We start from the raw sequence: 57,671 nt of genomic DNA, 5'->3' as shown, positions 1-57,671 counted from the left end.
ATCGGCCTAATTCTGGGGTCGGTGAAAATAAAATGATTGTGGATTCTTATATTAAACAAGTCATCCAAGAAACCAAGGCCAAGGGCTTAGATCCTTATCGCGATAATCTAAAAATCACCGTTAATATGAATTTAAAAGCCCAAAAATATCTCTATGATTTAGTTAATAATGATGCCTATGGCTTATTTAATAGTCAACATTTACAAACTGCCGTTTCGGTCGTTGATCCGAATACTGGAGCTGTAGTAGCCATGATTGGTGGTCGTAAATTAGGTAATGTTCAATTAGGCTTGAATCGAGCAGTGCAAACTACTCGTAGTAACGGTTCCACAATGAAGCCGATCCTAGATTATGGTCCCGCAATTCAAAATTTAAAATGGAGTACTAACCATATTATTACGGATGAACCTTACACTTATCCTGGTACTAGCATTGCTTTACAAAATTGGGATCATTCTTACGATGGCGCGATGACAATTAGAACTGCCTTGGCCCAATCGCGTAACGTACCCGCTGTTAAAACTCTACAAGCTGTCGGCTTTAACAAAGCCCGAAAATTTGCTAACAATTTGGGGATTAATGTTCCGTATAAACAAGGTCTCTCGGCTGGTATCGGTAGTGACGTCTCCAGTTTACAATTAGCAAGCGCATATAGCGCTTTTGCTAACAGCGGAACTTATCATCAGCCACAATATATTTCCAAAATTCAAACAACAGATGGTTTAGTCCACGATTATGATACTACTAGTAAAAAAGTCATGAGTGCCGGGACTGCTTATATGATTACCGATATTTTAAAGGACGTTGTTCAACCTAGTGGAATGGGTTCTCAAGCTTATATTAGTGGCTTACATCAAGCTGGTAAAACCGGTACGACTAATTATAGCGACACTGAACTAGCGAGAAATCCAGCTTTAAGTAATACCGCCAAGGATTCTTGGTTTGCCGGTTACACTAAGCATTACGCAATTGGCGTTTGGACGGGCTTTGATAATCCGAGTCAAGCCGGCGTTGACCAGAATCAGCAAAAAATTGCCGGTCAAGTTTACCAACGTCTAATGCGCTATCTGGCTGCTTCCAAAACCAATTCAGATTGGAAAAAACCACATAGTGTCGTACGTGTCAGTGGGACTAATGTTTTATATTTACGTAGTAAGCGGCCAAAGAACTTACCACCAGCACGGCATAATACCGGTCATAGTTCTCTAACTAATGCTGAAGATAATGATGCTGTGATTCCCAATCGTGGTACTGGTAATAATGACTCTGAAGTTGACAGTTCCAGCGAAAGTTCCACTAATACTACTGACGGCAATAGTGCCTCAAGTAATCAACCAGACACCAATAATAATCATGAAACTACTAATGATTCTCATAATAATAGTAGCTCATCTAGTTCTAATAATAATACTACTAACAACACCACGACTAATCCGACAACCGGTTCCGTGAGTCCTGGTAATACTGCCCCAACTACGCCAGCAACACCACCTGCTACTACTAATCCACAATAAATTAAAAATAAGGGTTCTGATTCAGACTAGTAATCACTAGTGTCAATCAAAACCCTTTTTTATTATCTCTAGCTTTTATTTTCAGCTGTCACCCATTGGTCGCATAATCGCACCACCGGTAAATCTTTAATTTGTTGTTCACGATGAAAATTATACTCACGTCCAAAATCAATCAACGCATGATGCGCCTTTGTCCAATATTGTTTAGCTAACGCTTGAGTCACCCGTTGTTCCACCTGCTGAACTGTAGCAGTGGGTTCAACAAAATGTAGCCGTTTAGCGATCGTACTGACATGCGTATCTACGGCAAAAGCGGGAACATTAAAGCGATCACTCAAAACAACATTCGCTGTTTTAGTACCTACACCTGCTAAAGTAATTAAATCCGCTTTATTAGTAGGAACTTGTCCCGCAAAATTCTGTTCTAATTGCTGAGCGCATTTAATCAGATTGCGCGCCTTATTATGATAAAGTCCTAGAGTCTTAATCACGGACTCAACCTGTAAAATAGTCGCTTGTGCTAAAGATTGCGCATCCGGAAAAAGTTGAAACAACTGTGGCGTAACTTGATTAACTGCTTTATCAGTTGTCTGCGCACTTAACATGACGGCAATTAAATACTGAAAGTTTGATTTTGCGACCAAACTTGGTGCAGCGTTGGGGTACTGTTGAATAATTAATAACAACGCTGTTTGAATTTGTGCGTCATCAAGCAACATTAGTACCCCTCCAGATTTTCTTTTTGACGTTGTAATTGAGCAGCCGTTTTAATATTATGTTTTTCCCAACTTAGCAAAATACGATCCATATACTTTAAAGAATAGGCTTGATTTAAAACTGCCTCTTTTAAAGCCAATTGAATTAATTGGTAATCATAATGATCTTTCGTTAGCCATTCTTGAATAGTTTCTTGTTCAATTGGCGATAGTGGTCGCCCAAACTCCACTTCAATTTGTTGAAATAAGCGTTGTCTAACTTGTAGACTCTGACTTAAAGTTGCCTGTTGTGACGTTTTTTCAGCAGTCTCCACTGATTGCTTTAATAATTGTTCATATGCTGGGGTTAAATCATAGGCATCTTGATAAACAGAATTAGCTTTAGTCTGCGACACGATTTTTAACATTTTTTTATCTATTAAGCTCTGAATTAATTGATAAATTTTTTCTGCACTGAAACCAGTATTGAGCATCAAATCATCCGTCGCTGGAAACTGGATCCCTTGTTCCTGATACATTCTTAAATTGACCCAAACTAAAAACTCATCACCAGTCATATTTAAATGACCAATATTTGTCAATAATACATTATTAATCGTCGTATTACCGGCATTTAATAAATCGCGGGTCGAAGAGGCCATTAATATCACTTCCTATGATTAGTTATTTTAATCCTAAATCTCGTAATAAATCTTGCGCCATTTGGTTATCAGCACCCAAGTTAACCAGCGCATCACGTAAACTAAAGCAAGGTTGACCCTGGCGGTCAACCACTGTTTGGGCATGAACCAATGCACTTAAAATAGCCTCGTTAACCGTATCGACGATGACTCGAAAATAGCGATCCATCTGCGTATCATTAATGACTTGTTGAACACTTAATTCTTGTTGAGCAAAATGATCCACACGATTTGCTGTAGAAAAAGCAAGCGTTATTTCACCACTACCATTACCAGCAAACGAACCACTACGGGTAATACCAACACTAGAGTGCTTAGCTAGACGCTGCAATTGACGTTCATTAAACGGAATATCAGTGGCAATCACTGTAATAATACTACCATTTTCCGGTAAATTGCGGTGTTGCACTAATTGTTGACCAATGGGTTGACCGTAAATAGTCAAGTCTTCTAAAAAGCCAAAATTGGCCATTACCAAGACTCCTAACATAAAAGGCTTTTGATCAATCATTATTTGCCGCGAAGTTGAACCAATCCCGCCTTTTAAGTTATAACAGCGCATTCCTGTGCCACCGCCAACATTTCCTTCCAAAAAGTCGGGACTGGCGTTTTTTAAAGCTGCTTGGACATCAGCTTCTTTGATTCCTAAAGCGCGAATAGCATTGATCTTGCCATCATTACATTCTAAAACAACCGGATTAACAGTTCCCGTCGTTGTCCCAATTTCTGGATTATTTTGCAACATATACTTCACCAAACTAGTATAAGCTGTTCCCACAGCAAAAGTATTTGTCAAAATTAACGGTGTTTCTAAAGTACCCAATTCCTTAATTTGGACTAAACCTGTACTTTTACCAAAACCATTAATCACATGACAACTAGCGACTAATTTTTGCCGAAACACATTACCAGAAGCCGGAATAATTGCTGTTACACCTGTCTGCAAATGGTTGGTTTGAATGGTCGTTTGCCCAACCAATACGCCAGGTACATCAGTAATTAAATTTTTGGGTCCTGGTTGTGTCAAACTCAATGAATTCTTTAAAGGTTTTGGTAAACCCAATTGAATCTCTTCCCTTCTTCACCGTCTCTTAGATGAACGCTTAATGAATTGAAAAAATAGCTATGATGTTGTCTTAATAATAGCATGACTTCTAAAAAGTTTCATCGTACAAAAAAAGACTGGGACACTTCCAAAAACCAAACAAGCTAAATATAATCTATCAATAATCAAAACTTTAATTTGAGTATTGAGTGTTGGTTAGAATGTTTTGAATTTTTGAAAACAAAAGCGTAGCTTGACTATTTTTAGCCTGCCCTGTCCTAGTCTTTAATTAATAATTATGATTAACGATTAATTACTGTAAAACGTTCTTGTTGATGCTGTGGTTGCTCAATTTCATCTAAGGCCGCAACCGCCATCGTCCCCGCAGTAGTTTGCGAAACTTCCTGTTGGTTAAATAGCAACTCATCCTGACCTAATTGTAATTCAGTGGCCGCACCAGCAACAAAGTTAACTCCCGGTGAAATACCAACCCAATCAACATTATCAACCGTCCGTAAAAATTGTAATTCGGATAATTGATTCTGTGGCACACTGATAAACGCCTGATTAGCTGGATCTTTTTCCATATCCCGCACAAATAAATGCTGATCTGAACCGGTTAATAAACTACCAGCTCCTAAAATGAACACTAAGCGTGGTTTGGTTAATTGCCGGGTCTCAGCAATCAAGTGAGTGGCTAAATCAACGTGTAGATAAGCTTGGTCTGGAGCACAAGCGAATGCATCAATCACGACATCATACTGCATTAAATCAGCTTGCATTAAAGCAAAGGCATCCTGTGCCAAAATTTTCAAATTGACATTTTGCAAATCCTTAGCTAACTGCGCTAACTTAGCTTGGGTCCGGCTAATGGCAGTCACTTCATGTCCTCTAGTCAAAGCTTCTTGTACTAATGCAGATCCTGCCATACCCGTTGCACCAATAACTGCAATTTTCATCATTTTGCCTCCAATATTATTCTTACAATTAATATATCTAACAATATTTTAAACAAAAAAACAAATTTAATGCTCAGAAACTTGTCCGGTGACCAATAATAAATGGTACAAAGCACCATATAAATTCGCATCGTTCTGCAATTTACTAGTCATTACTTCTGGCATTGCTAAAGTTTGCTCAATAATCGGTAATTGCGTCCGTAAATTTTGCAATTCTTGTTGAATAGTGGTGGTAACAAGCGGTTGTGCAGAAATTCCACCACCAATGACAAAGCGTTGCACATCAATAACAGCTTGCATATTTAACAAGAGTAGCGCTACATTTTGACAATATTGCCGAAAAATAGTTGTAGCTCTGGTATCTTGCGCCTGAATAGCAGCAAACACTTGCCGACCATCAGTTAAATCAGCTAAGCCTAATTGTTGTGCAATGGTCTTAATCATCAAAACTGCCGAACAATTCTTGCCGCTTAAATTGTCCAAAGTAGCGGTCTGGTTTTGTAACATAAAGCTGATTTCACCAGCTTGAAAATGCTGCCCATAAAAAAGTTGATGATTTAAAACTAAGCCACTACCGATTCCGGAACCTAACACAATCGCTGCACCATTCGCTATGCCTTGTAAATTACCTAACCACATTTCTGCTAAAGCAGCAGCTTTCCCATCATTTTCGACAGTGATAACGACGCCCTCATCTACATGCAGCAATTGTGGCAGTGATTGCTGATCTAAAAAGCTTAGTAAACCTCCACCACTAATTTGCTCCGAGGGATGTGCTACTTTGCCCGGTACACTGAAAGCCACACCCTGATACTGACCTGCAAAATGATCCAATATAGATTGCAATTGCCGGATAAAAGCCTGCAAGTCAGTGGTCACGGTTGGAACGGTTGTTTGTTCATGCAGCTGGCCTGTTAAATCAATCAAACCGAATTTGAGATTGGTACCGCCAACATCAATACTTAAAAAATGTTTTTTCATTATTATTATTTATCCAAAAAATTTTGTAAACAATTGTTTGTAAATTTCTACAAATTGTAAATACATGGTCTGTGAAACATATTCATTATCTTGATGCGGATTATCATTACCGGGACCAAACATGACGTAATTAGCACCTGTTGGATGATCAAACAATAGCTTCGAAGCATCCGTCCCGCCAGAAATACCAACGGGAATGATTTTATCAGTTGCCAATTCCAAATTCATTAATTGGCTAGCTTGCTGTTTCTGTGCTAAATCAGCAGCACTCACAGCCTCTTGGTAATATTTCTTTTCAAATGGTACTGCAACTTGTTGAATTAGCTTGATGATTTTTGCATCTGGATTGCCCAAAATAGGAATAATATCCATATTAACATCCATGGAAATTTGCCCCGTGGTAGCCTGATTGTAATCAGCAATGACAGTTTTAATGGCTGTCAAAATTTCTTGGTTGGCCAATTCGGGAATCGTTCGAATATTTAACACTGCATAAGCAGAGCCCGGAATAGCATTATCTTGGCTACCACCATGAATTACATCAATATTAAAGACCGTATCTCCGAGCACTTCATTATGCGCCGCGGCCATCAAAGGCTTAACCTTTTGTTCAATCTGTTGCAAGACATTAATTAAATGTTCCACAGCATTATTACCAAACTGAGGCATTGAACTATGAGCCGCTTTACCAATTGAATTTAAATGGATATCTAATTCACCCTTGCTAGCATAAGGAGCCATATAACCCGATGGTTCCGCTACTAATAGAGTATCAACATCTTTCATATATCCCTGTTCAAATAAAACTTGTGCTCCCTGTTGACCAACCTCTTCACCAGCCGTGGCTAGTAAACGAATCGTCCCATTAATTGGTGTAGCACTTTCTTTAAGTTCAATTAAAGCAATCACCAAGGCTGCTAAACCAGCTTTCATATCAGTTGCACCCCGGCCGTACAACTTATCGCCTTTAGCAGTTAATTTAAATGGATCCGTCTGCCAATTATCTAATTCCACATCTACAACATCCATATGTCCAGTGATCGCTAAAACTGGCTTGCCGGAACCAATTTCAGCTACCAAGTTAGCCCGATCGCCAGCAACAGGAACCAATTGGCTGTCAATACCAGCTTTAGTTAATAATGATTGCAAATATTGAGCAACTTGCTTTTCGTGATCATTAACCGATTTAAAACTGATTAATTTTTCTAAAATAGCTAGTTTTTGTGTTTGATCCATAATAATTCCCCTTTAATCAAGATTGGCTTAATTATAACAAAGTTCAACGTAATTCGAATATTTTGGTTCAAAAAAAGAAGATTCGACAATTAACTTGTCTCCTCTTTCTTATTATGGCGTACTTTAAAATTGTTGTTGTAATGGCGGAACAATTTGCTTTTTCCGTGAAACAACTCCTGGTAAATGCATCTTACCTTGAGTTAACTTCTGATTAAAAGCAGCTTCTACTTTCGGCATTAGGGTTGTATCACCATTCACAATTAGCGTTGTATCACTATTTAAAACATTAGTAATGGCCAATAGAAATAGTGCATAACCATTTGCTTGACAACTAGTAGCCATGGCTTCATCAAACTCACTTTGCCGGGCCACTGCTTCTTCCATATCAACTACATTAACTTGCGCAATCCGAATAGCTTGACCACCCATTTCAAAGCTCTTAGCGTCAGCGTCAATTAATTCAGCTGCTGATTTATCCGCAATATTAGCTCCGGCCTTTAGCATTGTGATCCCATAAGTATGGTAATCCTCATGGGCTAACTGTGCTAAATCTTCAATTGCTTGCCGATCAGTATCAGTCGTAGTCGGTGAATTTAGCAACAAAGTGTCAGAGATAATAGCCGACATCATCAAACCAGCAATTTTTGCCGGAATTTCTACTCCCGCTTCATGATACATTTTCCATAAAATCGTATTCGTCGAACCTAATGGCTCGCCCCGATAATACAAGGGACCTGCTGTTTCAAAGTTAGCGATCCGATGATGGTCAACTACATGCGTCACTGTTACCTGGTCGATGTCACTAACGCTTTGTTGGGCTTCATTATGATCGACCAACATTACGCTTTCAACATCTGGTTTGGCTGTTGTGATCACTTTAGGTGCTGCTTGATCAAAATGAGCTAACACATATTTTGTTTCGTCATTCGGTTCGCCCAAAGCCACGGCTTGCGTATCTAAACCTAACTTATTTTGTAAATATGAATAAGAAATTGCTGCTGCAATTGCATCAGTATCTGGATTTTGGTGTCCAAAAATATATTCTTTTGCCACAATATCCCCTCCAAAATGGATTTAATTATCTTTATTATAATACGTAATTACCGCAATCAAACCTTTCGCACAAAATTTCTTAACAAAACAAAAAGGATTTATTTTTGCGCAGCGTCTTTTAACCGTTGCTCGTAGGTAACATCCGTCACATAATTATCCCAAGCTTTCAGGAAAGTTTCGATGCGTGGAATACTAGACTTTTCTTTACGATAAATAAAGTCTAATTCAAAATCAATTGCTGGTTCAATGTAATTTTTTTGTAACGTAATTTGGGCGTCATTAGCAATGACATAGCTTTCAGGAAAAGCTGCGTAAATCCCCTTTTGCTGTGCAAAATGTAAGATTTGATCTGGTGAAGAAAAACGTGCAATACAATGAGGCGGATCAACCAACTGATTCTTAAATTGTTCCCGCAATAATTCAGTTAAATAGTAATTGCTTGGATAACTCACCCATGACTTCACCGTGGTTTCCCTTAATTGTAAAATCCGGCCATCTTGCCATTGCGGATTATCATTGAGCAATACTAAATTTTCGCTCATAATTTTCTTGGTACTGTAAGGACGCCAATTTTTAATAGAATCATCTGGCAAATACATAATTGCCAAATCGATTTGGTTGTTTTCCAAACTGTCCCATAATTCCCGGCGTGTCAACAATAATGTCTCTAAAACAACATCTGGTTGTAAATCATTATAACGAATAATAAAATCTTCAATCACACTATCTTCAATCGTTGACAATAAACCAATTTTAATCGAACCGGTCGATGATAAGGTGGACTTTTGAATCTTATCAATCGCCGTTATCATTGTTCCATAAACTTCTTGGACTGATTTGAGTAAAATTCGTCCAGCATCGGTTAAATGAATTTGTTTGCCAACTGAATAAAATAAAGGCGTCCCAATGTTCCGCTCAATTTTCTTAATTTGTTGGGTTAAAGCTGGTTGGGTTATTCCTAGAGACCGTGCGGTCTTCGTATAATTCAGATTATCTGCTAACTTAGCAAAATAACTTAATGATTTAGAAGTAAATACCCGTGTAAAATCATCATTGCTAACAGTCATAAATCTACCTCACTTAGTCTTCATCAGCAAGCTGCTGTTGAATTATCTTTTTTGTTTTTATTATCGGTCCATTCTTTTCAACGTCAATTACAAATGAACCATTAGAATAACGATCAACTTTTGTAAAATCAGCTAATTTAAGTTGGTTCCAATAATGATTTTTAGTTTCAACTTCTAATATATCATTTTTAGCAAATAAAGAAACAAATTTTATGAAATGTGGACTTTTTTTTAATTTTCGTAAAACTAATACGCCTCTGCGGTCACGATTGGCCACAGGAATTTCGATTAATTTCATTCTTTTAAAGGCACCCCGTTGCGTCAAAATGCCCACATCAAGCTGTTCCAATTCACTTTCAGCGTAAATTTCACAATTGACTACCACTTCATTAGCTTTGAGCTTGATTAATTTCACTCCGGCAGCTTTAGCTTTCACCACTGGAACTTCGGTCAAAGAAAAACGCAAGGCATACGCACTGTTAGTCCAACAGACAACTCCTGTAGCTACTGATTGGACCTGATAAATAACATTAACCACTTGACTAGTCGTTGCGTGCAACTTAATGGCCGTCAGTGGCTTGGTGCGATAAGTGCGGCCAGGTAAAAGATCTTGAAAGTTAACTTGCTTAATATAGCTATCATTAGTTGCTAGAATAAAGTTACCCGTTTGCTTTAGATCGGTAAAAATAAAAGCCCGTAAAATAATTTCATCTTTTTGTAAAGTAAAAGTTTGCGATAAATGTTGACCAGTTTCTTTCCAACGCACATCGGCCAATTCATGAATCGGCCGATAAATTAAATTACCATAATTAGTAAATAAAAACAGATGATCAAGCGTTGAAGCTTCTTGATCTAAAACTATTACATCATCTTTTTGTAAACCATTATCAGTTAATTTTGAAGCTTGGTAGGAACGCAAACTACTACGTTTTAAATAACCTTGTTCGCTCACTAAAACCCGCACTGTTTCATTACCAACCATGACCCGGCGATCAATCTTCAATTCTTGGACTTGAGCTTGAATTTCCGTTAAACGTGGCGTCGCAAATTCTCGCTTGGTTTCTTCTAATTCCGTTTTAATGACGTGCAGTAAAGCCTGCGGCTGTTGAATAATTTCTTGAAATTGCGCAATCTTTGCTTGTAAATCAGCTTGCTCTTTTTGTAAAGATGAAACATCAGTATTAGTTAGACGATACAACTGTAAAGCCACAATCGCACTGGCTTGTTGCTCACTAAAATCATAAGCCGCCATTAAATTTTGTTGCGCATCATGTTTATTTTTACTGGCACGAATGGTCTGAATTACTTGATCTAAAATCGACAAGGCTTTAATTAAGCCATCAACAATATGCAAACGCCGTTGTGCTTTTTGTAAATCAAATTGCGTCCGCCGCAGTACCACTTCTTGTTGATGTTGAACATAAGCTTTTAAAATTGGTAATAGACCTAACTGCTGTGGTCGCATTTGTGAAATAGCCACCATATTAAAATTATAAGTGACTTGTAAATCCGTATTTTTATATAAATAATTTAAAACACCCTGACCGTCCACATCACGTTTTAATTCAATGACAATGGATAAACCGTGCCGGTCAGACTCATCACGCACTTCAGCAATCCCGTCAATTTTTTTGAGCAAGCGCACTTCATCAATTTTTTTAACTAACTGCGCCTTATTAACTTCATACGGAATCTGGGTGACTACAATTTGACTACGATGGCCGTTTAAGGCTTCAATTTTTGTTTTGGAACGCAAAACCACGCGCCCCCGACCAGTTTCATATGCCTGTTTAATACCATCGACTCCTTGTAAAATGCCGCCAGTGGGAAAATCTGGACCTTTTACATACTGCATGGCCTGTTCCAGGGTTAAAGCCGGATTATCAATTAAAGCAATCGTGGCATCAATTACTTCGCCCAAATTGTGTGGCGGAATTTCCGTGGCATAACCTGCCGAAATCCCGGTGGCTCCATTAACTAAAAGATTGGGAAAACGTGCTGGTAAAACCGTGGGTTCTTCTTGCGTATCGTCGAAGTTTAAAACCATATCAACAGTATCTTTATCAATGTCTTGTAACATTTTTTGCGCAATTTTACTCAAACGCGCTTCAGTATAACGCATTGCTGCGGGAGGATCACCATCCATTGAACCATTATTACCGTGCATTTCGATTAATGGTGCCCGCAATTTCCAGTTTTGGCTGAGCCGCACTAGGGCTTCATAAATAGAACTATCGCCGTGCGGATGAAAATTACCCATAACATTACCAACCGATTTAGCCGATTTTTTAAAGGCTTTATCATAGGTATTATTATCAATATTCATCGCGTACAAAATGCGCCGTTGGACAGGCTTTAAACCATCACGCACATCCGGTAAAGCACGTTCTTGAATAATATATTTCGAATAACGCCCGAAGCGATCACCCATGATTTCTTCTAAGGATAATTCTTGAATTCGTGAATCTTCACTCAATTTGTTCACTCACCTTGCTTATGATTTAACTGCTTTTTCAAATCAGTCGTTGCAATTGCTGCTTGATTGGTGGAATCAATTAAACTCACATCATCTTCTAGATTAAATTTGACATTATTTTCAATCCATTGTCGTCTAGGAGCAACTTTATCCCCCATTAACGTGGTCACGCGCCGTTCAGCTAAGGCGGCATCATCAATCCGAACGCGCACTAATGTCCGGTTTTCTGGATCCATCGTAGTTTCCCACAACTGATCCGCATTCATCTCACCCAAACCTTTAAAGCGTTGTAAACTGTAGCCAGTACCGAACTGAGCAATACCCGCACGTAATTGCTCTTCTGTCCAAGCATACTTGATTTGTGTCTTAGCGCCACGGCCTTTTTGTAGCTTATACAGTGGTGGCAAAGCAATATAAACTCGACCAGCTTCAATTAAAGGACGCATGTAGCGATAAAAGAACGTCAACAATAAAATTTGAATATGAGCACCATCAGTATCTGCATCAGTCATGATAATAATTTTGTCATAATTACTATCGGCTAAATTAAATTCCGGACCTACTCCCGCACCAATCGTATAAATCATTGTGTTAATTTCTTCGTTCTTAAAAATATCATCCAACTTGGCTTTTTGCGTATTTAACACTTTACCCCGTAATGGTAAGATGGCCTGAAACTTTCGATCACGGCCCTGTTTAGCAGAACCCCCAGCAGAATCTCCTTCGACTAAATAGAGTTCATTCTTTTGCGGATTGCGAGATTGTGCGGGTGTCAATTTACCAGATAGTAAACCTTGATCTTTTTTCTTCTTTTTACCCCGACTATTTTCTCGGGCTTTGCGGGCAGCCTCGCGTGCTTGCCGTGCCTTTAAAGCTTTTTTGACTAAAGTTTGACCAAAATCACCATTTTCCAGTAAATAATATGTCATTTTTTCATAAATGAGATTATCTACGGCACTTCGTGCTTCCGGAGTCCCTAATTTACCTTTAGTCTGTCCTTCAAATTGTAACAAGTTTTCAGGAATACGGACAGACAAAACTGCACTCAGACCTTCGCGCACATCTGAACCTTCTAAATTCTTATCACTCTCTTTGAGTAATCCAACTTTTCGAGCATATTCATTAAAAGCTTTAGTTAAGCCCGATTTCATACCAGCTTCATGGCTACCACCATCACTGGTTCGAACATTATTGACAAATGATAAAATATTTTCTGAATAGCCATCATTATATTGACCGGCAAATTCGACTTCGATATCGTTTTTGGTATCTTCAAAGTAAAAAATATCTTTAATAACATCTTTACCTTCATTGAGGTATTTAACAAATGACTGAATCCCATCCGCATAACAATATTCTTCCTGACGAATTGGTTGGACACGTTGATCAGTCAACGTAATTTTGACACCTTTTAACAAAAAAGCTGATTCGCGTAATCGTTCTGCCAAAGTATCAAAGTTAAATTTAGTCGTTTGAAAAATAGTGGCGTCCGGTAAAAAGGAAATTGTAGTTCCACTAGCTTGCTTGACATGACCCACTTTTTTCAAAGTACCAACGGGCTGACCGCCATTTTCAAACCGCTCTTCATAAGCCTCGTGTTCACGAACAACACGGACCTGCAACCATTGAGATAAAGCATTAACTACTGACGAACCAACACCATGCAAACCACCAGAAGTCTTATAACTATTATCAGAAAATTTTCCACCCGCGTGTAAGACGGTTAAAATTACTTCAATGGTGGGAATCCCTGACTCATGCATTCCAGTGGGCATCCCCCGACCAAAATCCGCCACCGTTACCGAACCATCTTGGTTCAACGTCACATTAATTTCTTGACCAAAACCGGCTAAGGCTTCATCCACTGCGTTGTCCACAATTTCATACACCAAATGATGTAATCCCCGAGCATCGGTCGAACCAATATACATGCCCGGTCTTTTGCGGACAGCTTGTAAACCATGTAAAATTTGAATCGATGAATCATCATAATTATTCGTCATAAAATCCTACTTTCAAAAAAGAACAGAATATTTTATTAGTTTGTATTAAAATAGACAAGACCGAGATAAAATCTTGTATGATTAAACCTAATATTATTTCATAGAGTGTGTTTGTAACTACGCTAAATTCTTCAGGACAACCGGGGATAGGCATAATGCATGCAGACTTTGTGCTATTCAGTAACCGCTAGTACTAGGTTACTCAATTAATCAACAGCTTTTATTTCGGCATTATTATTCATTATCCAACGGAGGTTTTACACTTGTTCTTAAAGGTCATAATCTGTTTTATTTTAGCATATTTAGTGGGCTCATTTCCGTCAGCTTATGTGCTAGGAAAAGTTTTTTTTCATCAAGATATTAGAGACAGTGGTAGTGGTAATATCGGTACTACCAATACGTTTCGGGTCTTTGGCGTCTTGCCAGGAATTACCGTTCTAGTATTAGACATTTTCAAAGGCACACTGGGCGCCAGTTTACCTGTCTTCTTTCACGTTCCTGGTAAACAATGGATGATTGTCGTGGGCTTAGCTGCAGTTATCGGACACTGCTATTCTATTTTTATGCATTTTACTGGCGGTAAAGCAGTCGCTACAGCTTCAGGCATTTTACTAGCTTATAACCCACCCTTATTCGGCGTAGCTTTTAGTTTATTCGCCATTATCGTCTTAATAAGTAGTACTGTCAGTTTAGCCAGTTTGATTTCTCTACCCGTCTTAACCATTTTAATTTGGCGCACCCATGACCCTTATTTCTTATTTGCAGCTGTTTTAGTGACCATCGTCGTCTACGTGCGGCACTGGCCGAATATTAAACGGCTCATGCATCATGATGAAAATCTCGTCCACATCGGCTTAGTTTATTATTTACAAAAGCACCAGCAAAAAAAGACCAGATAAAATTCAGCAAAATATATTTTAACCAAAATTTGCGTTAATTCAATCTTTATTTTTGTTCGAACACATGTTCGTGCAAGGATATTATATCATATTTTAGATTTTGGCTACACTCTAAAAGAAGAACTTAAAGTTAATTCAACCTTAAGTCCTTCTTTTTTAATTACACTAATTATTATTAAAAATATAAAATTACTGGGGATCCTCAACATTAATGTTGGAGTTTTCGGGTAAAGTAATCACCAATCGCTTGGACGATAAATACTAAAATTAAAATCAAAACTAAAGAAACTAACGTCACATCATTTTGAAAACGTTGATAGCCAACAGCAATGGCCATATTACCTAAACCACCACCGCCAATAGCACCCGCCATCGCTGTTAAGCCAATTAAACTAATCATGGTTAAGGTGGCCGAACGAATCAACTCGGGTAAACCTTCTTTTAAATAAACCCGGTAAATAATTTCCCAAGGTGAACTGCCCATCGCTTGTGCCGCTTCAATAACTCCCGGATCAACATCAACCAACGCTAATTGAACTTGACGAGCAAAAAAAGGCGACGTACCGACAATTAAGGGCACTAAAGCACCTGTTGGGCCAATGGTTTGCCCGACGATTAATTTTGTGAATGGTCCAATCACTGCTAGTAGAACTACAAAAGGAATCGAACGAAACAAATTAACCAACTTATCTAAACAGTAATAAAATTTCTTATGCGGTAAAATTCCGTTGTCAGCAGTCACAACTAACGTTAAGCCTAATATTAAACCAAAGACGCCGGAAAACACGGCACTAATAAAAGTCATATATAAAGTTTGATAGATTGCAACAACAAAGCCATTATCGCCTGACCAGTTAGCGACCACATTGGGTAACCAGGTTTGTAAAAATGCATGCATTATTGTTCCTCCTCCTTGGGCAAGGTAATGGTTTTAACCGTGACCTGCAATTGTTTTAAATACGCTAAAGCGGCAGCAATATCGGCTGCTGAACCATTCAACTCTAAGAGCATAATTCCCACAGTGGTTCCCTGCAATTGTTCAATATTGCTAAACAAGATATTAGCTTCCACACCAAAGCGCTTATAAAGCTCAACGACAATCGGATCATTCGTTACTTCACCAAAATAATCTAATTCAATCAAGGAATTGGTTGAAGCTTTAAGTAGCCGTTGACTTTGAATTTCCTGGAGTACGGGGCCTAATTGCGTTGCTGAATCGACAAACTTTTGTGTTAAAGGCTGTTGTGGCCGCCCAAAAATCTGTAACACGCTTCCCTGCTCAATCAATTCTCCTTGATCCATGACAGCGACATGATTACAAATTTGTTTGATAGCTTCCATTTCGTGCGTAATCACCACAATCGTAATCTTGAGTTTTTGATTTAACGATTTTAATAAATTTAAAATTTCAGTCGTAGTTTCTGGATCTAAAGCACTCGTTGCTTCATCCGAAATTAAAATTTGGGGATCGTTCGCTAAGGCGCGGGCAATCGCTACTCGCTGCTTTTGACCACCAGACAATTGCGCGGGATAAGCGCTCGCTTTGTCTGCTAATCCAACTAATTCTAACAACTGATTAACTTTAGTTTGCCGTTCTTGTTTGGTCGCCTTAGTGTTCAGTAATGGAAATTCCACATTGCCAAACACCGTTCTGGAAGCCATCAAGTTAAAATGTTGAAAAATCATGCCAATTTTTTGACGTGCTAGGCGTAAAGCTTTCGGTTTATAGCTCAAAAGATCATGCCCATTCACAAAAACTTCACCGCCAGTTGGTCGCTGCAATAAATTAATCACACGGACTAACGTACTTTTACCTGCACCGGAGTAGCCCATAATGCCAAACACATCACCACGTTCAACTTCTAAAGAAACGTGTTTCACAGCTTGAATGGTTTGTTCTTTGTTCTGAAATGTCACAGAAATATCTTTTAATTTAATAATTGGGGTTTGCTCGTCCATAATTGTCCTACAACTTGTCTAAAAATTGATTAAAAAATTCAATAAACTGTAAATAATCGGCAATCCGAATATTCTCATTAGGAGCATGAGGTCCCGAATGACTATAACCGACTCCACAATCAATAATCGGCGCCTGCGTGTAATGATTAATTAGATACATGGGCCCAGTACCGGCACTAGAAGGTAAGGCCACCACTTGATTTTCACCATAAACCGCTTTGGCGGTGGCAAGCAACTGTTCCACTAATGGATTTTGTAAATCCCAACGATAACCGCGTTCTCCCAAAAGATAAGTGACTGCAATATCTGCAAAGCCTTGTTCTTTCAGATAAGCGCTCAATTGCTGAAAGATTCGTTGAGGATCTTGGTTCGGCACCAAGCGAAATTCTAACTTAGCTTGGGCCGTGCAGGGCGTTACCGTTTTAACACCTTGGCCTTGCCACCCACTTTTGAAACCTTCAATATTAATGGTCGGTGCAAAAGTTAAATTATAATTAACGCTCGGATTTTTTAACAAGGGTAATTTTAAATCCCATTTCTGAGCAAGATCAGGAGTTGGTGCTTGGGCCACTAATTCTTGTTCCACTGCACTGGGAGCCACAACATCATCATAAAAGCCTGGCACTTTGATTGTCCCATCAGCTGCCCGTAAAGCATTTAAAGCAGCCACCAAGCGCCACGTGGCACTATCAGCCACAGCAGCTAATGATGAATGTAAATCACTAGCCGCGGAGTTAGCCGTTAATTCAAAACACAAAACTCCTTTGTTACCACCCTCAATACTAAACTGCTCATGATCATTCTTACTACCGGATTCCCATAAAACCAGATCCGCCGCTAATAAATCATGATACTTGTCTAAATAAGCAGCTAAATGTTCACTGGCAACTTCCTCTTCACCTTCCACTAAAAACTTAACATTGCACGGCCAATCACCATTTTCTTGGCGATACAACTTTAATGCAGTAATGCGGCTGATCAAATCACCTTTACAATCGGCTACACCACGGCCAAATAGTTGTTGATCAGTAATTTTTAATTCAAAAGGATCAGATTGCCATAATTCTAGCGGTTCCTCCGGTTGAACATCGTAGTGATTGTAAATTAAGATAGTCGTAGAACTCGGTTTTTGAGGCGTAATCTGGGCAAAAACTAATGGTGCTGGATAATCAGTCAACACTTGCACTTGAGCTGATAATTGTTCTTCAAATAATTTTTTTAAAAAATTGGCTGTTTGCACTTGAGCCTGTTTTTTCGCAGAAACTGACGGTAACGCTATATAATCAGCTAACTGTTGCAATGAATCTTGAATCAATTGGTCTTGTAATTGCACCATAAAAATCGTCCTTTCTCATCTGATGATTTTAAAATTTAACTTTCCAAGCAGCAACAGCATTCGGACCATAAACCTTATGAACTTCTTTTAAGACTGCTTCACTTTGATAAGCTTTCACAATTTTTTGATACGTAGCATTATGCCGATCTTTCTTATTAGCAACAATCACGTTAATCCATGGCCGTGACTGTTTCGAAACTTTTTCCCGATAAATCAATTTCTTTTGACTCAATTTGGCGGCACTAGCCACATTACCATTGACTACCGCAATATCAACATCACTTAATGAATGCGCCGTCTGAGCAGCATCTAAAATTTGAAACTTCAAATGATGCGCATTGCTTACTACATTTTTGGTCGATGGCAACTGTGAACCGGTCGTTTTTAATTTAATCAATCCAGCAGCCTCTAGTAATTGCAAAGCCCGAGCTTCATTAGAACTATCATTGGGAATAGCGACTTTGGCACCGTCACTTAATTGACTCAATTTGGTTAACTTATTTGAGTAAATAGCCATTGGCTGAATCATCGTTTTACCAATTGCTACTAAATCACTATGATGCGCTTTATTCCAATTCTTTAAAAAATATTGATGTTGAAATGCATTAATATTTAATTCATTTTGTAATAAGGCCGTATTGGGCTGATTATAATCCGAAAATTCCACAATTTTTAAATTAATATTATCCTTTTTTACTTTTTTCTGAACAATCTTCCAAATTGGTGTATCGGCGTTATTAATTCCAACTTTGACAGTTTGTTCCTTGCTTTGTTGGCCACAACCAGCTACCAAGAAGAATAACGCTGCCACACCGCTCACTAATAAATACTTAATAATTTTTTGCCATTTTTTCATCATCAACACCCCATTAATTTTAATTTGAATTATAAAAACAAATAAAAAAAGTCGCTTCTCAAATCTCCTTACGAAGATTTATTAGAAGCGACTTTCGCCACGGTACCATTCTATTTTGGGTATGCAAAGATACTCAACTCAACAACATACAAAACATCTATATGCGTGTACAATAAAGAGTACCAACCATTGCCACCTTATTCCAAAAGAACTCAGTGCACCAATCACGGGTCATTTTCATTAGCTAACGGGCTTCCTTCTCAACTACTGGAAGTTTCTGTACGCGTTAGAACTAATTACTTCCCCCGATCAACTTGTTTTTATATTCATTGGTAGAATCATATAATTATTTTAATTAAATGTCAACTAAAAAATTAAAAAAGATTAATAGTCATTACAGTTATTAATTGATAAAGCTTAAACATTATCGTTAACCTTAAATAACTAAACAAGCTTTATTTCCAACCTTTTAAAATAGCCTGAATCCCCATCAAAAATTGATCATCTGCTGTCAATCGATGTTCATTTTCCTGCAGAGGTTGCATAAATTTCTTGAAGGCAACTGATTTGGTTTGAAACTTTTCTAATGCAGCCACATCAAGATTAGTATTTTCTTGACCAATGCATTCACCCCAAACAAAGCCTACTGTGTAAAAAGTCAATGAATTAATCAAAAAAACCGTCGTTGAATTAATTTGTAAGCCTGCTTTGACAAAATTAGTCAAAATTGGAACAACTAAGGCAAATTCTTTATCGGTTACAATTGGACTAGTTGAAATCAACGGTAAAATATTAGGATGTTGCGTTAATACTTTACGTAAATGCAACATTAAATCAGTCAGCTGATTTTGCCAGGTTAGCTTTTTATCCAATTTAACTTTCAAGACATCTTGCCAAATTTTCTCAACTAGATTATCAAACAAAACCTTTTGATTAGGGAAATAGCGATAAACTGCCATAGCAGATACTCCTAATTCAGTACCTAACTTACGCATTGTAAACTTTTCCAAACTTTCTCGATCAATCAATTCTAGAGCTACTTGCAAAATATATACGTCACTTAAAGTCTCTTTAGTTGGTCTTGTAACCACTTTAATTAGTTCCTTTCTTACAAACTAAATTAAAGCAAATATACCGCAAATAATTATTCTTAGCAAAGAAATCTTATCCTTTATTTCGGTCTGTCCACCAAGTAATTGGTGAACAAAGTAATACGATAATAGCATCTAATAAATAAGTTTTACTAAAGGCTTTAGTCAATTGGCGATTCTTTTGACGTTTGATATCTTTCATCACTAACTTCAATTCTTGTTTTTGGGCTAATAATTGCGTACCTGTTAACAATTTCTTCTGTGCATCAGCTAAGGAATTAACACCACTGGCTAATGGTTGAATAACTCCAGCATCCGGATTATTGGTTTTAGTTGCCAAAGTATTAACTTGCGTCAAACTAACGTTTAACCGCTTAGTCCCCTTAATCATTTGTTTTTGAGCTCGATATAATTGTCCCAGTGAACTATTCTGCTTTGGTATCGGCAAATTGCTTGTCTTTTTTGCTGCTTTAGCGACTTTCTTTTGAAGTCCTGTAGTGCTGGTTTTTATATTTTTGCCACTAGAATTAGTTTTAAAAACATTTCTAATTTCGTTTTTAGCCACCTCCTTAACTTGTGGTGACAAACGATGAGCTTGAATAATTTGTATCGAATTATCTTTAATATCATTTTTTGAATTCATGACATTATTATTCAAAACCGTCACTAACAAAGCGACCCCTAAACAAGTACCAATTTGGCGCATAGCATTTACAATTCCTGAACCTACACCAGTTTTTTCTTTTGGCAAGTATTTCACCGAGGCAACTAACGAAACTGAAGAAAAACCGAAACCAAAACCATTCACAATCAAGAATACGATAATAATAGCGGTTGGTGTATTGGTTTTTACTAACGATAACAGCCCTAAGCTACAAGCTATGAGAATTAAACCCATAAATGTGATAATTTTAGCTCCCATTGCATCCAAGATCTTGGTACCTAAAGGCATCGCAACAACCACCGTTAAAGAAATAGGAATAATAATGATTGCAGCATGTAAAGGTGTGTAGTTCAAAACGTCTTGCAAGAAGTAGTTAATGATTAACATTGGGCAAACCAATGAAAAACCAGTAACAAAGTAAACTAAACTAGAAGCTGTTAAAGTCTTTTCTTTTAGTAAATTCAATTCCAACAAAGGCGAAGCAACTTTCTTTTCGATGAAATAAAAGACAAACAAAGCCAAAATACCTACTGCGATACAAGTAATAATGACTGGTGAAGTCCAACCATATTGGCGGCCTTCCAACATTCCAAAGACGATACCGCCTAAAGAAATGGACAAGGCCAGCATTCCTAGCCAATCAACACCACCAACTAAGGTTTCATCATAAGATTCACCAATAAATAAAATAATAATAATAAAAGCCAAAATTGCCAATGGAACATTAATACCAAATACCCAACGCCAAGAACTGTATTGTAAAATAATCCCCCCAATTGCCGGTCCTGCAGCAGCGGCTAGGGCAGTAATAGCGCCAACTACACTAGAAATTTTTGAAGTATTTTCTTTACCAAATATTTCAATACCCATCGGTAAAACGATCGGAGTAATAATTGCACCACCAATTCCTTGGAAAAAACGGAAAACAATCAAGGTCAGTAATGAAGGGGCAAACATACAAGCAGCTGAAAAGCTACCAAATAGTAATAGTCCAATCAACATGACCTTTTTGCGGCCATAGCGATCGGCTAATTTTGAACCGGTTATCATAAATACAGCTAAAGCTAAGGTATAAATGGTTGTCACCCAGCTAGTATTGTTTAAACTGGCCTTAAATTGGTTCATGATCTTAGGTAAAGCAATATTGATAATCGTACTATCCAGCGTTCCCATAAACATGGCAATCGTTAAGCCAATGAAACTAATAATTCGTTTTGCACCTGTCATTATTCTTCCATCCTCCTTTTTTGCATGCTAAAAGCAATTACCATAAACAAAACGCTATAAGCTAAGAGACATGCTGCTGCAGCAACCAAATGTTTACTGCCATCTAAATATTTACCTAAATCAGCAATATAATGCTGAGGAAAAAAATCTTGTATTACTGATTGGATAGAATATTTTTTAATAGTAAAAACAGCACCTGATAATAGTAATGTTATCGATGTAATCATTGTTCCTACGCTAAGTGCTCCCTCATTATTAGTAACTAAAGTAGCTAACATCAGGCCAAATGAAGCAGCAAAAAGATTAATTAAACCATTGATTACAAATAGTGTTACTGATAATTTAATTTTAAATATAGGTAAGACAATGGCTAGACATACTGTACTTACCGCAAATAAGACTAAAAAAATAAAAAGCCAATTTTGTATGATATATGAAAAAATGGTTGTCCCACTTAAAAAAATGCGTTTATCCATTTGATCGCGATCATCAAAATAAAATTTAGTTAAAACTATCGCTAACATCATCGTGCTTAGACCCAAAATATTACATAAAATCTTGAAATTATGTGTGGTATGTTTGGCTTGTTTTCGAACTGCATTCCGGTTTAAAAAAGCATTAAGCTTAGCTTTTAATGTAGTATTACGAATTGTTGTCACATGATAATCACCGTTTTGATTTTTAGTGATATAAGCATCATATTTACCTAAAAGTAAATTTCGATAATAATCTTTATTCTTAGTTACCTTACTAAAATGAATCTTGTCAGTACTTGGATTAGATGACAGTACTTCAATTGCGCTGGGACCAACACCTATTTCAGCAGTTGGAGCTTTCATCTTCACAAAATAAGTTGAAGCTACTGTCATGACTAATAACACAAGAATCGTTAGCACGCCATAGCTTTTTTCATGCAAAAAACGTAAAAAATTATTTTTAAAAATTAGCATTCTATTACTCCTTAAACTTTTCTGGTCTATACAAACAATGAATGATTAATAAGAAGATACTTGAACAAATTAATAAAATTCCAATTGTACTAACTAACTGTCTTAAATCATGATCATAAATTAAACCAAAAAAACTATTCGTAACTTGAGCAATTGGTGACCAATTAGCTATCTGAGCAATCTTTTTACCAAAAATTGTCATTGGAAAAAATAGCCCCGATATAACTGCTAAAACATTAATTAAAATATTTAACAATTTTATTGCCAAATCTTCTTTTTTAACCAGTACACAAAATGCTCCTCCTAAGGTAATTGAAAAAATAACAAGTGCCAAATCCAATAACAATAAATACTTAATTTCTCGACCACCGAAGTTAACCAAACCTGTGATATTGAACAAAACTAGATAAACTGCCAAGATTAAATAAGAAACAGCAGTGGCAACAATTAGCTTAGATAGATAAACTTTACAGCGAGCAATTGGTGTGTAAATAATTCTCCGGTTTGCCAACTTGACCTGACTTCCAAATAACATTTCTGGCAAAATAATGACCGTTGCCATCGATAAATAAATTATCATTGTTACACCATAATAGTCATAAGCTGACAATACATCACCGCTAAACATACTATTACAGACAAAACCCATTAAAATTATTAATAACGGTGGATAAACAATCAGATAAACCATAATGGGCTTGTTATTAAGTAAACTTCTCAAATCCTGCAACATTATTGTTAACATTTTTTATTCCTTTCTAGTCTCGCAATTTTTTGCCCGTTAATTGCAAAAAAATATTTTCCAAACTTTGCGGATTCATTTCAGTGTCAGCATAATTGTGTAAAATATGCTGCAAAGTATCATTGAGTAAAACATTGCCACCATCCATGATCATAATGCGATCACAAAGTTGTTGGACTTCTTCCATATAGTGCGTAGTATAAATAATTGTTGCACCGGTAGCCCTCATCTCTTTAATGGCAGTCAAAATATGATTCCGCGATTGTGGATCAATACCAACTGTTGGTTCATCAAAAATAAGCAATTCGGGTTCATGGGCAATTGCACAAGCAATATTTAACCGCCGTTTCATTCCGCCAGAAAAGGTTTTCGGTTTATCAGCTTTTCGCTCCAGTAGTCCCACCTTAGTTAAGGCACTTAATACTTTTTTATCTAACAATTTTCTTTTAACACCATACAGCGATGCAAAAAATTTAACATTCTCATAAGCTGATAAATCCTCATAAATAGCAATTTCTTGCGGAACAATACCTAAACGTTTTTTGATTTCTTTTGAACTTAAATTTTTGTTATCAAAATAAACAATTGAACCTTCATCTGCCTCCAGTAAAGTAGCAATAATATTAATAGTTGTACTTTTTCCTGCACCATTAGGACCTAGAAAACCTAAAATTTCTCCCTTTTTCACTGTAAAACTTAAATCAGTTAAAGCCTTTTTATTGTTCTTATAAATCTTTGATATGTGACTTACTTGTAAAATATTCATTTTCTCTCCTTTTTGTTTACTTTGTAATCTTAATTTACATTGTAAACAATAATGCAGAAGAATCTATTTGTCAAATATTATTCGAATATTTTTATCGCGGAACATTAATCATTTACAAATAAATTTGTATACAAAAAAAGTGTCAATGAATACCTCATCAACACTCAATCTGTAATAATTATCACTATTTCGCACGTACAGCTTTAAATTCATGATTAATTGGTAAATTAATCTTGTCTGTTAAATTAGTTGGTAAAGTAAATTGCGTTAACGTTGGTGTGTCTTCAGGTTGTAAATATAACGTTTGCCGTTTGACATCATAACCAATCCAATAACCGGTATAATCACTGTTCGTACTACCTTCATGAACGTGTTCAATCCCCTTAGGAATCATGACGGTTTTAAATAAATTGTATAACTGCGTAATTCCTTGCTCCGAAGTAAATGGATCTAAAAAATTGGCCAAGTAAGTGCCCCGAACAAATCTAGAAGGAGCCGTATAATCACCTGGCAAGCCTAGTAACCCTGAGCCACTTTCAATTTGATTAACTTGCAATTTATCTGATAATTTGTTTTGGCCCAAATTATGATTGGTTAATTGTAAATAATTTCGTAAATTATCTACATGCCACGAATATTCCGGACTATTGGTCATCACACCAATTCCATCATAAATCTTAAAAGCCCCGTTCTTCACAGGTTCCAAAATTACACTGGCGCCACTGGGGTCACTGAACGTGTAGTGCATCGGCACGGGACCAGTAATTCCAGTTTGAGCCTGTTCCCAAGCTGGATATTGACTTTGTAATAAGCCCACGGTTTGAAAAGCGGTTTTAATTTCCGCCACACTACCAAAGTGACTTAACACGTACGCCACAATTTCTTCACCAATTAACGGTTTAAGACCTCGTTGTTGCAAACTGGCAGCACTCGCCCAACTACACTCTTCTAAATATTGGGCATCACCGACTACCCCCGCACTATTCATGCCATCATAGAAGAATAATGAGTTATTCATGCTAATACCCATAAAAGCATAATTACTAGCCCAAGTTTCCGTTAACCCTGTTAATTGGCTACCTTTTGGATAAGCGGTGATTTGTGAATTAACACTCGCTTTAAACGGATCAAACGTAAAATCCATCGTTCGGCCCCAAAAAACGTCACCGTTAGTTGCTTGAATACTAATATTGGTACACATATGATCATTCCCTTCTATTTTGCCGTTAGGTAGTGAATTGAACCTAACTTGCCTTTACATATAAGATACATTGTAACTCAATTTTTAAAATTTATAATCATTGGACCAAACAAAATTAAACCTTGCAATAGCTCCGACTATAAATGAATCTGGATAAAGTTGAACCAATAATTGCTGACCCAGCACCCGATTACAGACAAAAATCCGTTTTCATAGTCAATTCAATGGGGGCGTGGTCTTGCCGCTGTTTGGTATCAATCACTTGAAAATCAGCCAATTGATCATCTAATTGTTGTGAGGTCAAATAATAATCAATACGCCAGCCGGAATTATTAATCTTCGAAGTTTTGGACATTTGTGCCCACCATGTATAAACATCATGCACTTGGGGATTTAAATAGCGAAAAGTATCAGTAAAACCCGCAGCTAGTAATTCGCCAAATTTAGCACGCTCCTCATCAGTAAAACCCGCATGATGATGATTAGCTTGAGGATTTTTTAAATCAATTGCCTGATGGGCTACATTGTAATCACCAGAAGTAATGACTGGCTTTTGGCGCGCCAATTGTTGCAGATATTGACGATAATCATCATCCCAACTTTGACGGTCAGCTAAACGAGCCAATTGACTGCCTGAATTTGGCGTATAAACGGTCGAAACAAAACTATGTTCAAACTCTAAGGTAATAATTCGTCCTTCTTGATCCATTTCCCCTGGAGCCCCAATTTGGGGATAATCAACTGCTATGGGTTGCTCTTTACTCAACATCATGGTACCAGCATAACTCACCCGCCCCGTGCTCGAACGCGTATAAATTTGATAATCCGGAAATAATTCTTGCAAAGCTCGCTTTTGCTTAGGCGTCAAACCCGTCGGCTTCAATTTAGTTTCTTGAATGGCCAACACAGTTGGTTGGATTGCTGCTAAATGTTGTAACACCTCCCAAGTCATTAAGCCACGTTTGGATTGATGCGTGACAGCTGCATTAATACTATCAATATTCCAAGAAATAAATTTCATAGGACACTCCTTTGGTCATCTTTGATTTAATTGTAGACCATTGAAGATTGAATAGACAATTTATTGTGAAGTTAACTAAAAAATGCTCAGCAATCTTTGGCGATTGCTTGAGCATCATTATGATCTTCTCAGTGTTTATTACTTACTAGGTATTTTGGCAATTAATTGTTTGACGTCCGTTAATTTTGTTTGATAATCAGTGTCTTGTTCCGCTGGTAAATTCTTAATGGCTCGTAGAATTTCTTGTCCTGACAACAAAACCTTTTCCGTGGTAGCATCATCATTACTGATAAAAGAAATTGTCAAAAACAATTCTAAATTTTTGGTAGCATCTTCTTCATGAGCCAGTGCCTGATCAGCTAAACGTCTAATCCCCAAACAAATATTGCGCCGTTTTCTTTTGGTATTTTTCCGATCAGTATAATATGGCAACAATAATGCCACACAGACAGCTAAAAATTCAGAAATAGCAGCTAACCACTCTGATATTGGTCCAATTTCCATAAGTTAGATCTCCCCACAAATAAAATTCATTAATAACATTAAGATAATTTTTCATCCAACAAGCACATTTAGTTCAACAATTAGTCAATGAAGCGGTTTTTTCTGAAAGTACTGATGGATTTGTCTGTAACTTAAAATTATTAATCGTTTTTTAGTATAAAACTTAATAATTCGATAAGCAAGACGAATTCTAGCTTGTCGGTGACTGCGTCAAATAATTTAAAATGCGATATAACGCTTGTCTATTAGCCGCAGGAACGGGCTGAGCCATAATCTCAGCTGCTGACTGTTTTAACACAGAGTCTGTTAAATAAGGATAATCATTAACCACTATTTCATGGACATTACTAGTCGTAGGCTCTAAATGAAACTGAAAACCCGCCACAAAATCTTGCCATAAAAAGCCTTGATTCGTTAAATGATGATTGGAAAATAACAATTGCGCTTTCGGTGGCAAGGTAAACATCTCTTCATGCCAATGTAATACGGATAATTGTGCGGGTAAGTTAGTGATGGCGGTACTTTGACGCCAAACATTCCCCCACCCCACTTCTTTGACAGGTGCTGTTAAGACAGAACCACCTAATACTTTAGCAATTTGCTGCGCACCAAAACAAATGCCTAACATCGGAACGCGCTTAGTAATTAAATCCGCAATCAATTGCCGCTCTTGTAAAATCCAAGGTAATTGATCATTAGGACTCATAGGCCCACCTAAAATAATCAATAAATCCGTCGTCTCAGCTGACGGCAAATGACCAAATTGATAGGGATGATAAATATAGACTTCATAGTGCTGCTCCGCTAACCAATCGGCAATCATGCCCGGCCCTTCATTAGGTGTATGCTGCAAAATATTAGCCCGCATAATAATCACTCTCCATAATTTAATACTGCTTAATTCTCAATATATCACACTAGTGACAATGGACAATTACTGATGTTCACCGGCCCGATGTCCATGATAATTACGCGGATGACCACCAGCCTGAACATAATGCTGTTGATAATAATTCTTCAAAGCCGTAATTTGCTGCGAATAATTAGTCCACGCGTGTTGACACCCTGTATACTGAGCTTGATTAACCAAAACTCGCCGCAAACGTGTGAGCGCCTGGTAAACCGGTTTGACATATACTAAAACCTGGTAGCCTCGTTTAATATACAAATTACGTTGTCTAATCTGATGAATTTGTTTAATGATTGCTGTGCCATCAGGATATTTTGGAATAACTAATTGTTGTAAGCGCTGAATTAATATTACTAAATTAGGTTGAGAATGAACAAACGATTCCCGCATAACTTGTTTTAATAAGCGCTTTTGAGCTGCCACAGTCAGATTTTGATAATCACGATAATGATTAAACCCCCGCTTTTGCCAACGCTTAATCTTAGAATCAATAACTTTAAACTCGGCTGACGCCAATTGTTTAGATAACTTGGTCTGACATTGTCTTAGGTTTTTTTGAACCTGCCGCACTAATTGCTGTTCTAGTAATTGCTGTTCTTGGCGCCGTTGCAGTTGTTTTAAAAAGGGAACGAATAAAGGTTTTAACTGGCGGTAACCTGTCAACAAATGCAAAATTTTATCGTTATTATTAATCATCCTGTTCAATTCCTATTAATTTAATTTCCGTGCGCGGATAGAACTTTTCATTTAACTTTAACGCCTTAACGCCAACGATTCGGCTATCTCGCACCTTCAACCCCTTAAAAATGCTATCAAAAATTGCTTTTTGTAAATTATCAATATCCGGCGCCGTCTTCCGCATTAAACTCCGTACTTGCTTTTGATTTTTCGGAATAGCTAGGTAAAACATCACTTCTACCAAAATGCCATATGGAGCATTGACAACCTGTTCAAAGTCCTTATTATACAAATCGTGATCTTGCAGATATTGCTGCACGGTCTGCATATAATCAAAATAGTGACTCGGATAATAAGTAATTGTATGATGTTGACCATTACTAGTAATTTGTTTAAAACGTGGCCTCGGCGTTGCCATGGGTGGATAAGGGATAATTGCTTGCCATTCACTCATTTCTCTTTTCTAACCTCATACTTAATTTGTCACTGATTGTCGATAATCTAAATAACGTTGTTGTTTAGCCTTTGACCAAGTAGCCAACTGTTGCTGAGCAGCTTGTTGCTCCTGCAAGTCGCCAGAACTCAAGCGTAGGATTTTGGCAAAGTCTAATTGTTCCGTAGATAAGCCCCAGCCTTCTTTGCGTAAAGCATGATTTAATGATTTTTCTTGTTGCGACAAATCAACTGTTTGCGCCTTTTTTGGTCCCTCACGTTTTTTTGCTTGATAAGTTGCATAATCTTCATTAGCAATCTGAATCAAGATTTGTATCTCACTTAAAGTAAATAGTTCTTCAATGGTTGCATCTTGAGCTTTGATTTTTTTAATATAACGTAACAGCGTACTTTTGCTGAGATCAGTTTGCCTAACAATTTGTGCCCGATTAGCGCCTTCAATGAGCCAAGAGCATAATTTTTTTTGCGTAGTTGCACTGACCTTGATCTGCGCAATTTTCTGAGGCTTATACATCAGAATTAATAATCCTTTCTTTGATGATTAGTATCTCTTTTTATTATGAGCATCTCGCACTTAAATGCAACCCAAAGACCACTTTTCTGAATCATAAAAAGCACTTGGTAAAAAACGGTCAATACCTATCTTTTTACCAAGTGCTTTAACTAGCTATCTTATTTTAATAATAAAACCGCATACTCCAACTAGCATTAAAGATTTGCTGTGGTTGTAACAGATTAATGCCAAATTTATGTTCTAATTGACCATCACTATTAACAGTATCTGCCACTCCCCACCAAGGTTCCAGGCAAACAAAATCAGCTGTCTTAGGATAAGCAGACCAAACCCCAATATAAGGTGCATCAGTCGTCAAACTAATTTGCCAATTATCATTAGCCCATAGCTCAAAAGCATTGCGCCCTCGATTATGATAAACATAAGCGTCGTGAGCAAAACTATCTTCATTAAGTGGCATCATCGCCTTGGGCACCCAGGTATGATTAGTATCAAGCAAATGGTCTTCTGTAAAATCAATTCTACGTAGTCGCTCTGGATGTTGCAAAACCAACTTGGCTCCCGGAGCCCGATAATTAAACATAAAGCCCGGATGACCACCAATTGAAAAGTACATCGGGTGCGAACTCAAATTTTTCAAACTATAACAAACTTGAATTTGATCACCCACTAGTTGATACCCCACATACAGCGAAAAACTAAAGGGGTAATTGGACTCTTCTTGACCAACTTTTTTGGTTAATCCTAACTCCAATAAAGTCGGTTCTTGCGTCATTACGGTAAATTCTTGGTCACGAGCAAAACCGTGTTGTTTCATTGAATAAGTTTGACCCTGATAACGATAAGTATCATTTTTTAGTCGGCCAACAATAGGGAACAAGATCGGCGCATGTCGTCCCCAAATTGCTGGATCACCATTCCACATCCGTTGCGTCTGCGTTGGATCCTGGACGCTGACTACTTGGGCTCCCAAACTATCAACTTGAACAGTTAACTTTGTGTTTTGTAACGTGACAACAGCCATTAGTCCTCCTATAAGATATACTTAGTTAAATCACTATTATTAGCAATCTTGCCAACTTTATCTTCTACATATTCCTGCGTAATCATGATTTCACCCATCTGCATATCGGGTGCCTCATACATAATATCAGCCAAGACATTTTCCAAAATAGTTGCTAAACGACGAGCTCCAATGTTTTGATTTTCATGATTAACCTGATAAGCTAACCGCGCAATTGTTTCAATCGCTTCTTGCGTAAAGGTTAACTTAATGCCATCACTACCTACCAAAGCAATATACTGTTTAACCAAAGCATTATCTGGAGCTGTCAAAATTCGAACAAAATCTGCTTCCGTCAAATCATCTAATTCGACGCGAATTGGAAAACGTCCTTGTAATTCAGCAATTAAATCACTCGGTTTACTTTCAGCAAAAGCCCCAGAGCCAATAAACAAAATGTGATCCGTTTGAACGCTACCATATTTAGTATTGACACTAGAACCTTCAACAATTGGCAAAATATCACGTTGAACACCCTCACGGGAAACTTCACCTGATGTTTTCTTATTACCAGCCGTAATTTTATCAATTTCATCAATAAAGACGATTCCGTCATTTTCAGCACGCTGAATGGCAGCTTGATAAATCACATCGGAATCTACCAGCTTAGCTGATTCTTGTTCAATCAAAATCTCCCGTGCTTGACTAACTGGTAAGGTTCGCTTAATGGTTTTCTTAGGAATTAACGAGTCCATTGCGCCGTTTAAATCAATCCCCATTTGTCCCATCATATCATTCATCGGATTGATTTTTTTACTTTCCGATACTTCAATCGTTACTTCTTGATCTTCAAGTAAACCACGATCTAATTGTTCTTTCACGCTTAAACGTTGATCTCGAACTTCATCCGTGATTTCCTCATTATTATTAGCAGCTTGTGGTGTTTCTCCACGTGTCATCGCATTAAACGCCGACATGAGATCTTGTAAATTATTCATATTGGGTTGAACTGCCTGTGTTTTTTTACCCGGCACTAATAATTTAACTAAAATCTTATCAGCTTGTCGACTAGCTTGTGAACGAACCTCACGATATTTTTGTTTTTCTTCCATTTTGACCGCAACATCGACCAAATCACGAATCATCGACTCAACATCGCGACCAACATAGCCCACTTCGGTAAACTTAGTAGCCTCTACTTTGACAAAAGGTGCTTGCACCACATCCGCCAAGCGGCGTGCAATTTCGGTTTTACCAACTCCCGTTGGTCCAATCATTAAGAGATTCTTGGGTGTAATATCTTTTTGCATACTTTGCGATAATTGCATCCGCCGATAACGATTATATAAAGCAATGGCGACGGATTTTTTAGCTTGATCTTGACCAACAATATATTTGTCTAAAGCTTTAACAATCTGTTTGGGTGTCATTTGTTCTGGCATTGTTCTCTCCTAAATTTGATCCGTTAAAATACTCTTATTAGTGAAGATATCAATATCTGAGGCAATATTAATAGCTTCATGAGCAATTTCTTGAGCGGTCATGTCTGGACTGTGGCGAATCATAGCAATGGCGGCAGCTTGGGCAAAATTACCACCTGAGCCAATAGCAATTACATCCTCATCAGGTTCAATCACTTCACCATTACCCGAAATTAGTAATAAATCCTCTTGATTAAAAGCAATCATCATTGCCTCTAATTTTTGCAAAGTCGGATCTTTACGCCAATCTTGAGCTAATTCCACTGCGGAACGCTTTAAATTTCCAGCATAGCTTTGCAACTTCTTTTCAAACCAATCTTCTAGAGTAAAAGCGTCAGCCACACCGCCGGCAAAACCAATAATTACTTGATCATTAAAAATCCGCCGCACTTTATGTGCGGAAGCTTTCATAACGGTTTTTTCGCCAGCAGTAACTTGCCCATCTCCAGCAATTGCAATTTGGTTGTGATGTCTGACTGCACAAATTGTTGTCATAATTTACCTCAATTATATTTCATTATTCTTAATATTTTAGATTTTGTGAATTGTATTGGTTCTAAACTTTTGAAAATAAATTTAACTTACTAAGCTGATTTGCTAACTTAGTAGCGGTTTATCTTGCTTCCAGACCTTATATCTCAGTAGTCTCAAAATTTTAGTTTTCGAACTTTAAGCTTAAAAACCACTACAATTCTATGGTAACACTTTTAGTCAACGATCGTTCTAATCTATCCGAAGAAACTTTCAGCAATTTGTAGACAAGTGCTACTTTTGAACTTCTTCTTGATAATCGCCATTAGGACAGATTACTTGGCGGCCACCCTTGACCTTCTTTTCAACTAGATAATGGTCGTCTTTAGGACAGTTACGACCAACAGGTTTATTCCAGTCCACAAAATCACAGTCCGGATAGCGCGAACAACCGTAAAATAAGCGATTTTTCTTCGATTTCCGTTCCACTACTTGACCTTCCTGACATTTAGGACAAGTCACACCAATTTCTTTAATAATGGCTTTAGTATTACGACAATCTGGAAAACGACTACATGCAATAAATTTGCCGTAACGCCCTAATTTAATAACCATCGGTGCACCACAAATGTCACAATTCATCCCAGCCGGTTCATCTTTAATTTGTAGCTTTTCAATTTGTTCATCGGCAGCTGTTAATTCCTTAGAGAAAGGTTGATAATACTCATCAACTACTTGGCGCCAATTTTCTTTGCCCGCTTCAATGCCATCCAATTCAGTTTCCAAATTAGCCGTAAAGTCGACATTAACAATGTCTGGAAAATATTGTTCAATTAAATCATCAACAATTTCTCCTAATTCCGTCGGTTCAAAACTACGACCATTTAATTTGACATAATAGCGTCTTTGAATCGTATCAATAGTTGGTGCATAAGTCGAGGGACGACCAACACCGTTTTCCTCCAAAGTTTTAACTAACGAAGCTTCACTAAAACGTGCTGGGGGTTGCGTAAAATGCTGTTCTGGATTGGTTTCAATTAATTTAACTTGTTGCCCTTCTACTAAATCTGGCAATAAATTATCTTTTGTCTTTTGATCATCTTTATAAAGCTTCAAAAAACCGTCAAATTTAATTTTAGAACCATTTGCCCGAAACTGAACATCATTTTGTTCGACAGTCACTGTCATCGTATCTAACACAGCGGGCGTCATCTCACTTGCCATAAAACGATTCCAGATTAAAGTGTATAGTCGTAATTGATCACGCGTTAAGATTTTAGCTAAAGATTGCGGCGTTCTTTGCACTGCAGTAGGGCGAATAGCCTCATGGGCATCTTGAGCGCCTTCGGGATTTTTCGTAGCGTGAACCTTAGTAGCCGCATACTCTTCGCCATATTCTTTTTGCAAAAACTGAGATGCTTCGTGCTTAGCAACACTTGCAATTCGCGTTGAATCCGTTCGCATATAAGTAATTAAACCAACATTGCCTTGTCGCGATCCCAGATTAATTCCTTCATATAGTTGTTGTGCTAACATCATTGTTTTCCGCGTTTTAAAATTCAACTTGCGGTTAGCTTCTTGTTGTAAAGAACTCGTCGTAAATGGTGGTGCTGGATAACGTTTGCGTTCTTTTTTTAACACCTTTGTCACATCAAACGGTTGTTTGCGATCTAATTGTCCTAAAACAGTTTGAACTTCTGCTTGCGAGTGCAATTCAGTCTTCTTATGATGCACGCCATAAAAATTGGCATTAAATTGATTTTTCTTTAATCTACCAGCCTGAAAACGACTAGGAATCGTCCAATATTCTACTGGTTGGAAATTACGAATTGACTTTTCACGATCAATCACCAGTTTTAAAGCTACTGATTGTACACGGCCCGCGCTGAGCCCTTTCTTAATTTTTTGCCATAAAATCGGACTAATCGAATAACCCACTAACCGGTCTAAAATGCGCCGGGCTTGCTGCGCATCAACCAAATCCATATTAACATTTCGCGGATGCTTAAAAGCATCTTTAACCGCGTCTTTCGTAATTTCATTAAATACTACTCGGTTATCATCTGCTAAATCTAAATTTAATAAATGGGCCACATGCCAAGCAATCGCTTCACCTTCGCGATCGGGATCGGCTGCTAAATAAACTTTTTTAGCTTTTTTGGCTTCTTTTTTTAATTCTTTAATAGTATCCCCTTTACCTCGAATAGAGATATAAGTGGGTTCATAATCGTGTTCAATATCAACACCCATGCGACTTTTAGGTAAATCACGAACATGGCCTTTGCTGGCTAAAACTTTGTAATTACGTCCTAAATACTTTTCAATTGTTTTAGCCTTGGCCGGAGATTCGACAATTACCAAATTCTTTTTAGCCGGACGGCGTTTGGTAGTTTTTGAGCTAACCAACATGAAGCTCCTTTCCTTAATCAAGTCGCTTCAAATCATATGCCAGTCATTTCCTATTTGTCAAATTTTTTTGTTCAAGCCCTAACTCAGCCAATAAATCACCAGCAGCAAAATATGGTCGCGCTCCCGCCGCAATTAGTTCATTACAACCTTGGGATAACGAACTATCTAGCGGTCCTGGAGCGGCCCAAACGTTCCGATTTTCTTGCAGTGCCAATTGGGCCGTAATTAAACTGCCACTGCGTCTTTTAGCTTGTGTGACAACTAATGTCTGACATAAACCGGCAATAATGCGATTACGCTGTGGAAAAAAATATTTTTGTGGGTGCGTTGTAGGGGGATATTCAGACAGCAATAACCCTTGTTGGGCAATAGTCATTTGTAATTGCCGATTAACCGCCGGATAATAATAATCTAAACTATTACCCACAACCCCAATCGTTTGCCCCTGATTGTCTAAAGTTATCTGGTGACACCAACCATCTGCTCCCTTAGCTAGCCCGCTCACTGTCACTACTTGAGCTTGCACTAAAGCAGGAACTAAACTGTGTACGACTGTTTGCGTATAAAAACTACTTTGCCGCGCCCCAACAATTGCAACCGTTGGGCGATTCAATAACTGTAAATTTCCTTGGTAATATAGCAAAGCCGGTGGATTATAGATTTCGCGTAACTTTTGTGGATAAACAGCGTCCAAGAATGTTAAACATGGTGGCATCATGGGATAATCTTGTTGCAAGCGTTGCTGAAATAACGAGCGTTTAGTCACCGTTAGTTGCTGTTTCACAAATTGAATTAATTGACTAACGGAATAATGCTGCAAGCTTAATTGACAAACTTGCAGCATTATTTTGTTGCTCACACAACGGGTTTGGGATAATTGATATAATAATTGACGTAATTGCATAACAAACACCAGCTCCGTAATTTTTTTTAAATTACGAATTTACTGCCAAATATTTTTTGACAGGCGCAAATGAACGTCGATGAATTGGACAGATTCCTTGCTTCTGTAAACCTGCTAAATGAATTTTAGTACCGTAGCCAGCATTTTGGGCAAAACCGTAACCGGGATAAACTTGATCATACTTAACCATTAATTCGTCTCTATAAACTTTAGCCACAATACTAGCAGCACCAATCGAAACACTCCGCGCATCACCTTTAATCAATTTAGTTTGCGAAATGGGAATTGGAATCCGCATGGCATCAACTAATAGATGATCAGGTTGGACCAATAATTGACTAACAGCTTGTGCCATTGTTAACTCCGTCGCATGATAAATATTTTCTTGATCGATTAATTGCGGACTACCTACGGCTACACTAACATCAATGGCTTGATCTAGAATTTGCCCATATAATTCATGGCGCTTGTGATCACTTAATTGTTTGGAATCATTAATTTCAATTAAATTAACATCCGCAGGTAAAATAACGGCGGCGACAACTACTGGTCCCGCTAACGGTCCCCGACCAACTTCATCAATTCCGGCTACTAATTGTTGCTGTTGCCAAAAAGGTTGTTCAAATTTTTGCCGTCGTAAAAAAGCTGCTTTTAACGCCATCGTTTTAGTTAACTGGCGTTGATGCGACTGAGCTAATTTTTGCACGCCAGCGCGGGAATCTTGCGCCAACGTTTGCCAATCTGCACTCGTTAATGATTGCTGGCTAATTAACTCTTTAATCTCGTGAATCTTTAATTGTGACCATTCAGTCATTGATTTCTTGCACCCAATCTAGAGTATATCTACCCAATAATCCTTGACGCACATCATTAATAATTTTATGAGCCGCACGATCAAAATCCTGCTCAAAATGCCACTGAGTGGTTAATTGCACTAATAATTGGGCACCTGTCAGAGTCAATTGTTGGGCGGTTAATTGATACTTTTGTTGTAAAATTGTTTCATAGTGCTGTTGCCAAAATTCTAATGCATAAATAGCCAAGTCTTGTTGTGGAATAACTTTATCACTAATCGCTTGCGTCAAAGCTAAATTAAATCCGACTCGTTCTTGCGTAATTTTGGGCCATAAAACTCCTGGAGTATCCAACAATTCCAAATGGTGTTTAGTCTTTAACCAATTCTGATTTTTAGTCACACCGGGGCGATTACCCGTCACAGCCACTTTTTTACCAACTAATTTATTTAATAATGTTGATTTACCAGCATTCGGAATACCAATGCACATGGCGCGCACTGTATAATTTTTGACCCCGCTTTGTTGGTATTTTTTTAATTTTGGCGCCATTAATTGTTCAATTGCCTTCAGTAGCGGTTGTAACTGATTAGTATGCTGTGCATCCAAAGCAATAACTGATTGCTGTTTTGTTTGATAAAAATTAATCCAGGCCTTAGTCATTCGTTCATCGGCCAAATCAGCTTTATTCAAAATAATTAACCGAGGTTTGGAATTAATCATTTGATCTAAAACCGGATTCAACGAAGAAAAAGGCAACCGGGCATCCCGCACTTCTAAGACTAAATCTACTAATTTCAGATGGTCTTGGATTTGATTTTTAGCCTTATTCATGTGACCTGGGTACCATTGAATCGTCATGTCCTTATTTCCTTTCTAGTACCTTAAATGCTTGGTTCAACATTGGATCATGTCCTTGAGCCTTTTGCATTAAAGCTTGGGTTAAAGCTTGTCTAGTTTTAGCATCCAAATTACCACTTTGTTGTGGTAATTGCTGTTGTACTTGAAAGGCTGTCAATTGTTGTTGCGTAGTCGCATCCAACTGGCCGGTAACTGGAACTGCTAATCCCACAGCATTTAACACTTTTTGAGCAACTTTCACATCGCCGCTAGTTTGCTGAGCAGTAATCGTTTTTTGACTGGTAAAAGCATTAATATTTAAATAATCTGGATACTTAACTTTGAGTGTCGGTTCTAAGCCTTTGTGATTAATCCAAGAACCATTGGGGGTCAACCACTTAGCGGTAGTGATTTTCATCTCTGAGTCTGAACTTAACGGACTTAAAGTTTGCACCACTCCCTTACCAAAGGTCTTTTCACCAATCACTGGTATTTGTGCAGACTGCTTTAAGGCTGCTGCAAAAATTTCAGCAGCACTGGCGGTACCCTTATCAACTAAAACGACCGTCGGTAATTTAACTTTATAATTTTTTAAATATTTCGCACTAGCATGATACGTCTTCGTCCCATCCGTTCGTGAAACCATAGTCATTATCTTTTGACCATTGGTCAGAAACATACTAGAGGCCGCTAATGCTTGTTCCATAACTCCACCAGGGTTATTTCGAACATCAATAATTAACTTTTGGGCACCTTGACGTTGAACTTTTTGTATTTCTCGCTTCAGCTCACTAGCAGTATGTTCGGAAAATTGGGTAATCGTAATTTCGGCTACTTTGCCATGATGATTAACCACTTTGCCCATTACCGTCGCCACTTTAATTGGTGCCCGAACCAAAGTTTTAGTAAAGGTTTGTGTGCCGCGTCTAATTTCTAAATGAACTTTGGTCCCTGCTTTACCACGGGTCAATTGCGAAGCTTGATCAACTGTCATTTTTTGCGTGGAATGTTGATTAATTTTGGTAATGATATCTTTAGTTTTTAAACCGGCTTTGGCCGCTGGTGATTTCGGCATTGCTGAAACAATTTGAATGCCAGCATTAGCTTGTTCAATCGTAGCCCCGATTCCAGAAATTTTCCCAGAAATATTACTATTGAATGAATCTTGATCTTGGTCCGCCATAAACTCCGAATAAGGATCATCCAAAGATTCCAGCATTCCCTTAATTGCACCATTGATTAGCTTTTTAGAAGATACTTTCTGATAATAATTTTGATTAATTGTTTCATATACTTGTTGAACTTGGCTAAAATTACCCATAGAACCTTGATTCTTCAGTTCCACTGCCATAAAGATAAATGCGCCAGCAACCCCAATTAAAATTCCACCAACAATGGAAAATATTACTGTTGACCAAGAAAACTTTTTTTTCATGCCGAATCACTCGTTTCTTTAAGAATTAAAATGTGCCTGGGACTCTTGATATTTAGCAAAAGCCTGATCATAAATGTCCATTGTCGGTAAATACGATCCATTCAATTCCAGATATTCCGAAATTTCTGTATAGTCTTGCGCTTGTTTTGGAAAAGTTTGGTCAAAAAAAGCCGCTTCCGCAAAATGAGCAATGGGACTAGTACTATTAGGATTTCGTTGCGTCATTAAATATTCATAAAAAGATTTTTCCATCAACTAACACTCCTAAAACTTGCTCGAATAAACACTAACGACAATTTTATTTTTGTGCAAATCTAAATCTTTGACTTTAAAATAATAACCACTGTCATTTTGATAATCTTGTAAATTAATATTGATTAATTGCTTACTGCTATTAATGCTTACCCAAGAAGGAAAATGATAATTATGTTGAATATAACCGAGAACAAAGCCCAACGGAATACCCAAGTGACCAATTTTTAGATGTTGGGCTTTTAATTGGACACCACCACTAGCAGTGGGAAAAGAAGCCGTTTGTAGCTGAAAATCAATTTTTGATCCCAACAAATCAGCACTCCCTACTAACGAAATATGTTGATCAAATTTTAAATGATATTGAATATCCTTACTGTTTAAATATTCATTAATATAATGATTGGCTAACCTCTGTGCTTGCTGCTTAGTTAATGTTACTTCAAAAACTGGTTGAGAATCATTGGCTGGTGCAGGTTGTTTAGAAATAACCGCAGAGTCAATCGGGCGCGTTACAGCATACCACATACCCGCACCTCCCAGAATCAGGATTGCCACTAATATTAAAAAAGCCCATTTCCACCAATTACGTTTTGTATCTACACTGCGTCTCATTTTAAATTAATCCACTCCTTTTGGCTTAATTGCAGTTGGTGCCATAATTTTTTGGTCATTAACTGATAACCTTGATGATTAGGATGAAAATAGTCTTTCGTATATAACAACGGATTTGTTGTTGTTTGTTCTTTTTTCGAATATTTCAATTTTTTAGGTTGAGCAATAGCTGACACATCCACAAAATGCATTCGATAATTATTATGGGCTAAATTTTTGCTGGATTGATTCCATTGCAAAACCGCCTGCTGCACACTCCGAGCTTTTTTAACATAAATAGCATACGGATTATAAATGCCAATCAAATAAATCGGCGCTTTATCATTATAGCGCCGAATAGTCATCACCATTTGAGACATTTGTTGCACATAAGCATCATTAGCCGCTTGAAATTGTTGATTGGACAAGTTTAAACCATGTTTTTGTAAAACATGCATAATATTATTACCACCAGCTGTCAGGATAACAATATCACTTTTCTGCAATGCTTTTTTGAGAGCAGCGTTATGTTGAACCCGCTTTAAAATTTGTCCGCTCGTTTCACCACTAATACCAAAATTTCGCATTTTTACTCGGCGATGACTGGCTGTTCTTAAAGGTTTTTGAATCAAATACGTATAACCGCCTTGATGGTGACCGTCACCAACGCCATAAGTCAAAGAATCACCCACAGCCACCACTTTTAAAGTAGTTGTTTGACTCTTAGCAGCAACTTGATGAACGTGAATGTTGACTAAGCTAATAGCTAACAAAAAATTAATGAGAATCTTTATTTTTCGCAAAGTTAACTCCTTCAATTTATCAAATTGTTAACCGCTTATTATTGCCGATAATAAATAATCGCAAAGGCACCCTCGCCAGTATGGGTCATAATAATCGGACTAGTTAGTTCAATTGTGGTCTTAATCTGCGGAAATTGAGCTTGAACTTGTTGTTTAATTTGTTGCGGCAAAGTATCATCACTCACATAAGACATGCCAATTTCACTAATTTGGTCGCCATGTGCATCAATATCTTCAATACGTGATTGAATAAAATTCTTAATCACTTTAATTCCGCGTCCCTTTTTGGCAATCGTCAATTTATGATTTTGTAACTGCACAACCACATCAATATTTAATAATGACGTCAATGTCGCAGCCATTTTGCCTAGACGGCCGCCTTTAATAATATTTTCTGGATGAGGAATACAAACGTATAATTGCGTTTGTTCAGCAATATGTTTAATCGCGGGTAAAATTTCGGCCACTGTTTTTTTCTGCTGTGCCATTTTCGCAGCTGCTAAAACTTGAAAAGCCATTCCTCGATCTGTTGAACCACTATCAACCACGGTCACTTTGGTGGAAGTCAACTCTGCTGCTTGCTTGGCAGCATCTACCGTACCACTTAATCCCTTAGTCAAGGTAATGGCCAATACCTCACTGCCATCTTGACCTAATTTGTTAAAGGCCTCGACAAAGCGACCGATGGGTGGTTGACTCGTTTTCGGAAAATTAGTACTAGCCAACATTTTTTGGGAAAATTCCTGGCGAGTAATGTCTTGACCATCAACATATTGTTGATTATCAATTTCAACAGTTAATGGCACTACTGTAATTTGATAGTCTGTAATTTCTTTTGGTGTCAGTTGCACAGAAGAATCTGTTAAGATTTTTACATTTGTCATTTGTGGAAACCTACCTTTATCATTTCAGGTCTTTAAGCTATAATCTCTAAAAGAGTTGTTTACTTAAAGATTGTATCAAACGTTCACAACTTTAGCACATTTTTATTAATTAAAGGAGCGCTTGTCTTGACCAATATTTTTGCCAAACCTCAAAAAACTTCGAAAATTTACCGAATTACTAACGAAATCTTCAGTGCCATTACTCACGGAATCGGTCTACTACTGGCGATCGCCGGTACTGTATTATTAATTATTAAAGCTGTCCATCAGCACCCCATGGCTAAAACTTTGAGCGCCTACTTAATTTATAGCTGTACACTTATTTTTTTGTATCTTTGTTCAACACTTTTTCATAGTCTTTACTTTACTAAAGCTCAACACATTTTTCAGATTCTAGACCACAGTTCTATCTTCTTATTAATTGCGGGGACTTACACACCTTTTTGTCTACTCGGAATCCCCGCACCATTTAATATTGTTTTATTAAGTACTATTTGGATCATTACTATTGGTGGCATCATTTACAAAATTTTTAACTTGGGCGCGCACCCTATCATTGATACTAGCCTGTACGTTATCATGGGATGGTTAGTCATTTTAGCCATGAAGCCCCTACATCATTCCTTAGGTACTACTGGAATTTTGCTCCTGTTTTTTGGAGGAATTGCCTTCACTATTGGCGCTTTACTGTATACAATGCGGGGCATTAAATACATTCACGTTATTTGGCACATCTTTGTGATGCTGGGTACCACTTTGATGTTTTTCTCAGTTTATTTATTTTTATAATGATCTCGCCGTTGATAAACTAAAAATTCATGAGCCCAAAGATTTTGGTCATCAACTTGACCAGTTTGTCGCTTAATGAGTTGAAATTGTTGGTAATCAATGGGAATCATCCACGTATCGCCGCTAAATTGTGCGGCGATTTTAGTTACATATAAACGTTGAACTTGCTGGGCAAACATAGTAAATAAAGCTGGTCCTCCAAAGATAAATACCCGCTCATCGTGACTAATTAACTGCTCAATTTCCCTTTGCGAGGTCGCCACGGTTAAGTCGGCTGTTTGCGAAAATTGCTCAGGAAAATGTGTCAAAACGATATTTCTCCGTTCTGGCAAAGGTCGCGCATGAGGAAAACTACGCAAAGTTTTAGAACCCATCACGATTGTACTGTGTAGCGTTGTTTGTTTTAAATAATGTAAATCTGCTGGTAACTGCCACGGCAAATGCCCGTTTTGGCCAATTAAGTGATTTTGATCTTCGGCCCAAATATATGCTAGCATGCTTTACTCCTTAAACAGCCACGGGGGCCGAAATACTGGACTGGGGATGATAATTTTGTAAGTCAATTTGTTGCAACGTTAACTGATCAATACTCGTTATTTGCGGATCTAAAACCAGTTGCGGTCCCGCCGTTGGTTGACGTTGTAGTTGCAATTTAACTTGGGCTAAATGATTTTGATAAATATGGGCGTCACCCAAGGTATGAATCAATTTTCCCGGTTTTAAATGCGTTACTTGGGCAATTAATTGTGTTAATAACGCATAACTGGCAATATTAAACGGCACACCCAAAAACAAATCTGCACTCCGTTGATATAACTGGCACGACAAATAACCATCGTTAACATAAAACTGAAACAAGGTGTGGCAAGGAGGAAGAGCCATGGTTTTTAATTCTGCCGGATTCCAAGCTGTCACAATTAGTCGGCGAGAATCAGGATTCGTTTGAATTTGTTCAATCACCTGGGCAATTTGATCAATTTCTTGTCCGTCAGCTTGCCAATGACGCCACTGTTTCCCATAGACATTACCCAAGTCACCAAATTTTTGCGCAAACTGATCATCTTGTAAAATTTGTTGGCAAAACAATTGCTTTTGTCGTTGATATTCCTGATTGAACTGCGCATCTTGTAATGCTCGGTGCCCAAAGTCTGTCATATCGGGACCTTGGTAAGCAGAACTTTGGACATATTTTTGAAAAGCCCATTCATCCCAAATATGGTTATTATGTTGTAATAAATACTTAATATTACTATCACCCCGTAAAAACCATAATAATTCCGATTTAATCAAACCAAAAGGGACTTTTTTAGTCGTTAACAGGGGGAAACTATCTTGTAAATCAAACTTCATTTGGTAACCAAACAAACTATAAGTTCCCGTCTGAGTGCGATCCGTCTTAAATTGCCCCGTCGTTAAAACCGTGTGTAACAACTGTAAATACTGTTCTTCATTTTTAGTTGTTGCCATTAGTTATCCCTCTCTGCTAATTCTAACCACCGATCACTCGCCATATCTAATTGCTGTTTAACCTCAGTCAGTTCTGTTTGATGCTTCAAAATTTCTTGATAATTATTACCTTCCGTACTCATTAACTGTTCTAAATGCGCTTTTTGTTGTTCTAACCGAGTGATTTTAGGCTCTAGATCTTTTAATTCCAATTGTTGCGCATAAGTTAATTTATTAGTTGGCGCTGTTTTGACTTGCGGCGCAGCCGCTTTATTTGACGCGGCTTTCTTCGCTTTAGTTTGATTACTTGTTAAATATTGTGAATAAGAACCCCAATAACGCTGCACTTGACCGTGACCGTGGAAAATTAATAAATCATCAGTAATTTTGTCCAAAAAATAACGATCATGCGAAACCGTAATGACACTACCACTAAACTGGGTTAAATAATCTTCCAGAATTGTCATGGTTTCAATATCCAAATTATTAGTTGGTTCATCAAACAATAAAACATTCGGTTGTTGAATGAGAATGGCTAACAGATATAGCCGCCGTTGTTCACCGCCGGATAAGTCACGAATAAACGCCCCCTGCTGTTTAGGAGAAAATAAAAATTGTTCCAGTAATTGTGAAGCTGACATCTTATCGCCCTCACTGTTAGCCACATTTTGGCCAATAGATTCTAGATAAGTAATTACTCGTTGGCTTGGGTCCATTTGTTCTACTTGTTGCGTATAATAACCAATTTTAACTGTTTGACCAACATTTAATTGACCCTTTGTTAACTGCTGGCGACCTGCCAAAACATTCAAAAAAGTGGTTTTTCCGGCACCGTTAGCGCCAATAATTCCTACATGCTCACCAGAATTAATTCTTAATGTTAAATCTTGTAATAAGACTTGTTGGCCAAATGCCAATTGTGCTTGTTTTAATTCGAATACATCTTTACCCAAGCGTTGGTGTTGTATATCAATATTGAGTTGTTGCTCTGAAAACTGAGATTGATTTTTTAAAGTTTGACTTAGTTCTTTAAACCGCTCCACACGGGCATTTTGTTTGGTTCCTCGGGCCTGAACCCCAGCCCGAATCCATTTTAATTCATGGCGGTATAAATTCTGCTGGTGTTGTCTCGTTGCTGCTAAAGTGGCCTCATTTTGGGCCCGCTTTTGTAAATAGTCTTCATAATTACCACTATATTCTTGTAATGTTTGATTACTTAATTCAAAAATACGATTAGCAACTAAGTTTAAAAAGTAGCGGTCATGGGTCACGAAAATCACAGCACCAGCATAATTATTTAAAAAATTAGCTAGCCAGCTGATAGCTGTTTCATCCAAGTGATTAGTCGGTTCATCTAAGATTAATAAATCAGAATCAGAAACTAAAATTTGCGCTAAACTGACTCGGCGCACCTGACCACCCGACAATTCTTGAATTCGTTGATTAAATTCAGTAATGCCTAATTTCGTCAAAATCGTTTCGACAGTTGCTTGAAACTCCCAACCATCAATGCGATCCATTTGTTCTTGTGCTTGAAAAAAGTTCTGCGCAACTTGGGGATTATCGCTATCTCTACTATATTGACTTAATGCTGCTTCGTATTGCCGCACACTGACATACAAGGGTTCGTCCCCCTGTAAAATGGCCTCTAACACCGTTTTTTGCGGATCTAAATACGGATTCTGCTTCAAGTAGCTAATTTGATAATCGCGCGGATGGTCAATCACACCTTGCTTGAGTAAAGTTTCATCAACCAAAGAATTAAGTAGCGTCGTTTTACCAACCCCGTTTAATCCTAACAAGCCAATGCGATCCGGTTGTTGAATTTTAAAATTAACTTGCTTAAATAAAGTTCGTGCTCCAAATGATTGTTGCAAATTATTGACACTAAACATTTTCATAACTTAATCACCTTTAATCTGAGCATCACGTTGTCGTAAAGCTTTGAGTATTTCTTGTTGCTGGTTAGCTAATTGTCGACTTACAATTTGTTGCTGAATCCACAATAAATCTTGACCAATCTTTGGCCCCGGTTTCAAGTTTAATTCTTGCATGAGCAATTGTCCGTCCACTGCCAAATCATGACTACTTTTAATGGGCAATTGTTGATAAACTGCTGCCAATTGCTGTGCTTGATCTTTTTGATTTAACAAGCCCAACAATTGGCAACAATTTTGGACCACTGGTTTTTGAGCCTGGTAAATATCCCAAGTCGTTAGTTGTGGTAATTGTTGCAATAATTGCACGCTCTTCATGGTGACTTTAATAACAGCATTCGCCAATTTCCAAGCTTTCAAAAATTGTAACAATTGGGCTTTATCCAGCTGCCATTGCCAGCCCAATAAAGTCCAAACTTGCGTTTGATTTTGTAAATTTAGCTGGGCATCTAACGTTAATAATTCGGATACTTGAGCATCAGCCAGTTGTGGACAATACCGATTCAATTGTGTTTGTAGCATCGTTTCTAAACCGGCTTGCCAACACGGTGCTTGCATTAATTTCAGCCACTCATCGCGAATTCGTTCAACCGCAATTTTAGACAATAAATCCGCATTAGCTGCAATCCCTGCTTGTGTCGCAGCATCGATTGTAAAGTCGAGCTGTGCTTGAAAGCGGACCGCGCGAAGCATGCGCAAAGCATCTTCGTGAAAACGTTCTTGAGGATTGCCAACGGCTTTAATCCGGCGGTGTTGTAAATCAGCTACTCCCCCAAATAAGTCAATAATCTGACCCTGAGTCGTCATAGCTAATGCATTGATCGTAAAATCGCGGCGTTTTAAATCTTGTTTTAAAGACCGCACAAACTCTACATGGTCAGGACGACGATAATCTTGATACCCCGATTCAGTCCGAAAAGTGGTAATTTCATAAGTCTGATGAGCAGTAATGACGGTCACTGTTCCATGATCAATTCCGGTATCTGCAGTATGGTTAAAAATAGCTTTGATTTCTGCCGGATAGGCACTAGTCGCCAAGTCCACATCATGAATCGGCCGTTGTAATAACATGTCACGGACACAACCACCAACAAAGTAGGCCTCAAAGCCAGCCGCATTAATTTGCTCTAAAACAGGAATTGCTGCTGCAATCGCAGTCGGAAAATGTTCAATTCTCATTGTTTAAATTCAACTCCTGTTCCAACTCATTCATTTCCCAATCGTCAGGTACTAATTTTAGATAATTATGAACAGCATTTTTCAGCAAATCTGGAGCTGAACTTTTTCGTAATAAAGCAATCAAGTCCTTTAAATAATTAGGATTATCCTTAAATTGATCATAAACACTCAAAAAAGCCGTTTGGGCGGCCGAAATTTGTTCGAGAGCACTCAAGGAGCGGGCCCGGTTCCATTGTGCTTGTCCATCATCACGCAACTGATCTGCATATTGGTCCAACAAATCCAAATTTGCTTGATGTTCATTTTTTAATAAATAAATTTGACTCAAAGCTAAAATTAAACTAGTTGGCGCATCTAACATCTTCAAACCTTGTTTTAATAAAGTCACTGCTGGGTCTAAATCACCTAGTCGTTGTGCACTGGTAGCTACCAATTCATATAACAATTCACTATAAGGATCATAGCTCAATCCTTGTTGAGCTGCTTTAAATGCCGCAGCTGGCTGATTCTGGGCCAAATTTAAGCGACTTTCCAAAATATAACCCGAAGTATAATCCGGTGCTAGTTGTAATAATTGTTCAATTAAAGTCTGTGCTTGTTGATAATGTTTTAATTCTAATTCCAGATTAGCATAATTATATAGATTATCCGCATTTAAAAATTCGGGTGTAGTTTGTTGATAACTGGCCTCCGCCGCTTCATAATCACCCAGTCCAACTTGCGCTGCAGCTAAGCGTTGGTACAGTGAAATTCCCGAAAATTCGAAAACATCTTGATCAATTAACTGCTCATAATAATCAGCTGCTTGTTGAAATTGATTTTCGTTAAAATATAATTCCGCTAACGCAAATTGAATCACTTGTTCCTGTGGCGCTAATTTTAATGCTTGTTGCAATTTTTGCTCACTAACCTCATAAAGACCTAAGGTTTGATAAAGATCCGCACTAACCATTAATGATGCGACATAAGCCGGTGAATCTGCCTGAATTTGTGCCAACAAATTGGTTGCTTCATCAACTTCATCATTAGAAATCAGTGTCTCTGCTAAATTGACTTTTAGAATATCCTCCTGAGGCAATTGTTTTAACAAGGAGCGATAAACTACAATTGCACTATCCACTAATCCTGACTGCTGTAGCTGTTGTGCCGCTTCATACAAATCATCTACAGAATCACGCTGTAAAGCTTGTTTTAACAGTGACTGTCCATGGTCAAAATCGCCTTGTTGTAAAGCCGCCACCGCCTGTTTGCTATATGTCATTTAAAATACTCCTTTAATTCCGTTAATTTCAAGATAACACAAATTAAGAGACTTACCAGTATTACATCTGTCATAAAATATTTTCTAAATCAATTTGACACTTTTGATCCAAAAAAATAAGGGTACGACTAGCACAACAATCACTAAAGTATTTAAAAACTCCCAAGTTATATAAAATCCTCTGAAAAAACTACTTAATCAGCAATTTCCAAAAGTCAGTTTTAATGACTAGTTTTTTAATAACTTTTAGATTTAGTATTGTCGCATAAACCTTCAAGAAACTAGGACCCAAAGAATTTGGCGTCAATTGAGACGAACATTTTCTTTTGATAATATTCCCAAAGTCAGTAGCTCGTATCTAACTTTATACAATTCGAAAATTAAAGTTCAGACTTTAATCTGGAATATCGTTAGTACGCAACTTCTCATCTACTTTTGTCCTAACTTCTATTTCAGGCTAGTTGCATCCTTATCAATTATACCGATAAATAAATAATAGTTGGGAAAAGCGGACTTAATTAGCTGACCAGCGGTTAAGCACATTTTCCCAGAACAATTTCCTTATGTAAGCTAAGACGATTATAACAAATATTATAATCGCCCGTGATAAACAATCTTTTAAAAAATTATTTAACTGCGTCTTTTAATGTCTTACCTGGTTTGAAGGCAGGAACATCACTAGCAGGAATTGTGATTTCTTCATTCGTTTGTGGGTTGCGACCCTTACGAGCAGCACGATGACGAACTTCAAAATTACCAAAACCAATTAATTGAACTTTTTCGCCCTTAACTAAACTTTCTTGGATAGAACTGAAAACTGCATCAACTGCAGCAGTAGAATCCTTCTTAGTTAAACCAGTTTTTTCAGCTACATTTTGAATTAATTCTGCTTTATTTGCCATAATTTTTTTCACCTCCGTGAAGCAATGAAGTGATCATTACTTAATCAAAATGACGACTACCACACCATCATTCTTTAACAAATTATCATAAGATTCCCAAGCTAGCAAGGAATAATCACATTTTTTTACGAACTTTTGTAATTCTTAATAAAAATTTTATTTAAATCCACCAAAACAGTCTATTTCCGCATTCGCGCAATGATCTTAATCGGCGTACCAGTAAAATCAAACATTTCCCGTAACTGATTAACAATAAAGCGCTCATACGAAAAATGAAAGAGCTCTGGATCATTCACAAAAGCGACAAAGGTTGGTGGATTAACCGCAACTTGCGTCAAATAATATAGCCGCAAACGTTTATTTTTCACAGTTGGTGCTGGCGCAATTGCAGTAGCTTTTAACAATAAATCATTCAGCAATGACGATTGAATCCGCCGATTTTGGTTTTCATAAACTGCCGTTACTAGTTCAACAATTTGATCTAAGCGTTGGTTTTTCAGTGCTGAAACAAAAACAATTGGTGCATAATTTAAATATCGAAATTCTTGGCGCAAATAATCTGTAAATTCTTGCATCGTTTTTTGATCTTTATGTTGGACAGCATCCCACTTATTAACCGCAATAATGACCCCACGACCAGCTTCGTGCGCTAAACCAGCAACTCGTTTATCTTGCTCACGAATCCCTTGCTCGCCATCAATCACCATAACGACTACATCACTACGATCAATCGCGCGCATAGCCCGCATCACTGAATACTTTTCCGTGTTTTCATATACTTTACCACGTTTACGAATGCCCGCAGTATCAATCATCGTATACAATTGGTCTTCATCATCAACAAAACTGGTATCAATCGAATCACGTGTCGTCCCTTCCATATTGGAAACAATTACACGCCGTTCGCCTAAAATGGCATTAACTAATGACGACTTACCAACATTCGGTCGTCCAATAAAGCTAAATTTAATAGCAGGATCTTCATCAACTAATTGGTCATCAGGGAAACTTTGAACCACTTGATCTAATAAATCTCCCAAACCTGTACCATGAACTCCGGAAACGGGGAATGGTTCACCTAAACCTAACGTATAAAATTCATAAATATCTTGACGCTGCTCTAAATTATCGGCCTTATTAACTGCTAAAACGACGGGCTTCTTAGCTTGAAACAAGATATGAGCTACCGTTTCATCTTCTTTAACGACGCCCACCCGACCATCAACAACCATCACAATGACATCAGCTTCGTCGATGGCAATTTCTGCTTGGCTTTTAATTTCTTGGTTGAGCGTTGTATCTTCTAAAGTAATTCCGCCTGTATCAATCACCGTAAATTGTTTATTTAACCATTCAGCATGCGTATAAATCCGATCGCGAGTTACTCCAGGAGTATCTTCAACAATAGCGATTCGTTCACTCGCAATTCGGTTAAACAAGGTAGATTTTCCAACGTTGGGGCGTCCAACTAACGCCACTACTGGCATTGCCATATTTTCACCTTCTTAAAATTATTTAATCAAAAAAACTGGCTCCAAAGAGTCAGCTTTTGCACAATAAGTTTGATTAATTTTGAGAATTTTCATCATCCACAATATCACCTAAAGCAAAACCACGTTCTTCATCAGGCAAAGTGTAATCAATCTCTTCTTCTTGAGATTCAGCTTCTTTTTTAGCATGCGGATTTTCCGTTAATTCTTTAATTGACAGACCTAAACGCTTTTGCTCTGGATCGACATTTAAGACTTTCATGTGAACTTGTTGACCAACTTGTAAAACATCGGCTGGCTTATCAACATGATTCCAAGAAATTTGGGAGACATGAACCAATCCTTCAACCCCTGGTAAGACTTCAACAAAGGCGCCAAAATCAGTCAAACGCTTGACGACACCGTCAATTTCATCACCAACGGCAATCTTTTCGGAAACACTTTCCCAAGGCCCTGGTTGTGCAGCTTTAATAGACAAAGAAATTCGTCCACGTTCTTTATCAACATCTAAAACTTTAACTTTAACTTCTTGCCCAACTTCTAAAACATCAGCTGGCTGATTAACTCGTTCATAAGAAATTTGTGAAACATGAACTAAGCCGTCCATACCGCCTAAATCAATAAAGGCGCCAAAACTAGTTAAACGAGAAACCTTAGCTTCGATAATATCACCTGGTAAGATTCGTTCCATAACTTCAGCTTCACGTTGCTTCTTTTCTTGAGCTGCAATTTCTTTATGTGATAAAACAAAGCGATTCTTAGCTGGTTGCACTTCAATAATTTTCAAATCTAAAGTTTGGCCAACGTAAGGCTTTAAATCACGAACAAAATGATCTGAAATCATCGAAGCCGGAATGAAACCACGCAAACCGTCCACTTCAACTAACAAACCACTTTTGACAGTTCCGGTAACTTTTCCTTGAACTGTAGTATCTTGATTCATCAAATCAGCCATTTTAGCGTAGGCTTTTTGATTTTCAATACGGCGTTGAGATAAAATAAAACTACCGTCTTCTTTGTCACTCGCAGAATGCCGCACGACTAATAATTCTAATTTATCGCCAACTTGTGCCAGCTTATGAATATCAGCCTTCCGATCTGCAGTTAGTTCACGCAGTGGGACAACTCCTTCAACTCCAGAATTATCAATACCTACAACCAGTTGATTGTCTTCAACTGATAATACCTCCGCGGTAACCACATCGCCAATTTGTACTTGATCAAAACTATCAAGCGCTTGCTCCATGGGATTTATGCTGTTATTCTCTTCAGCCATTTTTACATCCTCCTCGCCATCGTTCGAAATCTATCTTAATGTAAAATCACTTCAATTACCAGTGCTATTAATTAATTCTTTAATTTTATTTGAATAATTTGCAGTGCTTTGTCAATAACTTGATCAATGTTCAAGCCAGTCGTATCAAGAATTTGCGCATCTTTCGCCTGAATTAATGGTGAAATACTTCGATGAGAGTCTTTATAATCACGTTGCGTAATCTCTTCTTCAATTTGGGCTAAAGGTGTGGTAATTTTACGAGTTAAATTTTCTTGATAACGCCGCTGTGCACGTTCTTGAACACTCGCTGTCATAAAAATTTTAACTTGTGCGTGGGGTAAGACCACCGTTCCAATGTCTCGGCCATCCATGACTACATCGTTGTTTTGTGCCAATGCTCGTTGTTGTTGCACTAACAATGTCCGTACCCCTTGTAACGCCGAAACTTGTGAAACATTTTGCGCAATGATTGGTGTCCGAATTGCCGCCGTGACATCTTCTTGACCGGCGTAAACTAACTGTTGTTGATTTTCTAATCGAAAAGTAACTGGATTGGCTTGCAACGCTTGAACAATTGCAGCTTCAGCACCGTAATCAAGCTGCAATTGCGTCGCTAACCAAGTGGCTGCGCGATACATAGCTCCCGTATCAACATATAAAAAATTTAATTTTTGTGCAACTGCTTTTGCAATTGTACTTTTACCAGCAGAAGCTGGTCCATCAATAGCTATTTGCATTTAAGCACTCCTAATAACAGTAAAAGAGGTTGGGCCAATAAGACTCATACTCATCTAACAAAATGAACATTCAGTCATTATTGTGTTTCAAAAGTCAGCAGTTTGAGTCTAACGATTTTAAAGTCTTTCATTCAGTTTTAGACTTAAAAATTTCATTCAACTACTTGATGACTTTTGCTCCCAGCCTCTCAAAATTTAGTGAACACGCAAGCGCATCCCTGGTCGTAACACGGTGTTACTAGACATTCCATTTAATTGGTATAACTGCTGAGTTGTCATCCCATGATTAAGTGCAATTCGATAAGCATTATCATGAGCTTGTACAACATAATAAGAAGAATTAGTTGCCGAAGAACTTGCTGCCGTAGTTGCTTGCTGATTAGTATTAGCCTGCTCGGCAGTATTATTATCAGCTGCAGCGGTATTATTCGTTGGACTTTGTTGTGTATTAGTAGTTTCCGGCTGATTAGTTGTAGTTTCCTTAGCAGTCTTATCAGATGGAGATTCAGATTTTTTATTGGTCGACTGATTCAAATGTGATGCTACTTTTTTAGCTTTTTGCTTTTTTGCTTTTTTATGAGTTGCAGTACTTTTAGGCTTCGAACTAACTGCCACTTGACTAGTACTATCAACTGCCGTCTTTTGATGACCGGCTGAAACAGCCGACCAAACAATTGGCAAACACATAATTGCCAGTAGCACGATCACTAATGACCAAACCAAAACCTTATTACTTTTTTGAGTTTCTTTACGTTGAACCCGTGAATACTCTGCAGAAGTTTCTGGCGTTGTAGAGTCTGTCACAGATGATGTATCTTTTTGATCAGCAGAATCTCCAAATGTTGCTTCCCAAAGTTTAGGTTTTTTATCGCTCATTAATCTCACCTCTAATAACTATTAAGTTTACCAGTTAAATGGATAAATTTCATTAAAAAAGAAAAAACTGAAGATTTTTTTATCAAAATTTTAAACGTCTAGTTAATAAAATGCTCAAAATCGAATTAATAACACCTTTAACTAAATTAAATGGCACAACCCCAAATAATACGTATTTTGCCACCGGCATTCCGATATGAAAATTCAGAACGGTCATATATAAGGGCATTAAAATAAAGTAGTTAGCCAAAGACAGCACAATAGTTAAACTCAAAGTTCCACAACCGTAAGCTAACCAATTAGCATGATCGTTACGCAGTAACAAAACAATCGGAATAATAAATGCCAAGCTAGACAAGAGTGATGAAAAATCACCAATTAAACTAGCTACATTCATTCCCATTAACACCCAATGTAATAATACTTTACAAAAAGCTACTAACGTTCCGGTCGACATTCCATAAAGACCAAAGGCCAATAACACCACAACATCACTAACATCCATTTTCAAAAAAGAAAAGCCTGGAATCAATGGAATTTCAATATACATTACTAAAGTTGCCAAAGCGGTTAATAAAGCACCACCAATGACTTTATTGTGCGCTAACTTACTTCTTTCCATAAAAAAAGACCTCCAACAAATCGTTGCAAGGCAAATGAGACCATTAAATAATGATCTTGCGTTTTCTATCATCTGGACTATACCATCGGCTTTTGGAATTACACCAAATCCACCATTGCTGGGTTGCGGGCTATCACCGCCGGTCAGGAATTTCACCTTGCCTTGAAAACGATATTTATTATAATTTTTTAAGAGCTTTGACTTCATCTTGCGTCAAAAAGCGCCAGTCGCCAGATACTAGACCATCTAACGTTAAGAATCCAACTTGCTCTCGTCTTAATTTTACCACATTAAAGCCGACTTGTTTAAACATTTCCTTAACTTGATGATTCATGCCTTCGTGGATCACTAGTTTTACTAGTGAAGTTTGCCGTTGACGATCAATACTCATAATTTCCGATTTAGCTGGAGCAGTCTTACGGCCCTTGATCTTAACTCCATGTCGTAATTGTTCTAACGCTTGAGAAGTTACAATCCCAGATAATTTAGCAATATAAACCTTATTAACTTGATTACTTGGATGTAATAAATGGTTAGTTAGATCGCCATCATTCGTCATTAGTAATAAACCGGAAGTATCATAATCCAAACGTCCTACTGGATAAATTCTCGTATCAATAATATCTTTAAAATAATCCGTTACTACTTTGCGTCCCTTTTCATCATGAACCGATGAAATCACCCCGCGTGGCTTATAAAATAACAAATAGACTTTGGGCCGTTTTTCAATCGCTACGCCATCGACTTCAATCAAGTCGTGTGTGGAAAATTTACTCCCTAACTCGCGAATTACTTTGCCATTAACTTGCACTCTCCCCGCCGTAATTAAATCTTCTGCTTTCCGGCGCGAAGTAACTCCCGCATTGGCAATCAATTTTTGCAATCGTTCTGTCTGTTTCATTCGTCTCTATCCTTTTTTGAAAATAAATCAACATTTCCTTGCTGATCCAAATTTTGTTCTTGAAATGCCGCTAATGGTGGTAAATCTGCCAACGATGTTAATCCAAAGTAATTTAAAAATTCCTTCGTAGTACCATACATCATGGGACGTCCGGGGGCATCTTTATGGCCTGTCACTTTAATTAGTTGCCGGACAAGCAATGTTTGTAAAGTCGCACTACTATTTTTCACACCACGGATCTCATCGATTTCAATGCGTGTGACCGGTTGCTGATAAGCAATGATTGCTACAACTTCTAGTGCAGCAGTACTCAACTTATTAGCTTGCTCAGTCTGCCAATATTGATCTAACAAATCATGATATTTAGCTTTGGTTAATAACTGATACTGCTCACCAAATTGCTTAATTATCAAAGGATACTGGTCAGTAGTCTCTAAGACTTCAGTTAGGTCGGACAATTGTTGCCGCACACTGGCTAAGTCTTTGTTTAATAAAGTGGCTAAATCCTGCAAGGATAAACCCTGCTCACCCGCGACAAATAACAAGACGATTAATTCTTGCTGCACTTATTTTTACCTCAACTTTACCAAAATATCACTTTGATAATCAATTTGTGTGACTAAAACCGTTTGATCTTTAACTAATTCCAATAATCCCATAAATTTGGTAACTACTTCTTCAACCTGAGCACTCTGTTGCAACAATTGCTGAAAAGTTAATTGGTGTTTCTGCTGCAATTGTTGCATAATTTGCTCTTGCGCTTGCGTCACCGAAATAGTTTCTAAAAACGGCAATTGCGCCAAATCAGTTTGTTGCTGCAACCGATCTAATAATTTAACCAAACATAATGCTAAGTCATTACCAAAATAAGTTCCTGGTCGCAAACTCCGCTGATGCGGAGCCGCAACTGTGCTTGGAGGGCGACTATACAACTGCCGACGTTGATGTTCTAATTCCTGTAAATCTTGAGCAGTCGCCTGATAAGCTTGATAAGTCAATAATTGAGCGACCAAATCTGTTCTAGGGTCAACTACATCCTCTGCCAAATCATCATCAAATACCGGAGTTTGCGGCAATAATAATTGACTTTTAATCCGCATCAAGGTCGCCGCCATAACCAAATAATCACCCGCAATATCCAACTGCAAAGATTGCATTCGATGCAGATAATCTAAATATTGTTGCGTCACTGCGGCAATCGGAATATCGTAAATATTAATTTGTGATTTTTTAATTAAATGTAATAACAAATCCAGGGGACCCTGAAAATCAGTTAAAATTAACTCTAGTTGTTCCACTACTGACCACCTAATATTTTTTGATACCGGAGCAAAGCAATTAATGATCTAAAAGCTCAAGTCGTACGCCATGAAATAACTTTAGCATTAGCAATCCCGCAGCATTCAGCTATTTTTTTGCCAGCGTATGATTAGTGGTGTTAGTTCTATACTGCCCATAATTTTATCATCTGGATAATATTCCTGAACTTCATCCAAAATCTGAAACATTATCTGTTGTGAACGCTCGGCGGGACTCAACGAAATATAACGCACCAAAATAATTTGTGGCTGCACTTCTAATGCTACCGCCCCAATAAAATCCGTATTTTGTTGAGGTTTATACAAAAACAATTGATGCTGTTGATTGTCATTATATAATTGCAATTCCATACGCACATGATCTAAATCTTTCAACTCTGGCATATACGATAAAAAGCCCATCGCAATTTTTTGATAATTATGACTATACTTAACTAACATAAGTGTCTACTCTTTATTTTTAAGAACAATTCCTGTAGCAGTTTGTTCAATTAACTGTTGCTTTAACAAATGCCCCAAAGCCCGCTTAAAACTGCTCTTGCTAATACCAAAATAGCGTTTAATCTCTTGGGGATCACTCTTATCGTTATATGGCAAATCAAAATTAGGTTGATGCTTTAACACAGCCAAAACCATAGCCGCATCATCACCAATCTCTTCATAAGCCCGCGGTTTCAGTGATAAATTTAAATGATCAAAACTACTACCAATGACGCGCGCTTTAACTACCTGACCTAAACGAGGTTCTACTTCTCGTTGACTAGGATGAATAAAGCCCAAATGATAATCATTAGTCAAAACAAAGGTGCCACTCATCTTAAGACGATAAACAGTAGCTTGAACATTTTTATTTTGTAAATTTTGATTAGCGCGGCGACTAATTTGTTGAAAAATATTAGCATCAGCCAACTTGCCCCACATGCGATTTTTGCGATCAACTTTTACACTTAATAATAAGCGATCACCTTTTTGCGGCCACAATTTTTTGAGTTCTGGTAAATCATCTAATGACACGACTAAGTCTTTGTCGGGCAAGCCAATATTCACAAATACTCCTAAGTCAGTCCGCACATCAACTACTTCGCCCCAACCAAAACTCCCTACACCAACAGTGGGAATTTGTGGCGTTAAAATTAATTTGTGGGCCTTATTTTCATACAGATAACCTTGTAAATTATCAACTGGTTTTTCAACCTGTTCTTTAGGTGTTTGAAACGTTTGTCCTGCAATTGAGACAAAATAAGCATTTTGATTTTGGTCAATGACTTGACCAGTTTGAATAGTTCCTAATAAATCTTGTAATTCCAAGTTAGCACCTCATTTTATTTAATTCCAATATTCGCTAACACCGTTAAAATACAGTATGCAATGCCTGAAGCAATAACTGGGCCAGCAGCAATACCTTTAAAAACGACCACTCCCACAATCGTACCGAAAACTAACGCCACCGTCATTTCTGGAGACGCCGACAGTAAGTGAACACCCTTAGCGGACAAAATAGCAACGAGAATTCCACAAAGCACAGCTACATAACCTGCAGGTGACTTAAAAGCATTAATCAAATC

At 37.7% G+C, this 57,671-nt stretch carries 58 protein-coding genes and 1 riboswitch (2 of these 59 only partly in view); of the genes, 3 read left to right on the top strand and 55 right to left on the bottom strand.

Features of this window, described 5'->3' with window-relative positions; translation table 11 throughout:
• Nucleotides 1-1,514 carry the 3' portion of a transglycosylase domain-containing protein gene (locus AC3B5B_RS07570; RefSeq protein ID WP_489769772.1) on the top strand. It extends 805 nt beyond the left edge of the window, so the window shows 1,514 of its 2,319 coding nt (coding positions 806-2,319); its start codon lies beyond the left edge, outside the window; its stop codon occupies nt 1,512-1,514.
• 68 nt (nt 1,515-1,582) lie between these two features.
• Here AC3B5B_RS07570 and AC3B5B_RS07565 read toward each other — a convergent pair whose 3' ends face one another.
• From AC3B5B_RS07565 to parE, 10 genes are all read right to left on the bottom strand, one after another.
• Complete coding sequence (locus AC3B5B_RS07565; protein ID WP_489769771.1) at nt 1,583-2,233, bottom strand: endonuclease III domain-containing protein; 651 nt, start codon at nt 2,231-2,233, stop codon at nt 1,583-1,585.
• A complete protein-coding gene (locus tag AC3B5B_RS07560; RefSeq protein WP_489769770.1) occupies nt 2,233-2,871 on the bottom strand; it encodes a DnaD domain-containing protein in 639 nt (212 codons plus the stop codon). Before AC3B5B_RS07560 ends, AC3B5B_RS07565 begins: the two co-directional genes overlap by 1 nt.
• A 22-nt stretch (nt 2,872-2,893) precedes the next feature.
• Complete coding sequence (locus AC3B5B_RS07555; protein ID WP_489769769.1) at nt 2,894-3,973, bottom strand: DmpA family aminopeptidase; 1,080 nt, start codon at nt 3,971-3,973, stop codon at nt 2,894-2,896.
• Between the two features lie 284 nt (nt 3,974-4,257).
• On the bottom strand, nt 4,258-4,914 hold the full coding sequence (locus AC3B5B_RS07550; RefSeq protein WP_489757955.1) for an NAD(P)-dependent oxidoreductase: 657 nt from the start codon (nt 4,912-4,914) through the stop codon (nt 4,258-4,260).
• A 66-nt stretch (nt 4,915-4,980) separates the two neighbouring features.
• Complete coding sequence (locus AC3B5B_RS07545; RefSeq protein ID WP_489769768.1) at nt 4,981-5,895, bottom strand: ROK family protein; 915 nt, start codon at nt 5,893-5,895, stop codon at nt 4,981-4,983.
• 9 nt (nt 5,896-5,904) lie between these two features.
• On the bottom strand, nt 5,905-7,131 hold the full coding sequence (locus tag AC3B5B_RS07540; RefSeq protein WP_489769767.1) for an ArgE/DapE family deacylase: 1,227 nt from the start codon (nt 7,129-7,131) through the stop codon (nt 5,905-5,907).
• 123 nt (nt 7,132-7,254) lie between these two features.
• The gene (locus AC3B5B_RS07535) at nt 7,255-8,184 is read right to left on the bottom strand and encodes a manganese-dependent inorganic pyrophosphatase (protein ID WP_489769766.1); all 930 of its coding nucleotides are present in this window, start codon (nt 8,182-8,184) and stop codon (nt 7,255-7,257) included.
• A gap of 98 nt (nt 8,185-8,282) precedes the next feature.
• Nucleotides 8,283-9,251, bottom strand: coding sequence for a LysR family transcriptional regulator (locus AC3B5B_RS07530; protein ID WP_489757951.1), 969 nt, complete (start codon nt 9,249-9,251; stop codon nt 8,283-8,285).
• 13 nt (nt 9,252-9,264) lie between these two features.
• A complete protein-coding gene (gene parC, locus AC3B5B_RS07525; RefSeq protein WP_489769765.1) occupies nt 9,265-11,727 on the bottom strand; it encodes a DNA topoisomerase IV subunit A in 2,463 nt (820 codons plus the stop codon).
• 5 nt (nt 11,728-11,732) lie between these two features.
• Nucleotides 11,733-13,730 carry a DNA topoisomerase IV subunit B gene (gene parE, locus AC3B5B_RS07520; RefSeq protein WP_489769764.1) on the bottom strand — a complete coding sequence of 666 codons (1,998 nt, stop codon included), beginning with the start codon at nt 13,728-13,730 and terminating at the stop codon, nt 11,733-11,735.
• Nucleotides 13,731-13,993: 263 nt separating this feature from the next.
• Between parE and plsY the strand changes: the two genes are divergently transcribed.
• Nucleotides 13,994-14,629 carry a glycerol-3-phosphate 1-O-acyltransferase PlsY gene (plsY, locus tag AC3B5B_RS07515; RefSeq protein ID WP_489769763.1) on the top strand — a complete coding sequence of 212 codons (636 nt, stop codon included), beginning with the start codon at nt 13,994-13,996 and terminating at the stop codon, nt 14,627-14,629.
• A gap of 208 nt (nt 14,630-14,837) precedes the next feature.
• Here plsY and AC3B5B_RS07510 read toward each other — a convergent pair whose 3' ends face one another.
• The 28 genes from AC3B5B_RS07510 to AC3B5B_RS07375 form a co-directional block, all read right to left on the bottom strand.
• Complete coding sequence (locus tag AC3B5B_RS07510; protein ID WP_489757947.1) at nt 14,838-15,527, bottom strand: methionine ABC transporter permease; 690 nt, start codon at nt 15,525-15,527, stop codon at nt 14,838-14,840.
• Nucleotides 15,527-16,588, bottom strand: coding sequence for a methionine ABC transporter ATP-binding protein (locus tag AC3B5B_RS07505; RefSeq protein WP_489769762.1), 1,062 nt, complete (start codon nt 16,586-16,588; stop codon nt 15,527-15,529). Before AC3B5B_RS07505 ends, AC3B5B_RS07510 begins: the two co-directional genes overlap by 1 nt.
• A 7-nt stretch (nt 16,589-16,595) precedes the next feature.
• Nucleotides 16,596-17,924 carry a M20/M25/M40 family metallo-hydrolase gene (locus tag AC3B5B_RS07500; protein ID WP_489769761.1) on the bottom strand — a complete coding sequence of 443 codons (1,329 nt, stop codon included), beginning with the start codon at nt 17,922-17,924 and terminating at the stop codon, nt 16,596-16,598.
• Nucleotides 17,925-17,952: 28 nt separating this feature from the next.
• Nucleotides 17,953-18,780, bottom strand: coding sequence for a MetQ/NlpA family ABC transporter substrate-binding protein (locus AC3B5B_RS07495; RefSeq protein ID WP_489757944.1), 828 nt, complete (start codon nt 18,778-18,780; stop codon nt 17,953-17,955).
• 455 nt (nt 18,781-19,235) lie between these two features.
• Nucleotides 19,236-19,877 (bottom strand): TetR/AcrR family transcriptional regulator, encoded by a 642-nt coding sequence (locus AC3B5B_RS07490; RefSeq protein WP_489769859.1) that lies wholly within the window; start codon nt 19,875-19,877, stop codon nt 19,236-19,238.
• A 67-nt stretch (nt 19,878-19,944) separates the two neighbouring features.
• A complete protein-coding gene (locus AC3B5B_RS07485; protein WP_489769760.1) occupies nt 19,945-21,762 on the bottom strand; it encodes an MFS transporter in 1,818 nt (605 codons plus the stop codon).
• Nucleotides 21,762-22,712, bottom strand: coding sequence for an ABC transporter permease (locus AC3B5B_RS07480; protein WP_489757942.1), 951 nt, complete (start codon nt 22,710-22,712; stop codon nt 21,762-21,764). Before AC3B5B_RS07480 ends, AC3B5B_RS07485 begins: the two co-directional genes overlap by 1 nt.
• A 4-nt stretch (nt 22,713-22,716) precedes the next feature.
• Nucleotides 22,717-23,457, bottom strand: coding sequence for an ABC transporter permease (locus AC3B5B_RS07475; RefSeq protein ID WP_489769759.1), 741 nt, complete (start codon nt 23,455-23,457; stop codon nt 22,717-22,719).
• Between the two features lie 13 nt (nt 23,458-23,470).
• Nucleotides 23,471-24,220, bottom strand: a complete 750-nt coding sequence (locus AC3B5B_RS07470; RefSeq protein ID WP_489769758.1) for an ABC transporter ATP-binding protein — start codon at nt 24,218-24,220, stop codon at nt 23,471-23,473.
• Nucleotides 24,221-24,404: 184 nt separating this feature from the next.
• Nucleotides 24,405-25,421 carry a choloylglycine hydrolase family protein gene (locus tag AC3B5B_RS07465; RefSeq protein ID WP_489769757.1) on the bottom strand — a complete coding sequence of 339 codons (1,017 nt, stop codon included), beginning with the start codon at nt 25,419-25,421 and terminating at the stop codon, nt 24,405-24,407.
• A gap of 190 nt (nt 25,422-25,611) precedes the next feature.
• Nucleotides 25,612-26,442 (bottom strand): exodeoxyribonuclease III, encoded by an 831-nt coding sequence (locus tag AC3B5B_RS07460; protein ID WP_489769756.1) that lies wholly within the window; start codon nt 26,440-26,442, stop codon nt 25,612-25,614.
• Nucleotides 26,443-26,580: 138 nt separating this feature from the next.
• A complete protein-coding gene (locus AC3B5B_RS07455; RefSeq protein ID WP_489769755.1) occupies nt 26,581-26,946 on the bottom strand; it encodes a hypothetical protein in 366 nt (121 codons plus the stop codon).
• Nucleotides 26,947-27,136: 190 nt separating this feature from the next.
• On the bottom strand, nt 27,137-27,814 hold the full coding sequence (locus AC3B5B_RS07450; protein WP_489769754.1) for a type 1 glutamine amidotransferase: 678 nt from the start codon (nt 27,812-27,814) through the stop codon (nt 27,137-27,139).
• Nucleotides 27,815-27,880: 66 nt separating this feature from the next.
• Complete coding sequence (locus tag AC3B5B_RS07445) at nt 27,881-28,552, bottom strand: hypothetical protein (protein ID WP_489769753.1); 672 nt, start codon at nt 28,550-28,552, stop codon at nt 27,881-27,883.
• Nucleotides 28,545-28,988 (bottom strand): RusA family crossover junction endodeoxyribonuclease, encoded by a 444-nt coding sequence (locus AC3B5B_RS07440; RefSeq protein WP_489769752.1) that lies wholly within the window; start codon nt 28,986-28,988, stop codon nt 28,545-28,547. The genes AC3B5B_RS07445 and AC3B5B_RS07440 overlap by 8 nt, the downstream gene beginning before the upstream one ends.
• A 21-nt stretch (nt 28,989-29,009) precedes the next feature.
• Nucleotides 29,010-29,501 (bottom strand): hypothetical protein, encoded by a 492-nt coding sequence (locus AC3B5B_RS07435; RefSeq protein WP_489769751.1) that lies wholly within the window; start codon nt 29,499-29,501, stop codon nt 29,010-29,012.
• 163 nt (nt 29,502-29,664) lie between these two features.
• The gene (locus AC3B5B_RS07430; RefSeq protein ID WP_489769750.1) at nt 29,665-30,525 is read right to left on the bottom strand and encodes an aldose 1-epimerase family protein; all 861 of its coding nucleotides are present in this window, start codon (nt 30,523-30,525) and stop codon (nt 29,665-29,667) included.
• Nucleotides 30,526-30,533: 8 nt separating this feature from the next.
• On the bottom strand, nt 30,534-31,946 hold the full coding sequence (gene hslU / locus AC3B5B_RS07425) for an ATP-dependent protease ATPase subunit HslU (protein ID WP_489769749.1): 1,413 nt from the start codon (nt 31,944-31,946) through the stop codon (nt 30,534-30,536).
• Between the two features lie 9 nt (nt 31,947-31,955).
• Entirely contained in the window at nt 31,956-32,480 is a 525-nt protein-coding gene (gene hslV, locus AC3B5B_RS07420) for an ATP-dependent protease subunit HslV (protein WP_489757931.1), read from the bottom strand.
• A 270-nt stretch (nt 32,481-32,750) separates the two neighbouring features.
• Nucleotides 32,751-34,865 carry a type I DNA topoisomerase gene (topA, locus tag AC3B5B_RS07415; protein WP_489769748.1) on the bottom strand — a complete coding sequence of 705 codons (2,115 nt, stop codon included), beginning with the start codon at nt 34,863-34,865 and terminating at the stop codon, nt 32,751-32,753.
• Nucleotides 34,866-34,908: 43 nt separating this feature from the next.
• On the bottom strand, nt 34,909-35,769 hold the full coding sequence (gene dprA, locus AC3B5B_RS07410) for a DNA-processing protein DprA (RefSeq protein ID WP_489769747.1): 861 nt from the start codon (nt 35,767-35,769) through the stop codon (nt 34,909-34,911).
• A 31-nt stretch (nt 35,770-35,800) separates the two neighbouring features.
• On the bottom strand, nt 35,801-36,583 hold the full coding sequence (gene rnhB, locus AC3B5B_RS07405; RefSeq protein ID WP_489769746.1) for a ribonuclease HII: 783 nt from the start codon (nt 36,581-36,583) through the stop codon (nt 35,801-35,803).
• Nucleotides 36,576-37,424 carry a ribosome biogenesis GTPase YlqF gene (ylqF, locus tag AC3B5B_RS07400; RefSeq protein ID WP_489757927.1) on the bottom strand — a complete coding sequence of 283 codons (849 nt, stop codon included), beginning with the start codon at nt 37,422-37,424 and terminating at the stop codon, nt 36,576-36,578. Before ylqF ends, rnhB begins: the two co-directional genes overlap by 8 nt.
• Nucleotides 37,425-37,428: 4 nt before the next feature.
• On the bottom strand, nt 37,429-38,838 hold the full coding sequence (locus AC3B5B_RS07395) for a S41 family peptidase (protein WP_489769745.1): 1,410 nt from the start codon (nt 38,836-38,838) through the stop codon (nt 37,429-37,431).
• A gap of 18 nt (nt 38,839-38,856) precedes the next feature.
• Nucleotides 38,857-39,090, bottom strand: a complete 234-nt coding sequence (locus tag AC3B5B_RS07390) for a YozE family protein (RefSeq protein WP_489757925.1) — start codon at nt 39,088-39,090, stop codon at nt 38,857-38,859.
• A 12-nt stretch (nt 39,091-39,102) separates the two neighbouring features.
• The gene (locus AC3B5B_RS07385; RefSeq protein WP_489757924.1) at nt 39,103-39,705 is read right to left on the bottom strand and encodes a YpmS family protein; all 603 of its coding nucleotides are present in this window, start codon (nt 39,703-39,705) and stop codon (nt 39,103-39,105) included.
• Nucleotides 39,702-40,487 (bottom strand): GDSL-type esterase/lipase family protein, encoded by a 786-nt coding sequence (locus AC3B5B_RS07380; RefSeq protein ID WP_489757923.1) that lies wholly within the window; start codon nt 40,485-40,487, stop codon nt 39,702-39,704. The genes AC3B5B_RS07385 and AC3B5B_RS07380 overlap by 4 nt, the downstream gene beginning before the upstream one ends.
• Before the next feature lie 38 nt (nt 40,488-40,525).
• Nucleotides 40,526-41,371, bottom strand: a complete 846-nt coding sequence (locus tag AC3B5B_RS07375) for a DegV family protein (RefSeq protein ID WP_489757922.1) — start codon at nt 41,369-41,371, stop codon at nt 40,526-40,528.
• Nucleotides 41,372-41,497: 126 nt separating this feature from the next.
• Here AC3B5B_RS07375 and trhA point away from each other — a divergent pair, with 126 nt between their 5' ends.
• A complete protein-coding gene (gene trhA, locus AC3B5B_RS07370) occupies nt 41,498-42,160 on the top strand; it encodes a PAQR family membrane homeostasis protein TrhA (protein ID WP_489757921.1) in 663 nt (220 codons plus the stop codon).
• Here the strand turns inward: trhA and AC3B5B_RS07365 are convergent.
• The 17 genes from AC3B5B_RS07365 to AC3B5B_RS07285 all read right to left on the bottom strand — a co-directional run.
• Nucleotides 42,145-42,657, bottom strand: coding sequence for a dihydrofolate reductase (locus AC3B5B_RS07365; protein WP_489757920.1), 513 nt, complete (start codon nt 42,655-42,657; stop codon nt 42,145-42,147). The genes trhA and AC3B5B_RS07365 overlap by 16 nt on opposite strands.
• A gap of 10 nt (nt 42,658-42,667) precedes the next feature.
• Entirely contained in the window at nt 42,668-43,627 is a 960-nt protein-coding gene (locus AC3B5B_RS07360) for a thymidylate synthase (protein ID WP_489769744.1), read from the bottom strand.
• Nucleotides 43,627-45,507 carry an ABC-F family ATP-binding cassette domain-containing protein gene (locus AC3B5B_RS07355; RefSeq protein ID WP_489757918.1) on the bottom strand — a complete coding sequence of 627 codons (1,881 nt, stop codon included), beginning with the start codon at nt 45,505-45,507 and terminating at the stop codon, nt 43,627-43,629. The genes AC3B5B_RS07360 and AC3B5B_RS07355 overlap by 1 nt, the downstream gene beginning before the upstream one ends.
• Nucleotides 45,508-45,510: 3 nt before the next feature.
• Nucleotides 45,511-46,722, bottom strand: a complete 1,212-nt coding sequence (locus AC3B5B_RS07350; RefSeq protein ID WP_489769743.1) for a CCA tRNA nucleotidyltransferase — start codon at nt 46,720-46,722, stop codon at nt 45,511-45,513.
• Nucleotides 46,712-47,983, bottom strand: coding sequence for a tetratricopeptide repeat protein (locus AC3B5B_RS07345; protein ID WP_489769742.1), 1,272 nt, complete (start codon nt 47,981-47,983; stop codon nt 46,712-46,714). Before AC3B5B_RS07345 ends, AC3B5B_RS07350 begins: the two co-directional genes overlap by 11 nt.
• A gap of 626 nt (nt 47,984-48,609) precedes the next feature.
• Nucleotides 48,610-48,885, bottom strand: a complete 276-nt coding sequence (locus AC3B5B_RS07340; protein ID WP_489757915.1) for an HU family DNA-binding protein — start codon at nt 48,883-48,885, stop codon at nt 48,610-48,612.
• Nucleotides 48,886-49,064: 179 nt separating this feature from the next.
• On the bottom strand, nt 49,065-50,378 hold the full coding sequence (der, locus tag AC3B5B_RS07335; RefSeq protein WP_489769741.1) for a ribosome biogenesis GTPase Der: 1,314 nt from the start codon (nt 50,376-50,378) through the stop codon (nt 49,065-49,067).
• A gap of 73 nt (nt 50,379-50,451) precedes the next feature.
• Nucleotides 50,452-51,651 (bottom strand): 30S ribosomal protein S1, encoded by a 1,200-nt coding sequence (gene rpsA, locus AC3B5B_RS07330; protein ID WP_489757913.1) that lies wholly within the window; start codon nt 51,649-51,651, stop codon nt 50,452-50,454.
• A gap of 71 nt (nt 51,652-51,722) precedes the next feature.
• Nucleotides 51,723-52,388 (bottom strand): (d)CMP kinase, encoded by a 666-nt coding sequence (cmk, locus tag AC3B5B_RS07325; protein WP_489757912.1) that lies wholly within the window; start codon nt 52,386-52,388, stop codon nt 51,723-51,725.
• A gap of 195 nt (nt 52,389-52,583) precedes the next feature.
• Complete coding sequence (locus AC3B5B_RS07320; protein ID WP_489757911.1) at nt 52,584-53,264, bottom strand: LysM peptidoglycan-binding domain-containing protein; 681 nt, start codon at nt 53,262-53,264, stop codon at nt 52,584-52,586.
• Between the two features lie 82 nt (nt 53,265-53,346).
• Complete coding sequence (locus AC3B5B_RS07315; RefSeq protein ID WP_489757910.1) at nt 53,347-53,886, bottom strand: ECF transporter S component; 540 nt, start codon at nt 53,884-53,886, stop codon at nt 53,347-53,349.
• A gap of 56 nt (nt 53,887-53,942) precedes the next feature.
• A riboswitch (FMN riboswitch) is annotated at nt 53,943-54,060 on the bottom strand.
• A 4-nt stretch (nt 54,061-54,064) separates the two neighbouring features.
• Nucleotides 54,065-54,787 (bottom strand): pseudouridine synthase, encoded by a 723-nt coding sequence (locus AC3B5B_RS07310; RefSeq protein ID WP_489757909.1) that lies wholly within the window; start codon nt 54,785-54,787, stop codon nt 54,065-54,067.
• A complete protein-coding gene (scpB, locus tag AC3B5B_RS07305; protein WP_489757908.1) occupies nt 54,784-55,353 on the bottom strand; it encodes an SMC-Scp complex subunit ScpB in 570 nt (189 codons plus the stop codon). Before scpB ends, AC3B5B_RS07310 begins: the two co-directional genes overlap by 4 nt.
• Nucleotides 55,354-55,359: 6 nt before the next feature.
• Nucleotides 55,360-56,085: a segregation and condensation protein A gene (locus AC3B5B_RS07300; RefSeq protein WP_489757907.1), complete on the bottom strand. Its 726-nt coding sequence runs from the start codon at nt 56,083-56,085 to the stop codon at nt 55,360-55,362.
• A 105-nt stretch (nt 56,086-56,190) separates the two neighbouring features.
• Nucleotides 56,191-56,547, bottom strand: a complete 357-nt coding sequence (locus AC3B5B_RS07295; RefSeq protein ID WP_489757906.1) for an N-acetyltransferase — start codon at nt 56,545-56,547, stop codon at nt 56,191-56,193.
• A gap of 6 nt (nt 56,548-56,553) precedes the next feature.
• Nucleotides 56,554-57,414, bottom strand: coding sequence for a CvfB family protein (locus tag AC3B5B_RS07290; protein WP_489757905.1), 861 nt, complete (start codon nt 57,412-57,414; stop codon nt 56,554-56,556).
• Between the two features lie 14 nt (nt 57,415-57,428).
• On the bottom strand, nt 57,429-57,671 hold the 3' portion of the coding sequence (locus tag AC3B5B_RS07285; protein WP_489757904.1) for a DUF441 domain-containing protein. The gene runs 219 nt beyond the window's last position; 243 of the gene's 462 nt are visible here — the last part of the coding sequence; the start codon falls outside the window, past its right edge; its stop codon occupies nt 57,429-57,431.

Source organism: Bombilactobacillus sp. ESL1187 (genome assembly GCF_058107155.1).
The sequence above is the reverse complement of the archived record's forward strand: the minus strand, read 5'-3'. Positions and strand labels throughout refer to the sequence as shown.

Excerpts from the sequence above, each read along its gene's own strand:
- AC3B5B_RS07545 (WP_489769768.1), bottom strand. The coding sequence starts at position 5,895 with ATGAAAAAACATTTTTTAAGTATTGATGTTGGCGGTACCAATCTCAAA.
- AC3B5B_RS07345 (WP_489769742.1), bottom strand. The coding sequence starts at position 47,983 with ATGACATATAGCAAACAGGCGGTGGCGGCTTTACAACAAGGCGATTTT.
- AC3B5B_RS07465 (WP_489769757.1), bottom strand. The coding sequence starts at position 25,421 with ATGTGTACCAATATTAGTATTCAAGCAACTAACGGTGACGTTTTTTGG.
- AC3B5B_RS07440 (WP_489769752.1), bottom strand. The coding sequence starts at position 28,988 with ATGAGTGAATGGCAAGCAATTATCCCTTATCCACCCATGGCAACGCCG.
- AC3B5B_RS07475 (WP_489769759.1), bottom strand. The coding sequence starts at position 23,457 with ATGTTAACAATAATGTTGCAGGATTTGAGAAGTTTACTTAATAACAAG.
- AC3B5B_RS07355 (WP_489757918.1), bottom strand. The coding sequence starts at position 45,507 with ATGAAAATGTTTAGTGTCAATAATTTGCAACAATCATTTGGAGCACGA.
- AC3B5B_RS07315 (WP_489757910.1), bottom strand. The coding sequence starts at position 53,886 with ATGGAAAGAAGTAAGTTAGCGCACAATAAAGTCATTGGTGGTGCTTTA.
- AC3B5B_RS07505 (WP_489769762.1), bottom strand. The coding sequence starts at position 16,588 with ATGGACGAGCAAACCCCAATTATTAAATTAAAAGATATTTCTGTGACA.
- parE (WP_489769764.1), bottom strand. The coding sequence starts at position 13,730 with ATGACGAATAATTATGATGATTCATCGATTCAAATTTTACATGGTTTA.
- topA (WP_489769748.1), bottom strand. The coding sequence starts at position 34,865 with ATGTTGGTTAGCTCAAAAACTACCAAACGCCGTCCGGCTAAAAAGAAT.
- der (WP_489769741.1), bottom strand. The coding sequence starts at position 50,378 with ATGGCAATGCCAGTAGTGGCGTTAGTTGGACGCCCCAACGTTGGAAAA.
- AC3B5B_RS07295 (WP_489757906.1), bottom strand. The coding sequence starts at position 56,547 with ATGTTAGTTAAGTATAGTCATAATTATCAAAAAATTGCGATGGGCTTT.
- AC3B5B_RS07340 (WP_489757915.1), bottom strand. The coding sequence starts at position 48,885 with ATGGCAAATAAAGCAGAATTAATTCAAAATGTAGCTGAAAAAACTGGT.
- AC3B5B_RS07430 (WP_489769750.1), bottom strand. The coding sequence starts at position 30,525 with ATGGCTGTTGTCACGTTACAAAACACAAAGTTAACTGTTCAAGTTGAT.
- dprA (WP_489769747.1), bottom strand. The coding sequence starts at position 35,769 with ATGCAATTACGTCAATTATTATATCAATTATCCCAAACCCGTTGTGTG.
- AC3B5B_RS07445 (WP_489769753.1), bottom strand. The coding sequence starts at position 28,552 with ATGATTAATAATAACGATAAAATTTTGCATTTGTTGACAGGTTACCGC.
- AC3B5B_RS07455 (WP_489769755.1), bottom strand. The coding sequence starts at position 26,946 with ATGGAAATTGGACCAATATCAGAGTGGTTAGCTGCTATTTCTGAATTT.
- AC3B5B_RS07450 (WP_489769754.1), bottom strand. The coding sequence starts at position 27,814 with ATGCGGGCTAATATTTTGCAGCATACACCTAATGAAGGGCCGGGCATG.
- AC3B5B_RS07360 (WP_489769744.1), bottom strand. The coding sequence starts at position 43,627 with ATGGCAACAACTAAAAATGAAGAACAGTATTTACAGTTGTTACACACG.
- AC3B5B_RS07530 (WP_489757951.1), bottom strand. The coding sequence starts at position 9,251 with ATGACTGTTAGCAATGATGATTTTACACGGGTATTTACTTCTAAATCA.
- AC3B5B_RS07385 (WP_489757924.1), bottom strand. The coding sequence starts at position 39,705 with ATGAGACGCAGTGTAGATACAAAACGTAATTGGTGGAAATGGGCTTTT.
- AC3B5B_RS07550 (WP_489757955.1), bottom strand. The coding sequence starts at position 4,914 with ATGAAAATTGCAGTTATTGGTGCAACGGGTATGGCAGGATCTGCATTA.
- ylqF (WP_489757927.1), bottom strand. The coding sequence starts at position 37,424 with ATGACGATTCAATGGTACCCAGGTCACATGAATAAGGCTAAAAATCAA.
- AC3B5B_RS07435 (WP_489769751.1), bottom strand. The coding sequence starts at position 29,501 with ATGTATAAGCCTCAGAAAATTGCGCAGATCAAGGTCAGTGCAACTACG.
- AC3B5B_RS07350 (WP_489769743.1), bottom strand. The coding sequence starts at position 46,722 with ATGAGAATTGAACATTTTCCGACTGCGATTGCAGCAGCAATTCCTGTT.
- AC3B5B_RS07500 (WP_489769761.1), bottom strand. The coding sequence starts at position 17,924 with ATGGTGCAATTACAAGACCAATTGATTCAAGATTCATTGCAACAGTTA.
- AC3B5B_RS07480 (WP_489757942.1), bottom strand. The coding sequence starts at position 22,712 with ATGCTAATTTTTAAAAATAATTTTTTACGTTTTTTGCATGAAAAAAGC.
- AC3B5B_RS07495 (WP_489757944.1), bottom strand. The coding sequence starts at position 18,780 with ATGAAAAAATGGCAAAAAATTATTAAGTATTTATTAGTGAGCGGTGTG.
- AC3B5B_RS07560 (WP_489769770.1), bottom strand. The coding sequence starts at position 2,871 with ATGGCCTCTTCGACCCGCGATTTATTAAATGCCGGTAATACGACGATT.
- AC3B5B_RS07375 (WP_489757922.1), bottom strand. The coding sequence starts at position 41,371 with ATGACAAATGTAAAAATCTTAACAGATTCTTCTGTGCAACTGACACCA.
- AC3B5B_RS07460 (WP_489769756.1), bottom strand. The coding sequence starts at position 26,442 with ATGAAATTTATTTCTTGGAATATTGATAGTATTAATGCAGCTGTCACG.
- rnhB (WP_489769746.1), bottom strand. The coding sequence starts at position 36,583 with ATGACTGAATGGTCACAATTAAAGATTCACGAGATTAAAGAGTTAATT.
- AC3B5B_RS07565 (WP_489769771.1), bottom strand. The coding sequence starts at position 2,233 with ATGTTGCTTGATGACGCACAAATTCAAACAGCGTTGTTATTAATTATT.
- AC3B5B_RS07540 (WP_489769767.1), bottom strand. The coding sequence starts at position 7,131 with ATGGATCAAACACAAAAACTAGCTATTTTAGAAAAATTAATCAGTTTT.
- AC3B5B_RS07395 (WP_489769745.1), bottom strand. The coding sequence starts at position 38,838 with ATGAAAAAAAAGTTTTCTTGGTCAACAGTAATATTTTCCATTGTTGGT.
- AC3B5B_RS07310 (WP_489757909.1), bottom strand. The coding sequence starts at position 54,787 with ATGAAACAGACAGAACGATTGCAAAAATTGATTGCCAATGCGGGAGTT.
- hslU (WP_489769749.1), bottom strand. The coding sequence starts at position 31,946 with ATGCCAGAACAAATGACACCCAAACAGATTGTTAAAGCTTTAGACAAA.
- AC3B5B_RS07510 (WP_489757947.1), bottom strand. The coding sequence starts at position 15,527 with ATGCATGCATTTTTACAAACCTGGTTACCCAATGTGGTCGCTAACTGG.
- hslV (WP_489757931.1), bottom strand. The coding sequence starts at position 32,480 with ATGACAACAATTTGTGCAGTCAGACATCACAACCAAATTGCAATTGCT.
- cmk (WP_489757912.1), bottom strand. The coding sequence starts at position 52,388 with ATGCAAATAGCTATTGATGGACCAGCTTCTGCTGGTAAAAGTACAATT.
- AC3B5B_RS07470 (WP_489769758.1), bottom strand. The coding sequence starts at position 24,220 with ATGAATATTTTACAAGTAAGTCACATATCAAAGATTTATAAGAACAAT.
- AC3B5B_RS07320 (WP_489757911.1), bottom strand. The coding sequence starts at position 53,264 with ATGAGCGATAAAAAACCTAAACTTTGGGAAGCAACATTTGGAGATTCT.
- rpsA (WP_489757913.1), bottom strand. The coding sequence starts at position 51,651 with ATGGCTGAAGAGAATAACAGCATAAATCCCATGGAGCAAGCGCTTGAT.
- AC3B5B_RS07485 (WP_489769760.1), bottom strand. The coding sequence starts at position 21,762 with ATGACAGGTGCAAAACGAATTATTAGTTTCATTGGCTTAACGATTGCC.
- AC3B5B_RS07365 (WP_489757920.1), bottom strand. The coding sequence starts at position 42,657 with ATGCTAGCATATATTTGGGCCGAAGATCAAAATCACTTAATTGGCCAA.
- AC3B5B_RS07390 (WP_489757925.1), bottom strand. The coding sequence starts at position 39,090 with ATGGAAAAATCTTTTTATGAATATTTAATGACGCAACGAAATCCTAAT.